The following is a 41097-nucleotide window of genomic DNA, read 5'->3' as shown; positions in this document are numbered from 1 at the left end:
TGTCCATTTTTGTCGGAGCGCGTAGCGAGCCGTAGGCTGGGGAAAGCCCAACCCCACACTGTACTTTGAAAAAGTCAGTGTGGGATGAATGGCGGGACAGAAAACCCATCTACTTACAGAATCCCGGCTCAAGTAGTTCATAGGAAGTCGCTAAGAAGCGAATTCGTCGCAGACAGCATGGTGCTTAGAAAGCTAGGTATTATACCAGGGACAAAACAAAATATTAGGATAGTTAGCGATCGCCCGTGCTGAACTTATAAAAACTTCATGTTCTCCCGAACGATCACCAGAGAGTAAGTCGATTCGCAGCTTCGTCATCTGAAATACCTCCATAACCTTCAAACTCAGATACTGCAACACATCTAAGGGAAGTTACTCTATATTTTTTCTCTTGTTTTTTTGATTGAGTTATACGCCGCCGAGATTATGAAAATAATACAAATGACTAAAAGTCTTGTCAAGTCGTCATTTATTGACGCTATTCTCAACAGAGAAAATTACTTTACAATTTTCGTAAATATTTGTAATTGCAAATTTCAAAAGTAAATTAATATTTTCATGAGTTTTGTTTATATAAATAGCGAGAAGTTAGAAGTCTATTTTTCCTTGAAACATCCCAAAAGCTTCTCAAAGCACCATTCTGAGGCATCAGTGTTACCGTGATAGACTTAGAACAAAATGGGTATTAACTAAACGAGGTTGGTATGAATGCAGAGTTCCAAAAGGTTTTTGAGTTAACCGTCTCGGAAAAATTGCAGCTTGTTGAAGACTTATGGGACAGTATTGCTTTGGTGTCCGATCAAATTCCTGTGCTTGATTGGCAAAAACAAGAGCTTGCGAAAAGAAAAGCCATGTACTTACAGAATCCCGACTCAGGTAGTTCATGGGAAGTCGCTAAGGAGCGAATTCGTAGCAAACAGCATGGTGCTTAGAAATCTGATTATTCTGCCAGAGGCAGAACAAGATGTAGCTGGGGCTTACATCTGGTATGAAGAACAGGAACTTGGCTTGGGTGAAGAGTTTCTTCGTTGTGTTGATGCTTGTATTCAGTTGATCCGGCGAAATCCACAGATGTATCGGGTAGTTCACGAAAGTTATAGAAGAGCTGTAGTTCGGCGCTTTCCTTACGTTATTTTTTATGAGCATTCGGACACTACGATTATTGTCTACGCAGTTTTCCACTGTTCTCAAGATCCAAAGAAATGGCGTAGTCGGCTACCATAAGAGCTCATCCAGTTCACCTGCGTTACTAGCTACAACGCAGAAGAAGCAGATGGTATGCAGCTTCTTCTAGCAATTTACCTTTTACACTGACACCGCTTGGCGCACTTCCACTTCACCTGTCAAGCTAAAGGCACGAACTTCAGTAATTTTGACTTTAACCAACTTGCCTTTGAGTTCATTGATATCACCAGCAAAGAAAGTCAGACGGTTTCCGCGTGTGCGTCCCATCACTTGAGTTTTGTCTTTGGGGTTTTGGTCTTCCACTAGGACTTCTTCAACGCGTCCCATATAACGCTGCGATCGCTCGGCTGCTTTAGTACCAACCAGATGATTGAGCTGTTGCAGGCGATCGCTCTTAGTTTCTTCACTCAATTGCTCATCCCAAATCGCTGCTGGTGTTCCAGGGCGTGGAGAATACGCTGCTGTATTCAACTGGTCAAAACCAATATCTTCTACCAATTTGAGAGTATTTTTAAACTGTTCTTCTGTCTCCCCTGGAAAACCGACAATCGCATCAGCACTAATTGACGCATCTGGCATATACTGTCGAATTGTATCAATAATCCGGCGATATTTCTCGTGAGTGTAACCCCGACTCATGCGTTTTAGGACTTCGTTGTCCCCAGATTGGAAGGGAATGTGGAAGTGTTCACACACCTTGGGTAATTCCGCGCAAGCTTTGATGAGTCTTTCTGTGAAATAACGGGGGTGAGAAGTTGCAAACCGAATTCTTTCAATTCCCGACACATCATGAATATAGTAAAGTAAATCAGTCAAAGTATGGAGATGGCGACCTTCAGGCGTCACTCCCGGTAAATCTCGCCCGTAAGCATCAATATTTTGACCGAGTAAGGTAACTTCTTTATAACCAAGCCGCCCAATTTCTTCAATTTCTGCCCGAATTGCTTGCGGTGTACGGGATTGCTCAACACCCCGTACATTCGGAACCACACAGTAAGTGCAGCGTTCATTACAGCCGTAAATCACATTTACCCAAGCACTCACATGACTATCTCGTCGCGGCTTGGTGATATCTTCCATAATGTGAACTGGCTCAGTGGCGACAACTTGGTTACCATCAAAAACTTGTTGTAGCAAATCTTTCAGGCGGTTAGTGTGTTGAGGTCCCATCACCAAATCTAATTCTGGCACACGCCGCAACAGTACTTCTCCTTCCTGCTGAGCAACGCAACCTGAAACAATGATGGTTAGGTCTGGTTGTTCATGCTTGCGCTTTGCTTGTCTTCCTAGATAAGAATAGACTTTTTGCTCAGCATTATCACGTATAGTGCAGGTATTGTAGAGAATCAAAGAAGCTTGATTTGGGTCTTCTGACCACTCAAAGCCCATGTCTTCTAAGATGCCAGCCATACGTTCTGAGTCGGCTTTGTTCATTTGGCAACCGAAGGTGGTGATGTGATAGCGACGGGATGAAGTGGTCATGGTAACTACAGACAGAATACGATAGCGAATTGCACTACTGAAAATTATAGATTTTCGAGATTCAGAAATGTCGCAAGAGTCATCTTCGCTGAATCTTTGATTCATCCGAACATTTTTCACTAACTTTTGTGTGAATTCAATATATTAAGTTTCTAAACGATCACCGGATAATCACTGCAATCTTAGGTTTTAGCCTCTATAATGAAATATTTTATATACAAAGTTTAGTGAAACAGGATAATCATCAGCAAGTCTCACATTATAATATCGTTTTAGGAAGGAATGATAGGGACAAAAGCTACCATTACTTGCAGTACAATCAGATAAAAACAAACAAAGCTCAAGTGTGCTGGTGCCAAGCGAATCAATCCATTACAGTGGGAGAGGTGGTTCGAGGTAAATTGCAGCCCTCAGAAAATGAATTGCCGACTTGTGAACATCAAGCAGACTCTCTACCTACACTGCTAGTAGAAGAATAGCTAATTGAGTTATCATGTCACATTCACCAGCACTAGACAAAAAAATCAAAACTAAAAAGGGTAAGTCACTTCCTCCAAAGCTCATCATAAAGCTAGGAAAATTTGTTTGGACGACTCTTTGGCATATGATGATGTCGAAACTAGCTCCCCGTAACAAGTCAGGTGAGTACATTCGACCAAGCAGCGAATTTAGAAACTCTGTTGGAACAGACCAAGGGAATGTGTATCAACCAGCAGTAGGGCGTTATAATCTGATAGCAGGGCTGGGTTGTCCGTGGGCACATCGTACTCTTGTTGTGCGATCGCTCAAAGGACTAGAACAAGCAATCTCGCTCACAATTGTCTCACCTTCTCCAATTGAAGGAGGTTGGGTGTTTAACCAAGAATATGAAGGTTGTCGCCTGCTCGCCGAATTGTACGAATTAGCAGAACCTAGCTACGGTGGACGCTTTACAGTTCCAGTGTTATGGGACTCCCAGACAAAGACGATTGTTAACAACGAAAGTGCAGAGATTATTGTGATGCTAAACTCACAGTTCAACGAGTTCGCAAAGAATCCTACACTAGACCTCTACCCACAGGAACTCAAAGAAAAGATTGACCAGTGGAATGAAAAAATTTACGCCAGTGTAAATAACGGTGTGTATCGTTGCGGCTTTGCCCAGACACAAGAAGCTTATAACAAAGTTTATCAAGAACTATTCACCACTCTTGATGAAATTGACACAGCGCTGAATACCAGTCGATACCTTTGTGGGGATACTGTCACACTGGCAGATGTCCGTTTATTCACAACATTATTCCGGTTTGATACTGTATACTACGGACTTTTTAAGTGCAACCGCAAAAGAATTCACGATTATCAGAACCTGGGACCTTACCTGCGTGACTTGTATCAGCTTAAAGGTGTCGCTGACACCTGTGACTTGGAGAGTGTTAAGCGAGATTATTACGGAAATTTGTTTCCACTCAATCCAGGCGGTATCATCCCGTCTGGTCCTGATCCAATGTTTCTTCAACAACCACATAGTCGCGACAAGATAAGCAAGCAAGCAAATCCTGTATAAAAAGCTTCCTACTCTGGTTGCAAAGTCGTGCTCAGAGTCACGGGGGTCTTACACGTACCAGGAACAGGGCAGGCTTTATTTATTGATCTGTCTACCCCATGATGAATCGTGGGGCTTGGAAGCCTGCCCTGTTCCTGGCGGGGACAATGCGTCACCGCACAATCACCCATTAAAGCCTCTCGCATCGCTTTCTCATCGTCAAAAGTTTGCTGTAGAAGCCGTCCCTCGTAAACAAGTTCTACCTGAGTGTGTTGAAAAGGCCAAGGAAATACTGTGACTTGATGATGGTTATCTTTGACTTCTTTCAAAGTCAGTTTGACAGTAGTTTCACCGTCAATTGTTGGTACCTGAGGAACTTCTGCTTGCGAAATCAATTCTTGACATAAGAGAATTGATAGTGCATCCCATATCCCTATCAGCTTTCTATTATGCGAAATCACTTCTGGTTTTGTGTGTGGTGCATAATATTGATCATTTTTAAGAAAAGCAATCAGTTGTTCTTGGAAGGCATACTCACCCTCTAAAAAATCCTGCACAATTTGAGAGGAAGTTGCTGAGTTCTGCCAACTTGTAAATCGTTCATATAAACCTGTTCCGTGAAGTGAGACAAGAAGTGCTACATATCTACCCAAAGGAAGTGCGAGTTGTTTAGCACTAGACCAAATGTTTATATGCTCCTGCGTTGACAGTTCCATGAATTTATGAGGATAGCCAGTTTGCGGGTTCAGCGTCGGTGCTTGTTCCCAAACAAGCTAACCAATATCATGTAGTTCCGCACCTAAACAGACTTCTTTTTTTGGAGCAAATTCACCAAAGTCTTCATTCCCCCAAACTTGTGCAAGTTGACCGCAAAGCCAAGCGTGATTTGGTTGAGTGATGCAAATAAGTCCTTGTTTTGTTAAACGATGCAGCATAAGTAGAAAGCACAAAACATTGTTCTACTCTTTATTCTGAACTAATCGCCGAAACAAAAAACCTATGCTAAATGAATGTAACGAAAGCTATTCAAATCTTCTACTAGATATTTCTTACTCTGACACAGACATCTTTTTGGAGCTAGACCTCAAGCTGTCAACAGATGTATATAAAACAATATGAAACTTAAAATCCCAGCTTGGAATTTGGTCATGTTCAAGCGACTTTTATTAGTATTATGTTGTACCATTGCAGGTACTGGTGCTGTTTTCTTTTTCTTTTGGCAACAAGCAACTCAGCTACCAGCTGAGTACTCAAATCCATTCACAACAACAAGTTCGCCTCCGAAAGCTGACCAAAATCAAACCCCTCTTCAACCATCACAACAGGAAGTTTTAAGTAAAATTTCTGACCATCTCAAAAAAGGAAATGCGAAAGGTGAAGTGCAACTAGATGCAAATGAAGTCAATACGCTTATTCTTTCAGGAATTGCTCAAACGACAGATAAAAGTCGGCTGGCTCAAGCAGTTGTTAGGACAAAAACTCAAATTCAAGATGGCAAAATCTCCGCAGGTGCTGTGATAGATTTGAGAACAATTCCCTTAAACGAGTTGCAATCGGAGGAACAAGTCGCGATTTCCAAGTTACTATCGACTGTGCCCATCTTAAGATATCGCCCCGTATACATAGAGGTTGAAGGAAAACCCAAGGTGTACAATCAACAAGTCAGCTTGGATGAGACAACCCGCATTAAGTTTGGCAATCTCAGCTTAACCCTCTCTGATATGTATCAACGTTTTGGGCTTTCTGAAGAACGCCTCAACCAACAAGTTGCAAAAGAATTGAAAAAACTTCCAGTTGAGGTGAAAGAGGTTGAAGTTATGGGCGATCGCCTTATCGTTCGTGGTCAATTACGAAAATCGGAAGCTTTATTATTACCTCCTCATCCTCTACACCTCTCTAACGAGGTAGAACATAGCATGAACCAGGGAAATGGTAGCTAAGTCACACCATGACCAAAACAATTCAAAATATGGCACTCCGTGCCATAGTACCACAAAACAGCGATCAAAATTAATGATCTACACTCAGTCCTCAGGACGAGTGTAGGCTTCTAGTACATCTAAATGTTTCCGGAAAGTTCAGCAAACTGCTTGGCGAGATACCTCAGCATCAATCGGCTTAATAAAGTAAAGCCGTAACAAATGCCCGATGATTGAAAGTATCAAGGGTAATTTTCGCAAGAACTTGACAATCTTTGGACTATTGCTGTCGTTAATCTCTGTCAGCTTGAGATTAATATCCGAGCACTCTTCCAGCCGACGGAAAAATTCTGGGTGTTCTGTATTCAGTATCACAGGAAATGCCCGTGCTGCAGTTTCATTCGTCTTCTCGATGACTTGGATATTGTACTCGTACGGATTAATGCCAATAGAACGATAAAATGACGCCCTCTCCAGCACAGTCAAAGTATGAGTCGCAAACACAGACAGCAGGAAAAACCTCACCCATAAACGCGCTTTCCAATTGTTCCACAGTTGGGGTTGCGATCGCAACAGCGCCTTAAAGAAATCTCCATGTCGATTCTCATCCTGACACCAACTCTCGAAATAGCCAAACAGAGGATAGAATTTCAACTCTGGATGTTTCTCTAGGTGACGGAACATAATAATGTAGCGCCAGTAGCCAATTTTCTCAGAGAGGTAAACTGTATAGATAACCCACTCTGCTGGAAAAAAGGTGTAGGTACGATTCCTAGTGAGATAGCCCAAATCCAGCGAGAGATTAAAATCCCCCATTGCTTTATTCAGAAACCCAGCATGACGTGCTTCATCCCGCGCCATAAAATTAAAAGCGTCTGCTAAAAGAGGATTTCGCTCTTTGAGTTTGCGCGATAACTCTTTGAACAAAAGAAACCCAGAAAACTCTGAAGTACACGAGCGTTCTAAGAAATCAATAAAAGCGCGGCGCGTTTCCCCATCAATCTGTTCCCAACTTTGCCCAAACTCAGAATCACGTACGAAGTGATGGCGGTTATAATCAGCCCGCAGTTCATCCACAATCGCTCTCAACTGCGCTTCATGCGCTGAAATGTCCAACTGCGCGACAGCGTCAAAGTTAGTGGTGTAAAACCTGGGCGTTAACAATGTTTCTTGCACAGGTGCTTTCACACCAGGCTTTTGCAACTCTGGCTCCGGGGTTTGAAGAGACTTAGCCATGAGAATCGTTCAATCAATTTATCTTTTTAAAAATATATAAGCATAAGTTTTTATTGAAATCTATTAAAAGTAAAAATATTTAAAATAATTTGTAAAACTGATTTGCGATTGCGTAACGGTGTGGCAGTGTAGTCAATACGGTTGGTGATCAGCACACTTGACAAAAAGCCGGTTTCTTCAACAATACCTTCGCCAATTTTTTAGAACGCCCGCAGAATGCGGGTTTCCAGCTATGGCTTTCAAGCCCCATTCAAAACCCTGAAACCCTTATTGTCTAAGGAATTTAGCTTTTTGTCTAGTCTTAACCCTCTAATTTTGGCAAAGGTATTGTTCAAAAAACCGGCTTTGTGTGATCGACAATTACGTTAACCGAACCGTATTGGGACTGTAGCACAATCTGATACTAAGATGAGTACAAGTTCAATCACGAATATTATCACTATCAATTTGCCAAGCCATCATGAGCGAATCAGAGAAACACAAGCTTCACTCTGTTGATGACTTTGGCGAACAAAGAAACTTCTGGTGGAATCAGGACTTTCTAGAACAAAATAGTGTTTAAATATACTCAAAAGCTCTATCCCATTTCAGTCCATTAAAATGGACTTCGCCTATAAGCGGCGGGACTTCCAGTCCTGGGCGGACGAGAACGGAGTCAAAAAAATGTAATATAAATTATATTATGTATTGTCCCAGGTGCAAGATGTAAGTTCTCCAAGGCTTAAACTGCCAAAAGCCATGCGATTGCTGCCACTATCAAAGATATGCTAAGGATTAGAGATCCGACGCGAATCATCTGTTGAGCTTTCTGAGCTGCCAACTGCAAAATCCGATTGGCTTCTTCTTGTTCGTTTAAAGCCGTTTGTGTCTGTTGCTTTTCCAGTTCTTGGCAAGCAGCTAAAAATTGATAATCCTTATCGCTCAAACTTTTCCCAACTGCCCAAGCCTTTGCATCTCGCAATTGTTGCCCACGTAACAGATGTGAGGTGTCATGATCACAAGCTTCCCAAGCAGTAAACTTTTCTGCATAGGGACGCAAATTTCTGAGCTGTTGCTCCACCCAAGTTGAGTTAAAAACACACTTGTAAATCTCGTTATAAATACTTAACTTTTGCAGTCGCTTGACGACCAAGCCCGATAACTGCAATTGTATTTGTTCTGGACTCTCATCAGCAGCAATTTCTCCAGATAGCAATTGCTGATACAGTCCTAGCAGCCGACAGGCAAAATTCTGACTTGTAAGTATGCGATCGCGTATCGTCTGCAAATGCTGTTGCTTGTCCTGCGCTAACCAATTTTTGATCAAGCGTTGTTGCACAATTGTTGCCACTGACTCCGCCTCCCTCCCGGCGTCAATGAATTCACCAGTAGTACAAATTAACTGGCATAGCCATTGTGTGAGAAACGGTTGCCCTCCCGTCCATTGTAACACTTCTTTCATCAAAGCTTGAGGATTATTCGCAACTCCAACTAATCCGGATTCTAAAGGTTCAGCTTCATGGAGTTGAAATTTTGTAAGTTCAACTGTACAAGTTTCAATGTTAAACGGGGTGCGACTGGTATCGCCAATCAATTCTCTTGGAGTTGCAACCCCTAGCAGTGCAAATGTCAGGCGGTGATACTTCTGATTGTCGGCGCGTTTATTGTAACAGCCACAAAGAAAGCCAAAAAAATCATCTTTAAAATCTACCGAGAGAACATTATCGATTTCATCAATAAAGATAACTATATTCTGAGTCAAACGCTCAAGAAGTTCCTCTTCAATAAACTGACTCAAACGCACAGATGGCAGAATATGACTTTTGGCATCGCACCAGTGTTCATCGTCAATCGCTAAATTAAACTTACTCACCAGTAGGCTGATGAAGCTGTTGTAAAATAGCTCTGGTGTCACTCCCGCCACACATAACTCCCCCATTTCAATAGCAGCAGTTGCGAAACCTTCTCGTTTCAACCGGACCATAGTTCGCACCCGCAAACTGGACTTGCCCATCTGGCGGGAGTTGAGAACATAGCAGAATTTCAGTGCTTTTAATCCTTGGTACAACTCAAAGTCAGCTTGTCGTACGACATAAGTGGAAGCTTGTTCGCTCAGACTTCCCCCCACTTGGTATTCATCGCTGTATTTGAACGCTGCACTCATGCTGTCAAACAGAATATTGGGTTTTTGGAAGGATGAGGGGACAAGGAAGATAAAGACGTGGGGGGAGAAATATTCTCAACTCCACCTCGTTAGTTTCCACTCCCTGCTGACAACCGTTTACGGAAATATTGACGATACAACTCGTAGCGTGGCATTGCATGATTGTTTTGCAACTCTACTAGTCCCAAATCATATAATTTGACCGCCTCATCCAAATTTAATTGCGAGTTGAATTCTAGCGGTGCATCTGCTAATATTATAGTTTTAAAGGTTTGATTCAATTGGAAGTTAAATTGTAATTGCTGCCATAGTCGTTCTAAATAGTTACGATAAATACTGGATACAGTGGGGGCTGTTTGCAGAAGTTGTTCCAAGGACATTTCCTGCTCTGCCATCATCTGCAAAGCTTTCACAACTAGATAAGGATGCCCTCCTACCATCGCCATGAGTTGTTCAACTTGGGAATTATCCCATTGCAGCCGATACTTCAAAGCTAAAGAAAGCACCTCTTGGGGGTTGAAATCTTTCAACTTGATCTCATACCCCGCATTAAACGGCGACTGATTGAGATTCAGGTGAGTGTAAACTTCAGTATGTAACTTCACCAATCGTAGTTGTGCCCAAAGTTCGCTGGTTTTCGCTTCTTCATGCCAGGTTCGCAGCATACCCAGAAACTCAGAGGCAATTTCTTGATAGGGGAAAAGTCGCCCCACCTCATCTAAAGCGATCGCAAGAGGCTGATCTCCTGGTAACAAATATCTTTCAAAACATTTTCTGCACTTAATCTTGCTGTTGTGATGACTTATGTTCCAGTATTCCTCTACTTGTTGGAGCAACTCTAGTTCAAGGGCGATGCTAGTGATGAACCACTGCAAGAATCTATCCAGGTTGCTGAAATCTTCTTTGCTCGCATACCGCAGGTTCAAAACCACCGTTCGGTATCCCTGTTGTTGAGCGTGATGCATTACATTTGACATCAGCTCTGTTTTACCCATCTGCAAAGGCGCTTTAATTCTTAATAGCGCACCTGGTTGGCATATGTATTGGTAACAAAGAGTTTCGATGGGGAAGCGCTCTTGATACAGATCAATAGCTTTAATTGCTGCTTCTTTTTGAGGGGGTGACGGTTTGACAAACGTACTACTAATTAGTCTTTTGCTTTTTTCCCATTGCCGTTGCAGCGCTTGGCGAAAATTAGTCTTTCTTACCTGTTCTCCTAAAGCGTTTGAAAGTTTATTCCATAAATCCTCACCAATTTCTTCAATTCGCCTACGGCTAAGGTGGTATTCAGAGGCGATCGCATGATAAGTCTTTCCTTCCCAAGAACCTCGCAACACCTGTACTTCAGCATCGCTCAGGTGTTTTAGAGTTACTTCAAGTATTAAATTATTTACTAATTCAGATGCTTGTTCCCAGGTAAATTGTGATTGATAATACATAAAACTTGTGTTTCTTAAAACAGGTGAAGTGACCGAATAATTCGTAATTTGTAATGAAGACAGAAATTTGATTGTCTGCGTAAAGCCTTACTTAATTTCCTCAACAGAAGTTAAGCATAAATGAGCTTCATAGCTATCTTCTTAATAGATGTAAGCACAAATCAACTTATGCAACGCCTGGGATAGAAATTGAAAAAATTGCCAGTATTCTGGTCAGTTCAACCACTGAGTGCAGTGTCATTAATCCACATAACTAAGAGTGCTTTTCTCCGATTGCCGTTGCAGCGCTTGCCAAAAATTAGTCTTTCTCACCTGTTCTCCTAAAGCGTTGGAAAGGTTGCTCCATAAATCCTCACCAATTTCTTCAATTCTCCTCCGGCTAAGGTGGTATTCTAAGGCGATGCTCCTCTTGCGCCGCTGATCCCAGAGGGTTGTTTAGCTGGTTGTCTAGAAATTAAATTCACGACTAAAGCAAGTGTTTCCAAATATCAATTTTTTTTGATGTTATTTGCTGCGTAAGAAAGCCGCATCTAATAAGTAACTTTAAATACTTAGTATTTAATACTTGTTCATGATTCCATCAACCTTTTCTCCCATGAAATGTAAGGAAACCGAACTTATCCGGAATTTTTTCATACTTATCATGACTCCACATGATTTTCCCGTATTTATCAGGAAAACTATCTGCTTTGTGTCAAAATACTTCCCGGATTTTATCAGGGGACTAACAAAAACTTATCAGCAAAAATGGCATGTAGAGCCAGACCAAACGATTAACGTGCTCGCTGCGCTCGGAACTCGCGCTCCAAAACTTAGGAGGTAGACACGGCTAATTTAGTAACATTTGAAAAATGACAAGCTATTAGTCTAATCATTTTTACAAATTAAGGTATTAGATTAAATGAACGCTGCAAACAACAATGCTGTGAATGGTTTGCTCGATGAAAAGGCAGAAGTACGTAAGGGCGAACGCGAGTGCGTGTCCGTATCTCCTCCACGCCTACGCGGCGTAAGCGCAGGCATAAGACATGCCGCAAAAATACAAGGGTTGTCCATTTTTGTCCAAGGGGAGTGCCCAACCCTGTGCCCTCTGCCTTTCTTCGGTAATGCGATAAGCCTCTGGCTTGACACAGAGCGTATCGCAGCAAGCGAATATCGTTTGCAAGTGTTGCGTGAAATCAGTAGCGCGCCATTACGGATGCCTGCCGTGAGAGCACGGTCTGGAGAGCAAATCGCTCAAGAAGTGTTCAGGATGGTAGCGACTCCTCCTTAACCAGCTAGAAGTCTAATGATCTTACTTCATATTGCTTTGCAAGATGGTTTTTTAAATGATGAGGTCATCATTCAAGTCAATGGTGAAGAAGCATTTCATGAATCGCAAGTGAAAACGAGATTTCAAATTGGACTCGCAGCTTCTTTTGAAACGAATGTTCAAAAAGGCTTGGTCAATGTGAAGGTGACGCTGCCAAATAAAAAGCTAGCGCAATCTACTGTTCTAGAAATCTCTGCTCCGACCTATTTGGGGGTTTCGATAACTGCTGATGACAAGATCGTTTTCCATGTGTCAAACCAGCGATTTAGATACTTATGAAATTTAAAGGAGTTAATTCAAATGGATGAATTAGTGAGTGGTCTTTATGAGTTGAGGAATGAGATAAATCTTCCCAACCCCACTCCCATCCCGCAACCAGCATCTTCCCAAGAGTTGCGATTGGATGTGGATGGACGCTATCCACTTATGAGAGCGAGTGGTACGTTTTCCTTTTCGATCGCCTCCAGAGTCCATTGGATTGCTAATCTCACCAATACTAGCTTAAATTCGTGGACTGGTGAGATTTGGTACAAGGATGGAGACACAGCTTCTTTCCCCTACACAAACGTCAATATTGAGGTGCAACGTAGTCAGTTTCCCGACCAGCGCGGTGCTACAGTTACTTTTTCGGTTGTAGACGTATTAAATAAGACTGTAAATTATAAGTACAAATCGTCTTACTTTCACGAGGTAGAGTTTGAGTTCGACTATGAGGAAGGCATCACACCAGTAACTGCAATTGACACTTACGCTCATCCCAACCGACCTGGAACAGTGTTTCAGGAAACGCTCTCCATTGAGACGGTGTTCCAGCGAACTGGCTTTGCCGTCACTAAATCAGAGGGAGATAATGCGATCGCCGGACTACCGCCAGGAGCAGAAGCAAGATGGAGCGACAATGAAATGCATGATGCCATGCAAATCCATTGGTCACGATTTGTAGATAGACCTCAATGGTCAATGTGGGTTCTATTTGCATCTATCCATGAACAGGGGGAAGACTTGGGTGGGATCATGTTTGATGACGTTGGTCCCAATCACAGGCAAGGAACTGCACTCTTTTACAAAACTTTCATTGCGCAGCCACCAGCAGGTGACCTTGCTCCAGATGCATGGGTGAATCGGATGCGTTTTTGGACTGCTGTTCATGAAATGGGACACGCATTCAACCTAGCTCACTCTTGGCAAAAACAGCATCCAACGTCGTGGGGAACATCTTGGATTCCTTTGACTAACGAGCCGGAAGCTCGGAGTTTCATGAATTATCCGTTCAACGTATCGGGCGATCAAACGGCATTTTTCAGCGATTTTGAGTTTCGGTTCAGCGATCAAGAACTGCTGTTTATGCGACACGCTCCTTTCCAGTTCGTGCAGCAAGGAAATGCTAATTGGTTTGACGATCACGCTTTTGAGCAGCTCAACCTGTCTGGTGAACCGTCAATCAAGTTGGAATTGCGTGTTAATCGTCAGCAAGCTCTATTCGAGTTTCTAGAGCCAGTGGTCTTGGAGTTGAAGCTAACTAATATTTCATCTCAACCTAAGCTGATTAGTGACAAACTCCTGTCAGAACTCGATCACATGATTGTGATTATCAAGAAAGATGGAAAACCCGCTCGTCAATTCTCTCCCTATGCTCAGTATTGCTGGAAAACCCAACTCCGTGTTTTGATGCCTGGAGAATCAACATATGAGTCCCTATTTGCTTCTGTGGGTAAGGGTGGTTGGGAAATTGCCGAACCTGGTTACTATACTATTCAAGTAGCCCTACACATGGAGGATACCGAAGAAGACTTGGTTTCCAACCCGCTGAGGTTGCGTATTGCGCCGCCACGGGGTTACGATGAAGAGTTTCTAGCGCAGGACTTTTTCTCTGAAGATGTTGGACGTATTCTGACATTTGATGGGAGTAAGGCGCTGACTAAAGGCAACGACACTCTTAGGGAAGTATCAACAAAATTGAGCGATCGCTCAGTTGCTTTCCATGCCGAGGTTGCTCTAGCCAGCACAATGGCACAAGAATACAAAACCTTAGACTTAGACGATCCCAATCATCCCAAAATTAAGGTGATTTCTCCCAATGTTGAGGAAGCACGTCAGGAGTTTGCAGCGGCTCTAACTAGTCAGCCAAAAATGGCTGCTAAATCTCTTGGACATATTGACTACAAGTACTATGTAGACCGCTTTAGCGACTGGTTGCTAAAACTTGGGGATGTGCAAGGTGCTGTTGATGTTCAAAATGAGTTGCTGCAAACCCTGTCAGCTCGAAATGTAACCAACCGAGTGTTACACGCTATCAAGGAGCGACGTGATGCTTATAAGCATTAACGATTATTTAGCCAAGTCTTACGGATTAGCATCCTAATCTTAAATCTGTTTAAGAAAGATCTCAATAGTTGGTTCGTAATGGGTAATTGTTAATTGCATACGATTACATACAATTACCCACTACCCATTCCTTCTTCAACTATTACTCCATATGAGTATAGACAATCAAGTCAAAACCAGAGAAGACTTACTTTATCTTCTCTCCCAAGCAGCAGAATTGGAACATTCTCTTGCCTGCCAGTATCTTTTTACTGCCTTTAGTTTAAAAGAATCTACAAATGAAGGAGTTTCTCAAGCTCAATTAAATAAGATGAATAGGTGGCGGCGAACAATTAATGGTATTGCCGTACAGGAAATGCTGCATCTAGCACTGGCTAGCAATCTGCTTACAGCCATAGGAGGAGCACCATATTTTCGACGTGCAAATTTTCCTCAGGCTAAAACCTATACATCTTTAAAACTTCAATTCAAACTAGCGCCTTTCAATGAAACTACGCTGAACCGCTATATTTGTTTTGAATTGCCAAATAACTTTGATACTGAGGAACAAAAAGGAAATTGGACTCAGTTTTGTCAGAGAATCAGAGATGAAGAATTGCTAAGACTTCTGGCAGTACTACCACAACCATTAGTTCCGAGAAAACTTGAGTATAACACCATTGGAGAACTCTACGGACTAATCCGCCAAGGCTTTCAAACTATCGGTCAAAAACTATTTATTGGGCCGCCCTCAGCTCAAGCAACTGGGATTTTTAGAGAGATGATCCAGGTTACAGACTTGGATTCAGCAATAAAAGCGATCAATCTAATTATCGTACAGGGCGAAGGTTCTCCAACCCAGAGAGATGACAGTCATTTTGCTAAATTTACCAAAATTCGCGAAGAGTATTTAGCAGAATTGGCGAGCGATCCTAGTTTTCAACCTGCCCGTCCTGTTATTGAAAATCCACTGTTAAGTCTTCAACAAGATAATACAACTCGTGGTGCCAACATCATTACTGATACCTTGAGTCGGGATGTAGTTGAGATCTTCGTTGCTCTTTATGAAGTTATGCTGCAAATTCTCCTCCGCTTCTTTGCTCACACTGAGGAGAATGAAGAACAAATGTATATTCTCAAGAGTGCGTTTATTAACCTCATGCCTTTTGGCGTTTCTCCCTTAGCTAAAGCAATCACTCGTTTGCCAGCAGGCGAAGGATTTCCAGGTATGAACGCAGGACCAAGTTTTGAAGTCTATGCAGATGTTCAATTACTTCCCCAGATGAGCAGTGCTTGGATCTTTTTCCAAGAGAGACTACAAGAAATTGGCGAAGCTGGTGACGCGCTGATTAACGATTCTAGAACTCAATCCTATCCTCAGTTGCGCCAAGCTTTAACAGAGGTATCGGCAACACTGAAAAACATCGCTCATACTATTTCCCTTGAACCTAATGGAGAAACTTGGACGAATGGCATCTCCCAATTATTCTCACCGATGGATGTAGATCATATGAAATCAATTCCGACATTTCGCCTCAATCTTGGGGTTTATGATGAGGTGAAAAATAATGCAGATGCGATTTTAGACTCTGTATCCTCTAAGTCTATGCCTTTACTTCCTGAAGGTCCTTGGACAGAGGCAAGAATTAATCTATTCAAGCAGTGGAAAGATAGTAATTTTCCTCAGTAATTAACAGAAGAACTCAGGTGTCAGTCGCCAGAATTCAGTTGGGTATTCTTTAGACTGGCGGATGAGTATGGGGTCGCGCATCCCCACCGTCTACACGGGAGCCAGTACTTGATGAGTGTCTCCCGACAGAGGTATCTGGCGTTGTCTACAATTGGTTGGGGTTTAAATCCCCATCCAATTGATTCTGACCGGAGGCTGCGCTTTCCTTGCTCCGCTCCTGAATTCTGACGAATGATTCTTTTTTAAGAGAATTTTGAATTTCTCCTTGACAATCCCAAATCGCAAATCTCTAAGCAAAAGGAAATATTGGTCATGACAAATTCTTCAAACCTACAATGGTCTCCTACAAATGCACCAATCGCTAGTTCAAGAACTGATGATATTTGGTTTATCGATCCGATGGTAGGCTGGGCTGTTAATAGTAATGGTCAAATCATCAAAACTACCGATGGTGGCAATACTTGGGAGCAGCAATTTCAAACACCTATTGTTAACGGGCGACCAGTTTATTTGAGGTGTGTTGGTTTCTCGACCCCCTTAAATGGTTGGGTTGGAACAGTATCTGAAGAGCAACGCCTGTATCACACAACTGATGGAGGAGAGACTTGGACTATTGTAGAGAATCTCCCTGAAAACGCTCCGGTCAAAATTTGTGGACTTTCGGTGGTCAACAAATCGGTTATTTACGCTTCTGGTACCAATAATCCTGCTGATATTCCTCCTCGCATGATGAAAACTGTCGATGGTGGGGCAACTTGGACTGCATGGGATATGAGCGAATATGCCACAATTTTGATTGATAACTATTTCATTAATGAGGATCGTGGTTGGGTTGTCGGTGGCAAAGCGGACAAGAGTATTACTAATCCCAGTCGCGATGATGTCATTCCAGTGGTTCTCTATACAGAAGATGGGGGAAAAACCTGGGTAAACCGAGTCGCCGATATTAGTTCCTCTTTTCCGTTAGGAGAATGGGGTTGGAAAATTCAGTTTCTCAATGAAAAAGTTGGTTTTGTCTCTCTGGAAAATTTCAATCAAGGCGCAATTCTCAAGACAACAGATGGCGGAAAAACCTGGACGAGACTCCGCATAAACGATCCTCAAGAGAATGTAAATCTTGAAGGGGTTGGTTTCGTAGATGAGAACCTCGGCTGGGTAGGTGGATGGGGCTATAACTTCCCACAAGCCCCCACTGGTTTCAGCAGCCAAACAAACGACGGAGGCAAAAACTGGGAAGATGCCAATCACATCGGACAATTTATCAATCGCTTCCGATTTTTTGGTAATCCCGTGACTGTCGGTTATGCTTCAGGCAAGACTGTTTACAAGTATTCTGCTGCACCAGTAACAGCCCCTCTGCTGGAGAGGGTTGCACCTTTAAGATTTCTGACAACAAACGCGCCAGCGCAGTTTGAGAAATCAGTGAAGATCGAGTACACGTTACCGGAGAATGCCCAAAAAGTCACAATCCATATTTGGAATCAGTTTGGTGCTTATGTTCGCAAACTGGTTGATGAAATTAATCCCAGTGCTGGTCAAAAATCAGTTGTCTGGGACGGTAAAAATGATGCGGGGGAATCTTTACCACCTGGAATCTTTATTTACAGGTTGACTGTAGATGGTAATGCAGAAAGTCGGGTAATTCGGTTGAACACTTAACAAAATCTAGTGTTGCTGAATTAGTGCATGCCTCCCTCAATTTCAAAGAGTTTCTCTTGAATCTTGAAGATTCTTCTTGCGTGGAAACTCAAGCGATCTGAGTAAAGCCGCGATCGCAACACCTCTAATAACCAATTCAGCGGACAACACTCGACAATAAATACATACTTAGCTGTACTGATTGGCATGGCTAAGTATGTGAAACCAAATGAAGCAGGCAGCATCAGGGACCTTGGGGTATTGCTATCAACTTGACTACAAATCAAATCTATGCTGGTAGTGCGACTGAAGGGGACTTGTTTCTCGATTGTTACTCACCCCTATCATAAAAGAGTTCAAGGTTACTCTAGGTTTTCACCTTGGATAGCTTATGAATTCAGCTACCAACGAATCGCACTTCCACATCCCGTGAAAAGTCAAGGTGGTGATCATCCCAAATGGCATAGATTGAGCCAACTCCAGACACGACAGTAGTCGCTAAGGCATTGACCTCTGATAGATTGGTAGAAGCAACGTTCAAAAGAGAGTTAGACAGGAAAGAAATTCAGTCGAAAGGGACTTAAATGCAGCAATTAATTTGAGCCAGTGCTCCGCTTGTGTTAAGCGCGTTGAAGACAAGAGCGTATCGCGGCGGGCTTTGGCGTAAAAGTCTACTGAGGGATAACCGCTCCCATGCTCCCGATGAAGTAGGAAATAAAGTCTAGAATTGTCTAGGTTTTATATAGCAGCGAATGAATTGAGACAGGCACGCGCGATCGCTCTGGATCAGTCATCAAAATGATGAGGAGCGATCATGTCTGTGTGTAGAACGAAATTTAGTATCGGCTCAATAAGTTGGGGTAAGTTGCTATTCTTCTTGCCACGACAAACCCAACAGACAAAGAGACGATTGCTCACGAATAATAGTTCTATTTATGACATAGCGCTTAATTGCAACTTGCAGCCTGATGAGGGAAATCTTAATAAATATAAACCCTTTTCTAGTGACACAACTGTTTGATAGTTTAATAGATGAAGTAGCCATCAACTTGGTTTCAAGCGACATAGCTCGGTTTTGCTTTAAACCCAAGACTGCTATCTCTCTCTATTTCTGACGTTAACTGTAAACTGTTCCTAAAGCCAAAGAAAAAATGCTTATTAAAATAGTGAACAGTGACCAGTGACCAGTGACCAGTACACAGTAAACAAAGAACAAAAAATCTGCTTGACAACTGATAACTGATAACTGATAACTGTTCACTGATAACTGTAGAAGGTGAGGAGATAGTTCAACACCCGGAATTCTGCGAAAGTCCTAAAAGTCAATAAATCAAACCCTTGTTTGGGTACGTATTTTACTTGGACAAAAAGCACTTTAACGATGAGTAGCAATCTAGCCCAAAAACTTCGCTGTGGAACACAACAGGCTCACACAGTGGCTGAAAATGTGGGATTTATGAAATGTTTTGTTAAAGGAGTTGTCGATAGAAACTGCTTTGCAAAATTTTTAGGTAACTTGTATTACGTCTACAGTGCATTGGAAGCAGCATTAGAGCGTCATAAAGACCATTCTGTGATCAGTGCTGTGTACTTTAGAGAACTCAATCGCAAAGCTAACTTGGAAAAAGACCTAGAATTTTACTACGGTCAAGACTGGAGAGGAAAAATCGCACCTTCAAAAGCTGCTCAGATTTACATTGCCCGAATTCATCAACTATCTGCAAAGGAACCTGCGCTATTAATCGGCCACGCCTATACTCGTTATATGGGTGACTTGTCTGGTGGTCAAATGTTGCAAAAAGTTGCTCAGTCAGTCTTGAAACTTTCTGGATATGAAGGCACATCTTTCTACAATTTTGAGCAAATTCCAGATAAGCAAGCATTTAAGGATAAGTATCGTCAAGTCTTAGATTCTTTATCAATAGACGATACAACCGCTGACAAGATTGTTGCAGAAGCTAACCATGCATTTGGACTCAATATGCAAATGGTTCAGGAGTTAGAACAAACCCTCATCCAAGCAATTGGTCAAGCCATGTTCTATAATCTGACTAATACGAATAATACTGATAACACGGAACTCAGTACAGCTTAGAAATTAGACGTGATGCAAAAGTCAAGTTTTTGAAAACAAATCACAGATTAATAAAGATGACACAGATAAATTATCTGTGTCCATCTGCTATTCAAAATAAATAACCCAAAATCGGATTTTTGCGAACAATAAAATCTACACAGATAGATGTGACTGCATTCATGAAGGTGCATGAAGAACGGATTTTTTGATGCGTATAGTAGATGATTGATTTGTTAGATTCTGACGCTCTTCTATACGTTCATTTTTTTGGAAGCAATTCAATGGTTTATCAAATTCCTGGTGTCAAATTTGATTTCGATATTATCAAAAAGTACGATACTCCCGCACCCAGATACACTAGCTATCCACCAGCGACAGAGTTAAAGGAAACATTTACTCACACAGACTTTCAAAGTGCGATCGCCACATCAAATCAAAGAAAAACTCCCCTTTCTTTGTATTTCCACATACCCTTTTGCCAAAGCGCTTGTTATTTCTGTGGTTGTAACGTAGTCATTTCAAACAACAAGAATATTGCTCAACCATATGTAGAGTATCTAGTTCGAGATATCCAGAAGACAGCCAGCTTAATTGCTTCAGATAGGAAAGTTGTTCAAATTCACTGGGGTGGCGGAACACCTAATTATTTGAGCCTTGAACAAGTAGAATATTTATGGAAAAATATCAATCAACACTTCACACTCAGCAAAACAGCAGAAATCTCTATTGAGATTAATCCCCGCTATATCGATAAAAACTACATTTTCTTTTTAAGAGAAATCGGGTTTAACCGTATTAGTTTTGGTATCCAAGATTTTAATCGTCAAGTTCAAGTCGCTGTGAATCGCATCCAGCCAGAAGAAATGCTGTTTGACGTGATGAACGCGATTAGAGAGGCGAAGTTTGAAAGCGTGAATGTAGACCTCATTTATGGTCTACCTTATCAAACTGTCCAGACATTTCAGGAGACGATAAGAAAGACTATTCAATTAAACCCAGACAGGATTGCTGTTTTTAACTTTGCTTATGTTCCTTGGCTGAAAGCTGTGCAAAAAAATATACCAGTAGAAGCACTACCACCAGCGCAGGAAAAGTTAGAAATTTTGAAGATGACAGTTGAGGAGTTGACGAAGAAGCAATATTTATTTATTGGTATGGATCATTTTGCCAAATCTAATGATGAATTGGCAATTGCTCAAGGCGATCGCACTCTCAAACGTAACTTCCAAGGCTATACAACTCAACTTGCTGCAGAACTGTTTGGTTTTGGTGCGACATCCATCAGTATGCTAGAAGATACCTACGCCCAAAACCACAAGCAATTAAGGGATTATTACCAAGCAATTGATACAGGTATCTTACCTATTAGTAAAGGTATCAAACTCAGTTGGGATGATATTCTCAGACGCGATGTCATCATGAACATCATGTGTCATTTCCAACTCTATAAGCAAGATATTGAAGACAAATATCATATCAATTTTAATAACTATTTCTCTCAGGAATTAGAGACGTTGAAACGTTTAGAGTCAGATGGATTGGTTAGGCTATCAGAAAATGACATCACTGTCACAGAAATTGGCAGACTGCTCATACGAAACATTGCCGTCGTCTTTGATATGCATACAACAAAACAAGAGAAAAAATTCTCTCGTGCAATTTAAGAGTGTCGTAGAAAATTTCGTTCTTAGATTGACCTTTTTTGAATTCAAAATTCAAAAAAGAAAATTCAAAAAAGGTCAACATGTTAATTATCGGTAATCCTGGTCAGCAGGGTCGCCGTAGGGGTCTTCTGTGGCTGGACGAATATCGCCATACTGCCCGTAATCATTAGCAGGGTCGCCGTAGGGGTCTTGGCTTGCAGGGATGACGTTACCGTAATATTGTTGGTCAGCAGGGTCGCCGTAGGGGTCTTCTGTGGCTGGACGAATATCGCCATACTGCCCGTAATCATTAGCAGGGTCGCCGTAGGGGTCTTGGCTTGCAGGGATGACGTTACCGTAATATTGTTGGTCAGCAGGGTCGCCGTAGGGGTCTTCTGTTGCTGGACGTACTTCGCGGTCATCTTCGTTTGAGCCAACAATAAAATCCTTAGCCTTCCGCAAAAAGTCGTCTACCATGACTTATCTCCTTTTGATTAGCGTGATTAATGACACCGTTGCTTTTTTCTGTGCTTTTGGGTTATCTGCTCACCAATATCTCGAATGTTTATCACATAGGCTTTTATGGGGAATACCGACCCTACGATTTGTGGTCTCATCATAACAATAAGCGCTATAATATAGCGTTATTAATATGTCGGTGCTTCCTGTGGAGCTATGTCAGTCAAATCGCGACCTGTCGTACGTCTGTTATAGCCTTTGAAATCCCGGTACTGTTGTGCTTCTGATTCTGGAACTTGAATTCCTTCGGATGGAGGTGTTACCCAATGAGCGCGGTTTTGAGCATCGCGGTAGTATACACGTCCGTTCTTAGAAAGATAGTACCTACCCTGTGGTCCGTTTCCTTGAGCATTCTTTCGCTGGTTGTAGAGGTAGTAAAGCGCAGCGGCTCCCACCAAAGTTATCGCCACTTTCTGCCCCGTCGTCAATCCCCTCTTAGCCTGTTGACGTTGATTTGGGTTTTGTGTTTGTGGATAATTCACACTTCTACCAACGGTGTCGTCAACAGGTGGCGGTGGCGTAGCAGTTCGGGAACCTCCACCGCAACTACTAAGCACTGGTAGTGTTAGCAATGCTGAAAGAAACACCGCCACCGGAAGCGATGCTCTTTTACGCTCTGGCTTTATTGTGTTCATCGTGTTTCCTCATCACCCTGCCTTTGCTAAATGCCATACTGTTGCAACATGTAGTGACAAAATTTTTGTTTTGTAAGGTCAAAACACCACTATTCGTATAAGGAGTCAGAATTCAGAAATCAGAATCAGAATATGTTCTGTCCTGCAAATAACAGGAGATTGAAATGCTTTTTCAACCTGTATCCTTGACTTGTTTCCAACTGTATAGTTATTTCTGTCGTACTACACTAACCTTTTTTTGGTAACAGTATGGGTAAACTGTTTAGTCGTAATAGTAACGTGATTTTTCACGTTATCTATCTTGCCTTTGAGAGAAGCTATATTCATCCTTAAGAGATAATCTATTTTTTGTTCTAGAATTGTGCCAGTTGACGGTGCGGAAGATAGGATTGAAGAGTGAGCATTTTTTTCTTATAAGTGCCTACTCCCGAACCGCAATAAGATTACCCTATGGTTCTTGCCACTCCGGGTGAAAGGACTGTGCATTTCCCCTACATCTCACACCCCCATACCCATGACTCCCCTTATTGGTCAAAAGAGTCATCAGAGCGAATACACTTTACCACTCTAATCTCAGCATAATGGTGCTTGATAAGAGAAAAACCTGAATGTTTTAATGCTAGTGGTAGTTTTTGTAAGTTAATAAGCTGTTGTCTTTGTTGTAATTTCAAGTCATGAAAAATACATTATTTGATAAAACCTTCCGTGATAGCGATGGTAAAATTGTTTTAGCTCAGATGCCAAATTTACCAATTATTGTCTGGTTCACAGCTAGTTTACTCAAACTAGTTTTTACAACAGGCGAAATTAACACAGGGTTAGACGTACTGGCAAATGGCTCTTTGTTTACTTGGGCATGGCTGGAATTATTTCAAGGCGTTAATTATTTTCGTAGAGCGTTAGGTTTGGTCGTGCTTATTGGTATTATCGCCTCAAAAACTGTAGGTATTGATGCATTTGGAAATTTCACTCTTTGATGCGTTGGATCAGTACTCATTGACATTTGGACTTCTCCTAATCACCTCGGTTCAAACTGCCGAGGTTTTTTGTTGCTATAAGGACACAAAGGGCGTAGCGTGCGCCCTTGGCGCATAGAAACAAAGAAAGAAGAAGTCAATAAAATTTGGCGCAGCCTCACAAAGAAATGGTATTACCAACATGAAATATCTCAAATCCCCTATTATAACGTTCAGTTTGAGCATCCGCACGGGGATAGAGTGATAAAGTGTAAACCCTTTTGGCTCAGATCTTGCACCTGAGTTAAAAACCGGGTTTCTTGAGAATACCTGCTCGTATAAACCTTAATTTCTCGTTTATAAACCCGGTTTTTTGGGTGTTGTTGAGAATGGTGCAAGATATCAGTTGGGGTAAATTTTTGAGAGATTTCACCAGATGTCTAATAGGTATTCTTCGAGCGAGAAGGCAGTAAATTTAAAATACACAAGTAAATGTCTTAACTAACTTCATCTACGGCGACGCAAATAATTAGCAATTATTACAATCTTGTACAGTTTTCTTCCGGATCAGACTAGAAAAATCTGGAAAAACTGTGCATGCCAATTCTACTATCGCTCAGAAAAATCACACGGATGAGATTTAGCTTCCTGTTAGCTAGCGTCATTAGTATTGTACTGTTATCTTCTCCAGTCAAAGCGGCTCGCTTGCAATCTTGGTATTTCGACCCCGTTCAAAATCAACTAGATATAACGACTGATTCTGGAGTACAACCAAAAGCTTTTTTAATTCATAACCCGACAAGACTTGTTATTGATTTACCAGGAACAAAAAATTTAGATGACAATACAATTCGTAAAAGTCTTGGTTCAGCAGTTCGAGAAATTCGGCTTGGACAAGTTGACTCCCAAACAACCAGATTGGTGATTGAATTAGCACCTGGTTACACAGTTTCACCAGAAAAATTATTGATTCAAGGAGATTCTTCCTCACATTGGATTGTGAAATTCACCTCAATTGAGCGTGCAGCTTTTGGTGATTCACAAGCAGTAGTTGTGAACACGAATGTAAATACTAACGCTGGAGAAGAACAAATTCCCATCCAAATCGGCGCGATTTCTCAGTTTGCTGGAGTTGTTCCCTTGGGAAAGGAATTGTTAGAGTTGAGTTCTCAACTGAAAACATTGATAGCTCGCTACAGTTTTCTCTCACCAGGAATGTTTTTTCTAGACTTGGATACAGGTAATTACTTGGACTTTAATGGAGAGAAGGTATTTCCAGCTGCGAGTACTATTAAATTTCCGATTCTGGTTGCATTATTTCAGGAAGTCGATGCAGGTAGAGTTAAGCTGAATGAAACCTTAGTACTACGGCGTGACTTGAAGGCTGAAGCTGCAGGTTCAGGAGTCTTGCAATACAAACCTGTAGGAACCAAACTGAGCGTTTTAGAAACTGCCACAAAAATGATTACTATCAGTGACAATACAGCAACTAATATGATTATTGACCGTTTAGGCGGTATGGCTAAGTTAAACCAGCGGTTTCGCAGTTGGGGGCTGCAAAACACTGTAATTCGTAATCTATTAGGAGACTTTAAGGGGACTAATACAACCAGTCCCAAAGACCTGGTAAGATTATCAGCATTAGTTACAAACAAGAAATTACTCAGTAGTACAAGCTACTCTCAAACTCTGGCAATCATGCGTCGTGTTGAAAACAAAAGATTGTTACCAGCTGGACTTGGTAAAGGCGCTGTGATTGCTCATAAAACAGGAACTCTTGGAGTTCTCCTGGGGGATGCTGGTATCATCGAGTTACCATCAGGTAAACGATATTTAGCAGGTATTTTGGTGAAAAGACCTTTTGGTGACAAAAGAGCTAGAGACTTTATTAGTCAAGTTTCTAAGTTGGTTTATGGCTACCTAGGAAACAATGCGTCAAGAATCAATGAACAGTGAACAGTGAACAGTTATCAAAATAAGCAGCTTTCTTGAACTGATAACTGATACTGCGCTTCCTTAATAACTGATAATTGATAGCTGATAACTGATAATTGATTGATCATGAAGTCAAAAGTCAGGACTTACGCAAAATAATGAAAAAACGTAGTCGCTGCGCGTCTACGTTTTTTCATCAGAGCAGTTAAATCAGCGTGCATTTTTATAGAGAAACGATATTAGTTCCATCATGACTTATAAGCAAAGCTAATAAAACTTCGGTAAAATTGGCAGCGATACACCGCCAGAAGTCTTGACTCCACACCATTGCAGAACTTTTCATTCCACTAACTGTACCAATTAACTATCCTAATTAATTGCAAATTATTGACTGAATTGGCTTAGCTAGCCTTGCATACTCTCTAGAAGTGTGGGAGTATTAGGAAAATCACCTAGCAAACAGACTTGACTGTAATACCAAGATTGCAGCGATCGCAATGGTTTTAAATGTTGCATTATCAATTTTCAAGATGTAAAGAAGTGATTGACCTCAAACTCTAGTTAGGCAATTGGCGCAATGGATAAGCCAAGGCTAGCCTATGGATTTTAATCACTAGGGCAAAGCTTATACAATCTTGTATGAAATGCCAACCTTCAGAAATTTTCTCAACAAGTCACAGAATTCGATTTCATGGGTATAGTTCCAATGATCAATAAACTGACATCTGAGCAAGTCCCCAGACTTGATGATTGCAGTTCACAAAGCCTGCTCAACTACTTTGAAAATTCCTGGGAACTTGAAGAAATACTCATGAAAAGTTTGGTCGGGGAAGAAACTTTCTATCTTAACCCTGATCCTTTAAGAAACTGTCTCATTTTTTATCTTGGTCACTCAGCTGTTTTTTTCATCAACAAGTTAATTCGCGTTGGTTTAATAGAAAAGCGGATTCATTCACAATACGAAACTCTATTTGAAATCGGAGTTGATCCAGAAACACCGACAGAACTTGATGCAGCAATGCAAGGGGTTAATTGGCCTGATGTAGAGAAAGTTTGGCAATATCGTGACAAGGCACGAGAAGTCATCACAAAAGTTATCCAAAATACTAGCTTAGATCTGCCTATTCATCAACAGCATCCAGTATGGGGTTTGCTGATGGGAATAGAACATAGTCGCATTCACTTTGAAACCTCTTCGGTGCTACTGCGTCAATTACCAGTTGCTTGCCTCAAACGTCCTCAAGGGTGGAATTACGCACCGAGTTATAATGAGGTTCCTAACAATGAAATGCGCTTAATTCCAGGTGGTGTGGTGAAACTGGGAAAACCCAAAGATTCACTGACTTACGGTTGGGATAGCGAATATGGCGATCGCACGGTTGAAGTGAAACCGTTTTTAGCGAGTCAGTATCTCATCACTAACGGAGAATTTCTAGAGTTTGTTCACAAAGACGGCTATAACAATCGAGACTACTGGAATGCAGAATCTTGGGCATGGAAACAACTCTACAACGTACAACATCCCAAATTCTGGATATCCGGATTGGATGGCTATCGCTATCGAGCCACATTCGACGAAATAGACTTACCCTTAGATTGGCCTGTAGAAGTCAACTACTACGAGGCGATCGCATTTTGTCACTCCAAAGGCTCAGAAATACGCTTGATGAGTGAAGCCGAATGGAATCAAGCCTTACTAACGTCTGTTGATAAGCGCTTATCAACTAATTATAATCTCAACTTACAATTTATTTCCCCCAGTCCAGTAGGAATGTTTAAAATAGCCAACAGTGGTTGTGGTCTTTATGATCTCAGAGGAAATGTCTGGGAATGGCTAAAAGACACCTTCAATCCTCTACCAGGATTTCAACCTCATCCACTTTACGAAGATCAAGCAGCACCCTTTTTTGATGGTAAACATCAGATGATGCTCGGCGGTTCTTGGGCAACTAATGGTTCAATGGCATTACCAACCTATCGTAACTGGTTTCGTCCTTACTTTTATCAACACGCTGGTTTTAGAATCGCTCAAGATTTGAAAGCTTAACTATTATCTCATTCAGCGACACCAGGATGTTCCAGAACCAAACAGAAAATAGAAGAAATTAGACCATGCTAATCAAACCTTTGATAATTCTTGATACTCACTATCAAGAGTTAAACAATGATGGTGAAGATGTCATTCAAGGATTAAGCCAAAACCCAAAAAGTTTACCACCCAAATATTTTTATGATGAAAATGGCTCTAAACTCTTTGAACAAATCTGTCAGTTACCCGAATATTATCCAACACGAACAGAAGCCTGGATTTTGAGTCAATACGCTGATGAAATTGCTCAAATCACAGGCAGTTGTGAACTAGTAGAATTAGGTAGCGGAAGTTCCACCAAGACTCGTATTTTGTTGGATACTTATCAAAAAATTGCAGATTCCAGTCGATATATACCCATTGATATCAGTGGCGGAATTCTCAAAACCAGCGTGCTACAGCTACAACAAGAATATCCTGATTTTTCCATTCAGGGATTACTAGGAACTTACGAACAAGCCTTAGCACATCTCAAATCGAACTCTTCCCAAACGCGAATGATTTTTTTTCTGGGAAGTTCTATAGGAAATTTTACCCTACAGGAATCAAACCGTTTCTTTAGCCAAATTGCTCACGCTTTAAAGCCAGGAGATTACTTTCTACTCGGTATTGATTTGCAAAAAGCCAAAGAAATTTTAGAAGCAGCCTATAATGACAGTCAGGGAGTAACAGCTGCTTTTAATTTGAATATGCTCTCTCATTTAAATTGGCGTTTTCAAGGAGATTTCAATCTCAATTTCTTCACTCATCAAGCAATTTATAATGAAGCTGAGAATCAAATTGAAATGTATCTCCATTGCCAAGAAAATCATTGGGTATCTTTAGATATCCTCAATTTCAAAGTTTCCTTTCAAGCTGGAGAAAGCATTCTCACCGAAATTTCTCGCAAGTTCGACTTAGCAATCATCCAAAAACAACTTGAAGCACAAGGACTTAAACCTTTGAAGACTTGGACAGATTCCCAAAAATGGTTTGGGTTAATTCTTTGCCAAGCTCAATAACTTTTCTCATAGATCTTAATACAATTCGGTTAACGTAATTGTTACTCAGAGAAACCCGGTTTCGCAGAAGAAGTTACCGGGTTTCTGTTAAGCGTGTTTATCACCAACCGTATTGCCATAGATCCAAACTATCAAAAATATGGTAATTTCAAAAACATGGAAGTAAAAAACATGAAAGATGGCGATCGCCATCGCTTCCCACGCTAAGCGAAAGCAAAATCACCTCAAGATTGTTAAATCAGGAGATAACTGAGTATGAGACCTAATCCTATCCCACCACAACCCGGTCAAGAATCAGTTTGGGATTATCCTCGTCCTGCTCGTTTAGAAGATAGTAACAAATCAATTCGGGTCATTTGTAATGGTATTGTTTTGGCACAAACCAGTAAACCTAAAAGAGTCATAGAAACGAGTCATCCTCCTGTTTATTATATTCCCTCTGAAGACATTAAACTAGAACATCTAATAGAAACCCCTAAAAAAACTTGGTGTGAATGGAAAGGCAGGTGTCAATATTATGATGTATCTGTGGGTGATAAGTATATCAATCATGCTGCTTGGCGATATTTTGAGCCAACGCCTGGTTTTGTGTCGATTCAAGAATATTATGCTTTTTACCCTAGTTTAATGGATGCTTGCTATGTAAATGATCAGCTAGTTACGCCTCAACCTGGTGATTTCTACGGCGGATGGATTACCTCTGATATTGTTGGTCCATTTAAAGGTAGTCCAGGAACAATGGGGTGGTAATCTCAATTCAAAATTCGCTCATTCAAAATTCAAAATTAAAAGGCGTCGAATTGTATTGAGGTTTGCAGACTTTAAGAGAATTGATTGGCAAAAAAAAAGAGCAAAATAGGGAATTATGTTTACGCAAGATAAGACGCTATTTCCAATTGGTTATTCGAGCAGATGAAGAGAGAATTATAGTTTTCCTTCAGACTGGAATGATAGTTTAGATTTAGATTGGATAAACTCATGGACAACTTGTTCAACAGGACGAGATTGATTGTCCACTTGATAATTCATTTTTTGCATTTCTTCAGTTGAAATTAAACCAGCCAATTGACTGATGGCTTCTCGTAACTCTGGATATTTTTTCAGTGTAGCTTGATTGAAAACAGGAACAGCTTCATAAGGTGGAAAATATTGCTTGTCATCTTCTAAAATGACTAAATTCAAAACAGGAATCAAACCATCTGTAGAATTGGCTGCGATCAAATCTACTTTCTTATCTTTTAAGGCTTGATACATCAAGCCTAACTCCATTTGTCGGGGAGGTTTGGTAAATTTTAAGCCATAAGTCTTAGCTAAGCCTGGATAACCATCTTCTCGTTCCAGAAATTCATAACCAAATCCTGCTTGCATTTGAGGTGTATATTGAGCAGCTTCGGAAAGAGTTTTAATTTGCCACCGTTTGGCATCTTCACCCCGGATAATCATAGCAAAGGTGTTATTAAATCCCAAAGGTTGCATGACTTCTAATTTAAATTTTTGGTTGTAGTCTTGTTTAACCTTTTCATAGACAACTTGAGGGTTACTAATAGGTTTCTGTTTTAAGACAGATGTCAAACTCGTTCCTGTGTATTCTACATAACCAGCAATTTGCCCTGCTTTGACAGCTTCATGACAGATAAAAGTTCCCCCTAAATTTAAGCGTCTATCAACTCTTAATTTTGTATGAGATTCAATTTGTTGAGCCAGTAATTCTCCGAGAATAACTTGTTCTGTGAAATTTTTTGATCCAATCACAATTTTTGGTGGTGTTTGCCAATAGTTAAAGGCAATGAATCCCACGATGAGTAATGTTAATATGCTCAAAGCAATGGCAAATGTGCGATTAACTTTTAGCGCTTTTTCTCTTTGCTGAGTCAGTCGTTTTTCTAACCATCCAAAGAAAAAATCGGCTGCTAACGCGATGAAAGCCGCAGGTATTGCGCCTGAGAGAATCAATTGATTGTTAACCGTAGAAATCCCTCGAAAAATAAACACCCCCAAACCTCCGCCGCCAATCGCCGCCGCAATGGTAGCAATTCCCACAGAAATAACCGTTGCAACCCTGACTCCTGCCAAAATCACGCCTAAAGCAAGAGGAATTTCTACCTGAAACAGCAATTCCCAATCAGTCATCCCCATTCCTCTTCCCGCTTCTCGAATCGCTGGATCAACGCTGGTAATACCAATATAAGTATTGCGAATCAGCGGAAGCAAAGCGTAAAGAGTCAAAGCAACAATCGCAGGAACTTTGCCAATTCCTCCCAGCAATGGGACAGAAATCAGGAAGCCAAAAATCGCTAAACTGGGAATAGTTTGGATGGCATTAGCTAAACCGAGAATGGGTTGAGTGAGTTTCGGTTGGCGAGTGATGAGAATGCCTAAAGGAATGCCAATGGAGACAGCTATCACCATTGCGATCGCAACTAATACTAAATGTTCCCCACTGCGAAGGAGAATTTCTGGAACGTATTGGCTGAAAAACAAGATGATCTCCTTCTTAACTTCCAAAAAGTCAGATTGTGTGCTGTCACTAGTTTTGTTCCAGATTGAATTTTGAAGTTTGAATGCGTGAATTGCTTACCCTCTACATTCTCCGAACACGACAAGCACGCACACCACTTCCATTAGCTGCACCCCGTAAACCTTGAACAACAGCTTGAACACGTTGCTCTGGTGTGCCATGATGATGCTCATTGCCCCATTCATAATCTCCAATTCGATGAGCGAGGGTTGCAATCTCTAAAATATCCCGCTTATCAAAAGTGATATTAGGAATCAAACCCAAATAAACTCCTGCCAAACAATCTGCTTGAAGTTCTGATATGGGCGTGACACTAGGTTGAAATCCATATACAGTTTGCATCGCATGAGCATATTCATGACCAACTATATAAGCTAAGGCAGCATCTCCGTGCTGGTATGCCATCCTAATATCTGTACTGGTGATGTAGACAGTGTGGTTGCGTGTGCAATATTGGCTACCATAAATAGGTCCGCAACTACTGCGGTAACCACGAGCAACTCCCCAAACTAATCGTGGTGTCGCTTGGTAGCCATGAATGTGTTGAATTCCAGCATAGACTCCATTAATCACTGTTTGGGGTGGCAATTCTGCCTTAGCTGGTAAACTAACCAGCATAGCTCCAATACTAATTAATGTCGTAGTCAGTGCCTTGAGTGCTTTCATAAAGTTTTGTGTTGACACTGCCACGACTTGAAGCCGTGGAATTCTTAGTTGAGGGAATCAACTAGGAGTTACGCATTGACAAAATTATTATAAGGTAAAATCACCCTAGCTAAAATTTTCACTGATATGCTCAAAGACGCTCGTTTAATCTCAAAAGACCTAGTTATTGAAACTGAAGTTTGTATTGTTGGTTCAGGCGCGGCTGGAATCACCCTAGCCCGTGAATTTATTGGACATAAAACAAAAGTTTGCCTTGTGGAGAGTGGCGGACTTGAGTTTGATCCACAAACTCAAGCGCTTTCTGAGGGATTAACCGTTGGAGATCCGTTTTTGTCACTTACAGATATCCGGTGTCGAAGGTTTGGCGGCAATTCAAACCTTTGGTCAATTAAGATTGGCAAAGGGCGCAAGGGTGTGCGGTATGTCCCTTTAGACGAAATTGATTTTGAGAAGCGAGCAGAGGTACCCTACAGTGGTTGGCCTTTTGGGCGATCGCACTTGGAGCCGTTCTACAAACGTGCTCAATCAGTTTGTCAAGCAGGTTCATTTGCTTATGATCCTGATACATGGGAGGACAAACAGGCGAAGCGGTTTCCCCTGAATGAAAACCAACTGCTGAGTGCAATGTTCCAGTTTGGGCCTGGTGATATATTCAACCAGGAGTATCGGCAAGAGCTTGAGTTAGCTGATAATATCACTGTTTACCTCAACCTCAACGCAGTTGAGATTGAAACCAATGAGTCTGTTAAAACGGCAACTCGTCTGCGGGTTGCTTCTTTACAGGGAAAGCAGTTTTGGATAGCTGCCAAGGTGTTTATACTAGCCCAGGGTGGGCTAGAAAATCCGCGTCTGTTGTTGATGTCCAATCGTCAGCAAACGGCTGGCTTGGGTAACGAACATGATCTTGTCGGCAGATTTTTTATGGATCATCCCTTAGTCAATGGTGGCGATTTTATCCCTGCTGATCCCGACTTATTTAACAAAATGGCTCTGTACGATCTACGTCGTGTGAACGATGTTCCAGTGTTAGGCTATCTCAAGCTCTCGAAAGAGGTTATGCAGCGTGAGCAGTTAGTCAATATGAGCGCTGTTCTGTTTCCACGTCCTAGTCAGCGACAACTCAAGGCAATTGAGTCATTCAAAGCTGTGGCTGAACCCCTTATTCATGGCAAACTCCCACAGCTTTCTGGCAAAGAGTTTGTCAATATCATCGGTGGTATTGATTACGTGATGCTTGCCAGTTACCTGGCTGCTACTAAAAATCAGTCCTTGCTGCATGGATTCCACAGAGGCGGATGGTCAGAATTGCCAAATAACCAACAAAGGTTTAAAGTCTTCGAGGTTGTTCATCAAGTGGAGCAAGTGCCCAATCCTGCCAATCGAGTTGTGTTGAGCAAAGAACGAGACGCACTCGGCTGTCAAAAGCTAGAACTTCACTGGCGGTGGGATACTGACAATGCCCTCAAAATTCGACGTTCTCAAGAAATCATCGCTCAAGAACTTGCTTGTTCTGGGTTAGGTGAATTTAGAATAGAACAGAAAGAAGGTCTTCCTAAACTTGTTACACCTGCGGGTACTGCCCATCATATGGGAACAACCCGAATGCATATTGACCCCAAACAGGGAGTTGTTGATGAGAATTGCCAAGTTCATGGCATCTCTAACTTATTCATAGCAGGTAGCTCCGTTTTCCCTACAGGAGGATATGCTAACCCTACCCTGACAATTGTTGCACTTTCAATTCGCTTGGCAGATTGGATTAAGAAGTCCCTAGTACAAGTCGGCGAACTAAGATCTGACTTTTAACCGGATGTGGAAAAAACACCGTCCTGTCAAACGTCTTAGTTAAGAGCGTCAAGCGCTCACTTCTGTTTTGAAGACACCGACAGAATCTTGCAATTGCAGCGCGACTTCTCGTGTTTCTTGTAGAGAATGAGACACCATACGAGACGAATCAGCAGTTTGTTCAAAAGCTTGAGCAATCTCTTTCATCGACGAGACAACTATTTGAGATGTTTGTGTCTCAGAAATTGTTGCTGTAAAAATTAACTGCACTAAGTCATCAATCTGACGAGACATCTCTAGAATTTGCCTGAGGTAAAGCTTGGCATCTTCAACAACATTTGCTCCATTTACCATCTTAATTGTTCCTTGTTCAATCGCTTTGATGACTTCAGTTGTTTGTGATTGGATGTTGTCGAAAATTTGTTCAATCTCTTTAGTCACTTCAGCAGACTTCGCAACCAATTGAGCAATTTCTTCTGCGACTAAGATAAAAGCTCGACTTGCATCACCCATCCACGCAGCCTCAACACCAGCATTGATGACTAACAAGTTGGCTTGTCTATCGATTTGCTTCATCAAGGATGCAAGGGAGGAAATTTTTTGAGAAGTTTCGCCCACAGACTTCACTGTGTTAGCCGTTTCGGCAACGATTTGTTGTAAACTCTCTATAGTATTGATCGTAAAATCCATTGCTGTATCTGCTGCTTGTGCTGCGTCACAAGTGATATGAACCGCTCCTGCAGCTTGGCGAGCATTCTCTGTCACCGTTTGGATTGAGAGAGTCATATTATCTATATTCTCAAGGATGTGAGTGATCTCATCAACTTGTGTGAGCACTTCATCTGCGACTTGTTCAATAGCACTGGAGTTTTCCTTGATAGAAACATTCACTTGGTTCGCAACTGTTTTGACTTGAGTCACAATTCGTTGAAGGCTGTCAATAATGGTATTTAAAAAATCAGCCAGGATACCAATTTCACCGGCTGAAATTTTAGCTCGAACCGTTAAATCAGCATGATTTGCGTCTTTGATATCATCAATCAGTTCCAGAAGTTGCCTTTGGAGAACTTCTTTACTACGTTTGACTTGTTCTTCAGCCTGCTTGCGTAAAGTAATGTCAGATAACACGCCAATAAAGTTTGTGACTCGTCCAAATGCGTCTCGCACTGGAGAAACTGTTAATTCACACCAAAATAGAGTACCATCTTTGCGGTAGCTTTTGACGATCACCTGAGATTCATCACCTGAATCACGCATACCGTTGTTTACTTGTTCAACAGTTGTTTGGTTTGTGTCGGTTCCGAGTAAAAAGCGGTAGTTACACCCAAGCACATCTTCTTGTGAATAACCTGTGATTGTTTCAAAAGCCGGATTGCAAAAGATGATCGGATTATCTGGTTGATGTGGATCGCTTATAAAAATGGCATTACTCACTGCTGCGATCGCCCGATCACGAAGCCGCAGAACTTTTTGCGCTTGTTGAAGTTCGTCTAAAAGATTCGCTTGCTCTAAAGCTATCCCAACTTGAATCGCTAATTGTCTAAATAAATCAATTTCAGACTTTTGCCATTTTCGAGGTTCAAAGCATTGATGAGCACATAATAACCCCGTCAGCTGATGATTCTTTAAAATCGGTGCAACTAAATTTGCCTTGATTTGAAAATCTTCTAGAATCTTCCTATGACAATCTGCAAAGCCCGCTTTGTAAATATTGCTAGTTGCTCGGACTCTACCATTTTTATACATTTCAATGTAATCTTCTGGAAAAGGGTGATTAACTGTTTGTCCTAAACTTTTGACTAAACTCTCTGCTACTGACTCAGCGATGATAGTCCCACTCCAATCAGAATTGAAGCGATAGATCACAACACGATCTGCTGTTAATGCTTGACGAACTTCTTTGACAGTTGTGTTGAGAACATCTTCTAATTTAAGCGATCGCCGAATCCGTAAGGTAATTTCTGTAAACAGCACTGAAAGCATGACTTCGACTTCTTGCTGTTCCAAAAGCTTCGCAGAGGCTGTCAAACGCTGATCAACAAATGAAGTCAGCAACGCAAAACTCAAGATGACAACAGTAGCAATACCGATACAAACAGCAAGCCACGTTAGTGAATTTGTCATCGCCTGGGGAGTCATTATTGCTCGTGAGTGAACCGCCTTAAAATGAGCCGCCGCTATCCCTGTGTAGTGCATTCCAGCAATTGCTCCTCCCATGACGAATGCACTGCCAATCTTTGTCCAGCCGATGATTGTGCTAGTCTGTGTCCGTAGCTGGAATGCAATCCATAGTGCGACGATTGACGCACCGATGGCGATCGCCACAGAAATGATTACTAGTACATAATTATACTCAATCGTTGCATCTATCAACATTGCGTACATTCCAATATAATGCATAGACGCAATGCCAATACCCATGAGAGTACCGCCAATAAGCAATTGCTGGAGACTCAACACTCGGCGACTGGCGAGAAAAAGTGCTCCAACAGAGGCAATCATCGCAGGCAGCATTGACACTAGCACAGTCCACATATCATAGGACATCGGCATAGGCAAACTGAAGGCAAGCATAGCAACAAAGTGCATCGACCAAATACCAATTCCCATGACGATTCCGCCGCCAATCAACCAAGCAAATCTCGCTGGTGCTTTCGCTGCTGTGACTCGCCCAGCCAAATCAAGAGCTGTGTATGAAGCTAAGACGGAAATCACAATCGAAAGCCCGACAAGGCGCGAGTCGTAGCTGCTACTGATAACAAAATCTTCCTGAAGCATTAGGTTAACCTCAAGCAAGATGATTCATAAAATGTTACTTTTTGGTGCTTTGTTTACTATGTATTAAATTTCAGACCACTAAATTTTTGCAGAAGAATTTAGAATTGATACCAAGCGTGAAAAATGATTGCGACAGATGGAGCGCTAGAAGCGATTACCAGTAACTCTTTCACAATCTAAAATCTAAAATCCAACATGGTATGAGATCATTTTTAGTGACCTCACCGAAAGCCATGACAATTCACTTTCATTACTCTACACTAAAATAATTTTGACAGGAAGATATAGAACTTTTTATGATTTTTCCTACCTTTCTTACCTTTCTTACTTATCTTACTTTTTTTGTTAGAAAAGGATTTTACAAACATCTATTATCAATTTAAACACTTGGTTTGACATGAACTTTCACAGCTTATCGAACAGGCCAACTGATTGTGATATTCTGCTATACAGCAGTCCTAAATCATCTGTAAAAACAAGATTCCTGACAACTTTGACGAAGTCGAGAATTTTAGTCTTTTCATTTTCAGACATAAAATAGAATTGTTATAGGTAACTTTCAATGAAAATCAAATTATCTTCAACTCAAACATTAAAAAAATGTAAGTAACGATTAATACTTTAAAAATCACTGGATTTGTAGAAATTGCGATTGTACGCACACAGACAGAAAACCGAGCTACTATACGTTTTGCGCCCTATTCTCTTGGCATGTCAAGAGCATAGGGCGCTTGACGACCTTGAGTTGAAGAGAAAACAAGTTCATTGTGGCTCAGTTTTTTTTGTGACAATTACCATACTTATTTTTTTAATCAAAACAGAGCGCATATAGACGAATATGAGTCAAGAAAAAACAACAATACCAGCATTATTAAGCGAGCGTTATCACATTCTCAGCGTACTGAGTTCTGGCGGTTTTTGTGACACATTCTTAGCAGAAGATACTCAAATGCCTTCGAGACGCCGTTGTGTGATTAAACAACTTAAACCAGTGAACGAGGATAATCTTCTAGTTTATGAACTGATACAAAAACGATTTCAACGGGAAGCAATCATTTTAGAAGAATTGGGAGGAACTAGTCATCAAATTCCCACTCTGTACGCTTACTTTCAAAAGTTTGAACAATTCTACTTAGTACAAGAATGGATTGACGGACAAACCCTCTTTCAGAAAGTTCAAACAAGTGGAACTTTCAGCGAGAATGAAGTTGTTTCTATTCTGCTCAGTTTGTTAGATATCTTGGAAGATATCCATGATAAAGGTATCATCCACCGCGATATTAAACCAGATAATATTATTCTGCGCTCATCAGATGGAAAACCAGTGTTAATTGATTTTGGTGCAGTGCGAGAAACAATGGCGACAGTAATGAATGTGCAAGGAACTGTTAGCAGTTCAATTATTGTTGGTACACCAGGGTTTATGCCTAATGAACAAGCGGCTGGGCGTCCAGTTTTTGCCAGTGATATATATAGTTTAGGATTAACAGCTATTTATTTACTGACAGGACAATTACCGCAACATATGACAACAGATCCCTACACTGGTGAAAGTATTTGGCAGCGGGATGCAGTCAGTCCGAGTTTAGTAGCAGTGCTGGATAAAGCAATTCGGAATAATATCAAAGAACGCTATTCAAGTGCAAGAGCAATGGCATACGCTCTACAAAGAGTTGCAAATTCTCTTCGCTCAAAAATGGCAAAATCAACGACATCAACCTCCCAAACTATTCCTAAAAGTCTCAAATATGCTGTTCAAAATACAAAACAAAACGGTGTATTTATTGGCAGTCTTTTCATGACAGGTACATTAATCGGTACATCTATAATTATTGGTCTTTTATTAACGAACTTTCGGCACCAAACTGCGTATAGTCACAAAGTTTCATCTGGGTTAATGACAAATTCTATAACGACTAATTCTCAAATAGAGCAAACCAAGAAACAAACAAATATAGACAGCACTGCTTTGCCGAGTTCATTTCATTTCGTCGCCGACTCTACCTTCCCTAATTTACAAAATGCTGTCAAGCAAACGAAAACTTTGCAGGCGACAGGTTATTCTCAAACAGGTGTGTTTTGGATACCAGATTATCCAAATCTGGTTGACAAGAATTTATTTGTCGTTTACGTAGCTACCTTTGGCGATCACTCCAGTTGTTTGAATTTCCTCAAAAACTATGGAACAGTGAATCCAAAAGCATATTGCGCTTTTGCGAGTCAAGATCCAAAAGCACCAATCGCTCGACTATCGTTTAAAGAACTTCAGTAAAGAACATTTTTACATATAGTAGCGTCTTGAATTGCTGCTATAGTAACTGGCAAAAGCGATACGCGACTTGTCAAATGAGACGTCCGTATGCGTCCCTAGGGTACGGGTATGAAACGTATGAAAACCTGCTAAAGCAGGTTTTATTATTTGTCTTGTCGCCTAAAGAAAGTCGCCAGAGCATTTTCTCAAATGTTCTCAAAGCTAATGTAGGAGTTGAACGGATCTTGTTAAGAATGAAGCGATCGCTATCTATACTGACTTTTTTCTCTTTTCTCGCACCATACGCTGTTACCGCAGCACCACCTAGAACACCTGACAAAACAGTTAATTGTGACATTCTAGTTGTCGGTGGAGGATTATCTGGTGTAGCCACAGCTTATGAAGCAATACTAGCAGGACAAACAGTCTGTCTGACCGAAATCACTGATTGGCTGGGAGGACAAATCTCTTCACAAGGAACTTCCGCACTTGATGAACGCCCAACCCAACGTCGCAAACTCTTCTACTCTCGTGGTTACTTAGAATTACGAAAGCGCATTCAGAGCACATACCGTGGTAATATTAACCCTGGTGACTGCTGGGTCAGTGACTCTTGCTTCCTTCCCCGCGATGGTCATGAAGTTTTGACTTCGATGCTCAAAGATGCTGAAAAAAAAGGCAAAGGAAAGTTGCAATGGTTCCCAAACACCGTTATTAAGGAACTCGAATATAGTAGCGACGGTTCGCTCATTAGTAGTGCGATCGCCATCCAACATCAACCAGCCCAAGGCGCACCACCTCTCAACACTTTTCCCTTATCCCAAACTATCGAAGACGCTTATACCTACCAAAACTCATCCCGCTTTACCAAAAATATTGTTCGCCTCGTCCCCAAGCAAACCAAAAGTAAAGCTGGTACTAATGCTCCGAATTGGTATGTTGTAGATACTTCAGAAACTGGGGAAATCATTGGTCTGGCAGATGTTCCCTACCGCCTGGGTATTGATGCTCGCTCTTACTTGGAGCCTTCTTCTTCCAGTGCTCAAAACGATCCTTTTTGCACTCAAGGTTTTACTTACACATTCGCAATGGAGGCTACGAAAGATCCGCAAACTCAAAAAATGCCCCCATCTTATCCACAGTACTCCCCTTATTATAGCTATGAATTAAAGCGGCTGGCAAGCTTTCCCTTAGTTTTTACTTACCGTCGTATTTGGAGTCCTACGAAAGGACAACCAATGGAATTTAGCAATATAAAATTTAGCGCTCCCACACCAGGAGACATCTCAATGCAAAACTGGACTTGGGGCAATGATTACCGTCCAGGAACCTCCGCCGATAACCTGATTTACACTCGTCAACAATTACAAGCCTCTGGGCAATTGAAATCAGGAGGCTGGATGGGCGGACTGCGAACAGAAGCCTTACGCAAAGCAGAGGAAATCTCTCTGGGATACTATTACTGGTTGACTGCTGGGAATACAGATTCTCAATTAGGAGATGGTGTCAAGCAGCCAGAACCGAATCACCGCTTTTTATCAGGGCTAGATTCACCGATGGGAACAGCGCATGGCTTGTCAAAACACCCCTATATGCGAGAAGGACGACGCATCATTGGACGCCCAAGTTGGGGACAACCCGAAGGCTTTTCTATTTGGGAAATCGATATCTCTCGTCGTAACTACGATGACGAGTATTATCGAAAGACATTACCGCAAGATATGTATCGTCGCCTAAAAGCTGCATTAGGAGGTTTAGAAGCAGCATCAGTTCTTTCAGGTCAGATAAGTCCAGACAAAGTAGCGCGGCGGACTCGTTCCACAATCTTCCCCGATGCTGTAGGTATCGGTCACTACGCCATAGACTTCCATCCTTGCATGACCAAAAGCCCTCCAGAAGCGCCTGGTAATACAGAACGTGCAGGCGAAAGGCGCGGTGCTGGACAAGCTTATCCTTTCCAAATTGCACTCAGAGCAATGATTCCCCAAAAAATCAACAACTTACTCGTAGGTGGAAAAAGCATCGGAACCAGTCATATTGCTGCAGCAGCATACAGGGTTCATTCTTTTGAATGGTCTGCAGGTGCAGCAGCGGGAACAACAGCAGCTTTTGCTTTGAAAAATAGTGTTGCACCTTACCAACTCGTGGAAAAATTGCCTTTAAACGAACCCCGATTACAACTCCTCAAGCAGCTATTGGAGAAAAATGGCAATCCTACAGCCTTCCCCGACACCTCGATTTTTAACCAAAATTGGGATGATTGGAAATAATTAGTCAGGAGTCAGGAGTCAGGGGAGTCGGGGGAGTCGGGGGAGTAAAATTAATGTACATTAACTGTTTTTCTCCCCCATCTCCCCCATCTTCCCCATCT

At 41.5% G+C, this 41097-nt stretch carries 29 protein-coding genes and 1 pseudogene; 18 read left to right on the top strand and 12 right to left on the bottom strand.

All coding sequences use genetic code 11. The annotated features are described in order from the left end of the window. Nucleotides 1-192: 192 nt before the first annotated feature. On the bottom strand, nucleotides 193-318 hold the full coding sequence (locus DP117_RS36970) for a hypothetical protein (protein WP_282440285.1): 126 nt from the start codon (nucleotides 316-318) through the stop codon (nucleotides 193-195). Nucleotides 319-704: 386 nt separating this feature from the next. Between DP117_RS36970 and DP117_RS15885 the strand changes: the two genes are divergently transcribed. Further along, nucleotides 705-932: an addiction module protein gene (locus DP117_RS15885; RefSeq protein WP_169219263.1), complete on the top strand. Its 228-nt coding sequence runs from the start codon at nucleotides 705-707 to the stop codon at nucleotides 930-932. After that, nucleotides 922-1224, top strand: coding sequence for a type II toxin-antitoxin system RelE/ParE family toxin (locus DP117_RS15880; protein WP_211176143.1), 303 nt, complete (start codon nucleotides 922-924; stop codon nucleotides 1222-1224). The genes DP117_RS15885 and DP117_RS15880 overlap by 11 nt, the downstream gene beginning before the upstream one ends. Before the next feature lie 81 nt (nucleotides 1225-1305). On the opposite strand, the gene miaB is transcribed toward DP117_RS15880, so the two are convergent. Next, nucleotides 1306-2667, bottom strand: a complete 1362-nt coding sequence (miaB, locus tag DP117_RS15875) for a tRNA (N6-isopentenyl adenosine(37)-C2)-methylthiotransferase MiaB (protein ID WP_169219267.1) — start codon at nucleotides 2665-2667, stop codon at nucleotides 1306-1308. Between the two features lie 493 nt (nucleotides 2668-3160). On the opposite strand from miaB, the gene DP117_RS15870 reads away from it, so the two are divergent. Continuing rightward, the gene (locus DP117_RS15870; protein ID WP_169219262.1) at nucleotides 3161-4213 is read left to right on the top strand and encodes a glutathione S-transferase family protein; all 1053 of its coding nucleotides are present in this window, start codon (nucleotides 3161-3163) and stop codon (nucleotides 4211-4213) included. 8 nt (nucleotides 4214-4221) lie between these two features. On the opposite strand, the pseudogene DP117_RS15865 reads toward DP117_RS15870, so the two are convergent. Beyond that, nucleotides 4222-5127 (bottom strand): annotated as a pseudogene (locus DP117_RS15865) (DUF3891 family protein). Nucleotides 5128-5307: 180 nt separating this feature from the next. On the opposite strand from DP117_RS15865, the gene DP117_RS15860 reads away from it, so the two are divergent. Continuing rightward, nucleotides 5308-6132, top strand: a complete 825-nt coding sequence (locus tag DP117_RS15860) for a hypothetical protein (RefSeq protein ID WP_211176142.1) — start codon at nucleotides 5308-5310, stop codon at nucleotides 6130-6132. A 138-nt stretch (nucleotides 6133-6270) separates the two neighbouring features. On the opposite strand, the gene acsF is transcribed toward DP117_RS15860, so the two are convergent. From acsF to DP117_RS15845, 3 genes are all read right to left on the bottom strand, one after another. Next, nucleotides 6271-7347 (bottom strand): magnesium-protoporphyrin IX monomethyl ester (oxidative) cyclase, encoded by a 1077-nt coding sequence (acsF, locus tag DP117_RS15855; RefSeq protein ID WP_169219261.1) that lies wholly within the window; start codon nucleotides 7345-7347, stop codon nucleotides 6271-6273. Nucleotides 7348-8068: 721 nt separating this feature from the next. Continuing rightward, nucleotides 8069-9490: an AAA-like domain-containing protein gene (locus tag DP117_RS15850; RefSeq protein ID WP_169219260.1), complete on the bottom strand. Its 1422-nt coding sequence runs from the start codon at nucleotides 9488-9490 to the stop codon at nucleotides 8069-8071. An 89-nt stretch (nucleotides 9491-9579) separates the two neighbouring features. Then, nucleotides 9580-10929: an AAA-like domain-containing protein gene (locus DP117_RS15845; protein WP_169219259.1), complete on the bottom strand. Its 1350-nt coding sequence runs from the start codon at nucleotides 10927-10929 to the stop codon at nucleotides 9580-9582. Between the two features lie 1288 nt (nucleotides 10930-12217). Here DP117_RS15845 and DP117_RS15840 point away from each other — a divergent pair. The 4 genes from DP117_RS15840 (at nucleotide 12218) to DP117_RS15825 (ending at nucleotide 17894) form a co-directional block, all read left to right on the top strand. Continuing rightward, nucleotides 12218-12520: a hypothetical protein gene (locus DP117_RS15840; RefSeq protein ID WP_169219258.1), complete on the top strand. Its 303-nt coding sequence runs from the start codon at nucleotides 12218-12220 to the stop codon at nucleotides 12518-12520. Between the two features lie 21 nt (nucleotides 12521-12541). Beyond that, entirely contained in the window at nucleotides 12542-14566 is a 2025-nt protein-coding gene (locus tag DP117_RS15835; RefSeq protein WP_211176141.1) for a hypothetical protein, read from the top strand. Nucleotides 14567-14717: 151 nt separating this feature from the next. Further along, nucleotides 14718-16235 (top strand): ferritin-like protein, encoded by a 1518-nt coding sequence (locus DP117_RS15830; protein WP_169219257.1) that lies wholly within the window; start codon nucleotides 14718-14720, stop codon nucleotides 16233-16235. 312 nt (nucleotides 16236-16547) lie between these two features. Next, nucleotides 16548-17894 carry a YCF48-related protein gene (locus DP117_RS15825; protein ID WP_169219256.1) on the top strand — a complete coding sequence of 449 codons (1347 nt, stop codon included), beginning with the start codon at nucleotides 16548-16550 and terminating at the stop codon, nucleotides 17892-17894. A gap of 20 nt (nucleotides 17895-17914) precedes the next feature. On the opposite strand, the gene DP117_RS15820 is transcribed toward DP117_RS15825, so the two are convergent. Beyond that, nucleotides 17915-18118, bottom strand: coding sequence for a hypothetical protein (locus DP117_RS15820; RefSeq protein WP_211176140.1), 204 nt, complete (start codon nucleotides 18116-18118; stop codon nucleotides 17915-17917). A gap of 1136 nt (nucleotides 18119-19254) precedes the next feature. Here DP117_RS15820 and DP117_RS15815 point away from each other — a divergent pair. Together DP117_RS15815 and hemN are read left to right on the top strand one after the other, a co-directional pair. Next, nucleotides 19255-19968: a heme oxygenase (biliverdin-producing) gene (locus DP117_RS15815; RefSeq protein ID WP_169219254.1), complete on the top strand. Its 714-nt coding sequence runs from the start codon at nucleotides 19255-19257 to the stop codon at nucleotides 19966-19968. Nucleotides 19969-20231: 263 nt separating this feature from the next. Beyond that, complete coding sequence (hemN, locus tag DP117_RS15810) at nucleotides 20232-21614, top strand: oxygen-independent coproporphyrinogen III oxidase (protein ID WP_169219253.1); 1383 nt, start codon at nucleotides 20232-20234, stop codon at nucleotides 21612-21614. 87 nt (nucleotides 21615-21701) lie between these two features. On the opposite strand, the gene DP117_RS15805 is transcribed toward hemN, so the two are convergent. After that, nucleotides 21702-22070 carry a hypothetical protein gene (locus DP117_RS15805; protein WP_169219252.1) on the bottom strand — a complete coding sequence of 123 codons (369 nt, stop codon included), beginning with the start codon at nucleotides 22068-22070 and terminating at the stop codon, nucleotides 21702-21704. 170 nt (nucleotides 22071-22240) lie between these two features. Then, nucleotides 22241-22747: a hypothetical protein gene (locus DP117_RS15800; protein ID WP_169219251.1), complete on the bottom strand. Its 507-nt coding sequence runs from the start codon at nucleotides 22745-22747 to the stop codon at nucleotides 22241-22243. A 674-nt stretch (nucleotides 22748-23421) separates the two neighbouring features. On the opposite strand from DP117_RS15800, the gene DP117_RS15795 reads away from it, so the two are divergent. The 5 genes from DP117_RS15795 to DP117_RS15775 all read left to right on the top strand — a co-directional run bounded on the left by DP117_RS15795 (nucleotide 23422) and on the right by DP117_RS15775 (nucleotide 29478). Next, nucleotides 23422-23724: a hypothetical protein gene (locus DP117_RS15795; RefSeq protein ID WP_169219250.1), complete on the top strand. Its 303-nt coding sequence runs from the start codon at nucleotides 23422-23424 to the stop codon at nucleotides 23722-23724. 612 nt (nucleotides 23725-24336) lie between these two features. Continuing rightward, nucleotides 24337-25659 carry a serine hydrolase gene (locus DP117_RS15790; protein WP_169219265.1) on the top strand — a complete coding sequence of 441 codons (1323 nt, stop codon included), beginning with the start codon at nucleotides 24337-24339 and terminating at the stop codon, nucleotides 25657-25659. Between the two features lie 670 nt (nucleotides 25660-26329). Then, nucleotides 26330-27685 carry a 5-histidylcysteine sulfoxide synthase gene (gene ovoA / locus DP117_RS15785; RefSeq protein WP_169219249.1) on the top strand — a complete coding sequence of 452 codons (1356 nt, stop codon included), beginning with the start codon at nucleotides 26330-26332 and terminating at the stop codon, nucleotides 27683-27685. Nucleotides 27686-27750: 65 nt separating this feature from the next. After that, complete coding sequence (gene egtD, locus DP117_RS15780) at nucleotides 27751-28728, top strand: L-histidine N(alpha)-methyltransferase (protein ID WP_169219248.1); 978 nt, start codon at nucleotides 27751-27753, stop codon at nucleotides 28726-28728. Nucleotides 28729-28983: 255 nt separating this feature from the next. After that, nucleotides 28984-29478, top strand: coding sequence for a DUF427 domain-containing protein (locus tag DP117_RS15775; protein ID WP_169219247.1), 495 nt, complete (start codon nucleotides 28984-28986; stop codon nucleotides 29476-29478). A gap of 174 nt (nucleotides 29479-29652) precedes the next feature. Here the strand turns inward: DP117_RS15775 and DP117_RS15770 are convergent, their stop codons facing one another. Together DP117_RS15770 and DP117_RS15765 are read right to left on the bottom strand one after the other, a co-directional pair. Then, on the bottom strand, nucleotides 29653-31209 hold the full coding sequence (locus DP117_RS15770) for a glycine betaine ABC transporter substrate-binding protein (protein ID WP_169219246.1): 1557 nt from the start codon (nucleotides 31207-31209) through the stop codon (nucleotides 29653-29655). 100 nt (nucleotides 31210-31309) lie between these two features. Then, complete coding sequence (locus tag DP117_RS15765; protein ID WP_169219245.1) at nucleotides 31310-31912, bottom strand: neutral zinc metallopeptidase; 603 nt, start codon at nucleotides 31910-31912, stop codon at nucleotides 31310-31312. Nucleotides 31913-32038: 126 nt separating this feature from the next. On the opposite strand from DP117_RS15765, the gene DP117_RS15760 reads away from it, so the two are divergent. Further along, complete coding sequence (locus tag DP117_RS15760) at nucleotides 32039-33718, top strand: GMC family oxidoreductase (RefSeq protein WP_169219244.1); 1680 nt, start codon at nucleotides 32039-32041, stop codon at nucleotides 33716-33718. A gap of 48 nt (nucleotides 33719-33766) precedes the next feature. Here DP117_RS15760 and DP117_RS15755 read toward each other — a convergent pair whose 3' ends face one another. Continuing rightward, complete coding sequence (locus tag DP117_RS15755; RefSeq protein ID WP_169219243.1) at nucleotides 33767-36475, bottom strand: MHYT domain-containing protein; 2709 nt, start codon at nucleotides 36473-36475, stop codon at nucleotides 33767-33769. Nucleotides 36476-37313: 838 nt separating this feature from the next. Here DP117_RS15755 and DP117_RS15750 point away from each other — a divergent pair. Together DP117_RS15750 and DP117_RS15745 are read left to right on the top strand one after the other, a co-directional pair. Beyond that, nucleotides 37314-38747 (top strand): serine/threonine-protein kinase, encoded by a 1434-nt coding sequence (locus DP117_RS15750; protein WP_169219242.1) that lies wholly within the window; start codon nucleotides 37314-37316, stop codon nucleotides 38745-38747. 233 nt (nucleotides 38748-38980) lie between these two features. After that, a complete protein-coding gene (locus DP117_RS15745; RefSeq protein WP_169219264.1) occupies nucleotides 38981-40996 on the top strand; it encodes an FAD-dependent oxidoreductase in 2016 nt (671 codons plus the stop codon). Nucleotides 40997-41097: the final 101 nt, after the last annotated feature.

Origin of the sequence: Brasilonema sp. UFV-L1 (assembly GCF_012912105.1) — a bacterium.
Taxonomy (GTDB): Bacteria; Cyanobacteriota; Cyanobacteriia; order Cyanobacteriales; family Nostocaceae; genus Brasilonema.
The sequence above is the reverse complement of the archived record's forward strand: the minus strand, read 5'-3'. Positions and strand labels throughout refer to the sequence as shown.

Bases quoted from the DNA above. Each gene is read 5' to 3' on its own strand.
- DP117_RS36970 (WP_282440285.1), bottom strand. From the start codon at position 318: ATGACGAAGCTGCGAATCGACTTACTCTCTGGTGATCGTTCGGGAGAA.
- DP117_RS15760 (WP_169219244.1), top strand. From the start codon at position 32,039: ATGCTCAAAGACGCTCGTTTAATCTCAAAAGACCTAGTTATTGAAACT.
- DP117_RS15755 (WP_169219243.1), bottom strand. From the start codon at position 36,475: ATGCTTCAGGAAGATTTTGTTATCAGTAGCAGCTACGACTCGCGCCTT.
- DP117_RS15775 (WP_169219247.1), top strand. From the start codon at position 28,984: ATGAGACCTAATCCTATCCCACCACAACCCGGTCAAGAATCAGTTTGG.
- DP117_RS15790 (WP_169219265.1), top strand. From the start codon at position 24,337: ATGAGATTTAGCTTCCTGTTAGCTAGCGTCATTAGTATTGTACTGTTA.
- DP117_RS15745 (WP_169219264.1), top strand. From the start codon at position 38,981: ATGAAGCGATCGCTATCTATACTGACTTTTTTCTCTTTTCTCGCACCA.
- miaB (WP_169219267.1), bottom strand. From the start codon at position 2,667: ATGACCACTTCATCCCGTCGCTATCACATCACCACCTTCGGTTGCCAA.
- DP117_RS15750 (WP_169219242.1), top strand. From the start codon at position 37,314: ATGAGTCAAGAAAAAACAACAATACCAGCATTATTAAGCGAGCGTTAT.
- DP117_RS15765 (WP_169219245.1), bottom strand. From the start codon at position 31,912: ATGAAAGCACTCAAGGCACTGACTACGACATTAATTAGTATTGGAGCT.
- DP117_RS15795 (WP_169219250.1), top strand. From the start codon at position 23,422: ATGAAAAATACATTATTTGATAAAACCTTCCGTGATAGCGATGGTAAA.
- DP117_RS15860 (WP_211176142.1), top strand. From the start codon at position 5,308: ATGAAACTTAAAATCCCAGCTTGGAATTTGGTCATGTTCAAGCGACTT.
- DP117_RS15805 (WP_169219252.1), bottom strand. From the start codon at position 22,070: ATGGTAGACGACTTTTTGCGGAAGGCTAAGGATTTTATTGTTGGCTCA.
- DP117_RS15845 (WP_169219259.1), bottom strand. From the start codon at position 10,929: ATGTATTATCAATCACAATTTACCTGGGAACAAGCATCTGAATTAGTA.
- DP117_RS15835 (WP_211176141.1), top strand. From the start codon at position 12,542: ATGGATGAATTAGTGAGTGGTCTTTATGAGTTGAGGAATGAGATAAAT.
- egtD (WP_169219248.1), top strand. From the start codon at position 27,751: ATGCTAATCAAACCTTTGATAATTCTTGATACTCACTATCAAGAGTTA.
- DP117_RS15880 (WP_211176143.1), top strand. From the start codon at position 922: ATGGTGCTTAGAAATCTGATTATTCTGCCAGAGGCAGAACAAGATGTA.
- DP117_RS15820 (WP_211176140.1), bottom strand. From the start codon at position 18,118: ATGCTGCCTGCTTCATTTGGTTTCACATACTTAGCCATGCCAATCAGT.
- DP117_RS15870 (WP_169219262.1), top strand. From the start codon at position 3,161: ATGTCACATTCACCAGCACTAGACAAAAAAATCAAAACTAAAAAGGGT.
- DP117_RS15850 (WP_169219260.1), bottom strand. From the start codon at position 9,490: ATGAGTGCAGCGTTCAAATACAGCGATGAATACCAAGTGGGGGGAAGT.
- DP117_RS15800 (WP_169219251.1), bottom strand. From the start codon at position 22,747: ATGAACACAATAAAGCCAGAGCGTAAAAGAGCATCGCTTCCGGTGGCG.
- DP117_RS15830 (WP_169219257.1), top strand. From the start codon at position 14,718: ATGAGTATAGACAATCAAGTCAAAACCAGAGAAGACTTACTTTATCTT.
- DP117_RS15885 (WP_169219263.1), top strand. From the start codon at position 705: ATGAATGCAGAGTTCCAAAAGGTTTTTGAGTTAACCGTCTCGGAAAAA.
- DP117_RS15825 (WP_169219256.1), top strand. From the start codon at position 16,548: ATGACAAATTCTTCAAACCTACAATGGTCTCCTACAAATGCACCAATC.
- hemN (WP_169219253.1), top strand. From the start codon at position 20,232: ATGGTTTATCAAATTCCTGGTGTCAAATTTGATTTCGATATTATCAAA.
- ovoA (WP_169219249.1), top strand. From the start codon at position 26,330: ATGGGTATAGTTCCAATGATCAATAAACTGACATCTGAGCAAGTCCCC.
- DP117_RS15840 (WP_169219258.1), top strand. From the start codon at position 12,218: ATGATCTTACTTCATATTGCTTTGCAAGATGGTTTTTTAAATGATGAG.
- DP117_RS15815 (WP_169219254.1), top strand. From the start codon at position 19,255: ATGAGTAGCAATCTAGCCCAAAAACTTCGCTGTGGAACACAACAGGCT.
- acsF (WP_169219261.1), bottom strand. From the start codon at position 7,347: ATGGCTAAGTCTCTTCAAACCCCGGAGCCAGAGTTGCAAAAGCCTGGT.